The sequence below is a fragment of the Microbacterium lacusdiani genome (assembly GCF_054779895.1).
In genome coordinates, this window is record NZ_BAAGXJ010000020.1 from 1 (window position 1) to 53,641 (window position 53,641).

The window sequence follows — 53,641 nt, forward strand, 5'->3', positions numbered from 1 at the left end:
GCGCGGCCGGTGCGGGCGGCGCGGCCGGTGCGGGCGGCGCGGCCGGTGCGGGCGGCGCGGCCGGTGCGGGCGGCGCGGCCGGTGCGGGCGGCGCGGCCGGTGCGGCGGTCGGGATGTCGGCGGGGGCGGGCGGCGGCGCGGGCTCGGCCGCGTCCCGGAGGCGGTAGCCGCCGAGCACGGGCTTCCCCTCCTCGCCCACGACCGGTGCGACCGGGGCGGCGGGGAGATCCGTGAGGCCGACCTGCGGCCGCGCACCCCCGTCGTACGGCTTCGCGGCGCCGATCACGCCCGCGCTGAGGCGGCCCCCCGGCCGGTAGCCCGCCTGGGCCACCGGGTCGGCCGACGTCGCGAGCGAGGGCAGCGGCGCCCGCTCGGCGATCGGCTCGGCGCGCACCATCTTGCGCGCGACGCGCATCCGCTTCTCGTCATACGGGTTCAGGCCCTTGCGGACGTCGACGAGCCACAGCCGGCCCGCCTTGTCGTGCCAGGCGCGGCCGCGGCGGTCCGGGTCGAGCACGGGCGAGATCAGGAACAGCGGCAGGCCGAGCGGCAGGATCGCGACCGCCGACAGCACGAGGTCGCGCAGCAGCACGCGCCCCACGCCCGGGCGCTCGAGCGTCAGGACGTTCACGGACCGGATGCCGGCCGCCGCCTTGCCGATCGTGAGCCCCCGGCGACCGTGCAGCGCGAGCTGCACCACGAGCAGGATGAGCGACAGCAGCACGCTCGCGCCGGCCATGACGACCGCGAGCACGAACTGCGGGTGGTTCACGAATCCGTACAGCGAGATCGACCCGGAGGCCAGCTTGAGCAGCAGCGGGAGCGCGCCCAGCAGGAACGGCAGCTGCAGCGCGAGCCACACGACGGCGTCGACGAGGGCCGCGGCCGCGCGACGGCCGTACGGCGCGCGCACGAGCCCGAGGGCCGCGGCATAGGCCGGATCGGGCCGGCCCTGCGCGTCGACGCCCTCGATCGGGCGGGTCTCGTCGTCGATTTCCCAGATCACGCCGTCGGACCCCTCCTCCCGTTCCGCACACGGCCCGCGGACAGGCTCCACAGTACCCACCGCGTGCCGGCGCGACCGCGCCGCGGGGCCCGCGCGGGGACCTCTCCCCTGGCCGCGCCCGGCCGCGTCAGCGCGCGCGGGCCGCGGCCCTGCGCCGCGCGCCTCGGCGGAGCACGCCGTGGCGCGGCGCGAACAGGTAGACGAGCGCGAACACGACGCCCTGCACCACGACCACGAGGCCTCCGGGCGACGCGTCGAGCCAGTAGCTCAGGTAGATGCCGACGACCGAGGACGCCACCGCGAGCGCGGGCGCGATCACGAGCATCCGCCCGAACCGGTCGGTGAGCAGGTGCGCCGTCGCGCCCGGGATGATGAGCATCGCCACGACGAGCACGACGCCGACCACCTGCAGGGCCACGACCGACGTGAGCGCGAGCACGCCCAGCAGCATGGCGCCCAGCAGGCGGGGCGACAGCCCGATCGCGAACGCGTGCGTCGGGTCGAACGCGAACAGCGTGAGGTCGCGCCGCTTGACCAGCAGCACCGCGAGCGCCACGGCCGCGAGCACCGCGACCTGGATGAGCTCGGCGGCGGAGACGCCCAGGATGTTGCCGAAGATGATGTGGTTCAGGTCGGTGTTGCTCGGCGTGACCGAGATCAGCACGAGACCGAGCGCGAACAGCGTCGTGAACACGATGCCGATCGCGGCGTCCTCCTTGACGCGGCTGGTGCCGCGCACGACGCCGATCAGCGCGACGGAGAGCAGCCCGAACACGAGCGCGCCCAGCGCGAACGGGGCGCCGACGACGTAGGCGAGCACGACCCCGGGCAGCACGGAGTGCGAGACGGCGTCGCCCATGAGCGACCAGCCGACCAGCACCAGCCAGCACGACAGCAGCGCGCACACGATCGCCGCGACCACGGTGGTGGCGAGCGCGCGCAGCATGAAGTCGTACTGCAACGGGTCCAGGATGAGGTCGAGCGGGCTCATGCGGCGTCCTCCCCGCCGCGCGGCTCGAGCCCGAACACGCGCGCCAGCGCCTCGGGCCGAAGCGCCTCTGCCACCGGCCCGTGGAACAGCACGCGGTGCAGCAGCAGCACGGCCTCGTCGGCCAGATCGGGCAGCGCGTGCAGGTCGTGCGTCGACACCAGCACCGTGCGGCCGTCGGCGGCCAGGTCGCGCAGCAGCCGCACGATCGTGCCCTCGGAGCGCTTGTCGACGCCCGCGAAGGGCTCGTCCAGCAGCAGGATGTCCGCCTCCTGCGCGATGCCGCGCGCCACGAACGCGCGCTTGCGCTGCCCGCCGGACAGCTGCCCGATCTGGCGGTCGGCGAGGGCCGAGAGCTCGACGCGCTCGAGTGCCTCGGCGACCGCCGCCCGGTCGGCCGGGCGCGGGCGGCGGGTGATGCCCGTGCGGCCGTACCGGCCCATCATGACGACGTCGCGCACGGACACGGGGAAGGACCAGTCGACGTCCTCGCTCTGCGGCACGTAGCCGATCCGGCCGCGACGGCGCGCCGACGCCGGGTCCGCGCCGTCGAGCAGCACGGAGCCGCGCTCCGGCCTCAGCTGCCCCGTGATGGTCTTGAACAGCGTGGACTTGCCGGATCCGTTCATCCCGACGAGTCCCGTGACGCGGCCGGCGGGCACGCTCAGCGAGACGTCGTCGAGCGCGAGGACGTCGCCGTAGCGGACGGTGACGTCGCGCACCTCGATCGCGGCGCTCATGATCCGCCGCCCGTCAGCGCCCCGACGATCGTGTCGGCGTCGTGGCGGATCAGGTCGAGGTAGGTCGGGACGGGCCCGTCCGGCTCGGACAGGGAGTCGACGTAGAGCACGCCGCCGAACTCGGCCCCGGTCGCCTCGACCACCTGGCGCATCGGCCGATCGGAGACCGTCGACTCGCAGAACACGGCCGCCACGCCGTTGCCCTCCACGAACTCGATCGCCGCCGCGATCTGCTGCGGCGTCGCCTGCTGCTCGGCGTTGACCGGCCAGATGTACGCCTCCGCGAGGCCGGCGTCGCGGGCCAGGTACGAGAACGCCCCCTCGCACGTCACGAGCGCCCGCTCCCCCTCCGGCAGCTCGGCGAGCGCCGCGACCAGCTCGTCGTGCACCTCCTGCAGCTGCGCCGAGTACGCCTCGCCGTTGGCCTCGTAGTCGGCGGCGTGCGCGGGGTCGAGCTCCGAGAAGGCGTCGACCATGTTCGCGACGTACGTCTGCACGTTGAGGGGGCTCATCCACGCGTGCGGGTTCGGGGTCCCGGCGTACGCGTCGCCCGCGATGTCGATCGGCTCGACGCCCTCCGACACGACCACGTGCGGGACGTCGATGGACTCCACGAACTGCGCGAACCACGCCTCGAGGTTGAGCCCGTTGTCCAGGATGAGGTCGGCCTCGGCGGCGCGCCGGATGTCGCCCGGCGTCGGCTCGTAGCCGTGGATCTCGGCGCCCGCCTTGGTGATCGACTGCACGGTCAGGTGGTCGCCCGCGACGTTCTGCGCGATGTCGGCCAGAACCGTGAAGGTCGTCAGCACGGTGGGGCGCTCGTCGGCCGGATCCGCAGAGGAGCCGCACGCGCTCAGCACCGGCGCGAGGACGAGGATCAGCGCGAGCGAGCGGACGACGGCGTGACGATTTTTAGGCACACCGAAACTTTAGGATTTCGGGTCGCCGAAAACAACCTCCGATCGAGGCGCGGCGCCTCCGGAAGGAGGTGGGCGCGACTGAGCGCGCGGGGCGGTCGGGGTCCGACCGGGGTCAGCGCTCGGGCTGGTCGCCCTCTGCGTCGTCCTGGTCCTTGGGCAGCAGGACGGGCCGGTCGACGGTCTCGCCGTGCTGCGCGGGGTCGACCACGAGCAGCAGCATCGCCAGGCCCAGGGCGACGACGATGAACGAGACGCCGGCGGCGATCGCCGCGACGGACCAGGCGTGCGCGACAGCCTCGCCCGGCAGCGCCTGGAAAGCGCCCAGGGTGGTCGCCGTGACCAGCCCCGCGAACAGGGCGGCGCCGAACGCGATCCCCAGCAGCTGGGCGGGGCGCATCAGGTCGCGGCGGGTGGGCTTGTCGGTCACGGTCGATCCTCCTGGGGCACGGCGGCCGCGGTCTCAAGGTCCTCGCTCGCGGGCTCGGACGGGGCCGGCGAGAGCCCGGCGATGCCCAGGAAGACCGCGACGATGGCGGCGTAGCCGCCGAACAGGCCGACCGCGATGGTCGTGCCCGTGAGCGTGAAGGCGCCCGCCTCCTCGATCGAGTAGGTCAGCGCGTACTCGGGCCGGACGAAGATCAGGATCGCGCCGAGCAGGATCGTGAGCCCGCCGACGACGACGGCGTCGCGGGACTCCGATCGGCCCAGCCGGGCGCGCTGCGTGATCCCGATCGCGAGCTCGACGATGCCGGCCAGCAGGGCCCACGCGATCAGGACGACGAAGAGCAGCGTCTCGGAGCGCAGGGCGACCGCGCTCGCGGCCATGCCGGCGGCGAGGTGGACGGCGCCCAGCAGCACGGGCGCGCCGCGGTGCCCGGCGGGAGCGACCAGCCAAGCGGCCAGTGCGAAGACCATGGCGGTCGCGATGCCGAAGCCGCCGAACACGGCCAGCCCCACCTCGTGCGAGTGGTCCGGCGAGAACGTGATCATGAGCGCCGCCACGGCCGCGAACAGCGCGCGCAGCAGCTGCACGTGACGCGGGGTCATTCGCAGGGGCGCGGCGGAGGGCATGACGGATCCAGGATCTCTTCGAGCGGGACCCACCCAGTCTAGTTGCGGGATCCTGACGAGAACGTGCGCGGACGGCTCATCCGGCCGACTGCCGTGCGAGCGCAGCGAGCGTGCCGCGGATGCGGCCAACCGCAGCGCGAAGCGCTGCCGAACGGAGCGAAGCGACGTTCCTCGCGAGTGTCCGGCGCGGAGCGTCGGCGCGAGCGTGCGAGACGCTCCTAGAAGGAGAGGGCGGCGTCCAGGTCCGCGAGCAGGTCGTCGACGTGCTCGATGCCGACCGAGAGGCGCACGACGTCGTCGGGGACGGCGAGCTCGGTGCCCCGCACGGACGCGTGCGTCATCTCGTCGGGGTAGTTGAGGAGCGACTCCACGCCGCCGAGCGACTCGGCGAGCGTGAACAGGCGCGTCGACTCCGCGAAGCGGCGCGCGGCCGCGCCGTCGCCGAGCGCGAGCGACACGATGCCGCCGAAGCCGGACATCTGCGCGGCGGCGATGTCGTGGCCGGGGTGCGACGCGAGGCCGGGGTAGTACACGCGGGCCACCTTCCCGTGCCCGTCGAGGTACTCGGCGATCGCCTGCGCGTTGGCGGTGTGGCGCTCCATCCGGATCGCGAGCGTCTTGATGCCGCGGGTCGTCAGCCACGCGTCGAGCGGACCCGAGACCCCGCCGACGGCGAACTGCAGGAACTTGGCCTTCTCGGCGAGCTCCTCGTCGGCGAACACCAGCGCGCCGCCCACGACGTCCGAGTGGCCGCCGAGGTACTTGGTGGTCGAGTGCACCACGACGTCGGCGCCGAGCGCGAGCGGCTGCTGCAGCGCGGGCGACGCGAACGTGTTGTCGACCACGACCAGGGCGCCCGCGGCGCGGGACTTCTCCGCCAGGGCGCGGATGTCGGTGATGCGCAGCAGCGGGTTGCTGGGCGTCTCGACCCACACGACCTGGGGCGCGCGCTCGGCGAACGCCGCGTCGACCGCGGCCGGATCGCTGAGGTCGACCACGCGCAGCTTGACGCCCCACGGGCCGAGCACGCGCGCGAGCAGGCGGTAGGTGCCGCCGTAGACGTCGTTGCCGAGCAGCACCTCGTCGCCGGGCTGCAGCACGGCGCGCAGCAGGGCGTCCTCGGCCGCGAGGCCCGACGCGAACGACAGCGCGCGGGCGCCGCCCTCGAGCGCGGCCAGCTGGGTCTCGAGCGCGGTGCGCGTCGGGTTGCCCGAGCGGCCGTACTCGTAGCCGCCCCGCAGGCCGCCGATGCCGTCCTGGACGTACGTGGTCGAGAAGTGCACCGGCGGGATGACCGCGCCCGTGGGGCCGTCCGGCTCCTGTCCGGCGTGGACGGCGGCGGTCTCGAAGCGGGCGTCCTGCGAGGCGGTCATGCGGCGCTCCCGGGGGTCTCGTGGCGGTTGGTCTTGGTGGCCTCGGCGAGCTGGGCCGTCAGGTCGGCGGGCACGAGCGACTCTGGCGTCTCGACCTCGAAGCCGCGCTCGGTCATCCAGCGGTCGTTGAACACCTTGCCGAGGTACCCGCGGCCGTGGTCGGGGAGCAGCACGACGACGATCGCGTCGGCGGGCAGGTCGCGCGCGGCGCGCAGCGCGCCGGCCACGGCCATGCCGCTCGATCCGCCGACGAGCAGGCCCTCCTCGCGGGCGAGGCGGCGGGTCATCGCGAACGAGTCGGCGTCCGACACCGCGACGATCTCGTCGACCACGCTCGGGTCGTACGCGCCGGGCCAGAAGTCCTCGCCGACGCCCTCCACGAAGTAGCCGTGCACGTCGTCGTGGCTCGCTGCCGAGTAGATCGAGCCGACCGGGTCGATGCCGACGATGCGCACCGCGCCGCCCGACACCTCCTTGAGGTAGCGGCCCGTGCCCGTGATGGTGCCGCCCGTGCCGACGCCCGCCACGAAGTGCGTGACCGTGCCGTCGGTGTCGTCCCACACCTCGGGGCCGGTCGTCTCGTAGTGGCTGCGGGGGCCGTTGAGGTTCTCGTACTGGTTGGGCTTGAACGCGCCGGGGATCTCGCGCGCGAGGCGGTCGGACACGCTGTAGTACGACAGCGGGTCGCTCGGCTCGACGTCGGTCGGCGTCACGACGACCTCGGCGCCGTAGGCGCGCAGCACGGCGCGCTTGTCCTCGGACACCTTGTCGGGCACCACGAAGACCATGCGGTAGCCGCGCTGCTGCGCGACCAGCGCGAGGCCGACGCCCGTGTTGCCGCTGGTCGGCTCGACGATGACGCCGCCGGGCTTCAGCTCGCCCGACGCCTCGGCCGCGTCGATGATGTTGGCGGCGATCCGGTCCTTCGAGGATCCGCCGGGGTTCAGGTACTCGACCTTCACCAGCACGGTGGCGGCGATGCCCTCCGTGACGTGGTTCAGGCGGACGAGCGGGGTGCGGCCGACCAGGTCGGCGACGGAATGTGCGTAACGCAAGGGCGTGTCCTCAGGATGGCCGCGACCGGCGGGGCGGGGACGCGGGAACGGTCGGTTGTCGGTGGGGTGCGCTGGGCGCGGGCTCTCAGCGACAACGACAGGTCTGCACGGACCCAGCGTACCGCGGGCCGGATGACGCCGGACCCGCGTGACATCCGCTCCCCCGTGGCGCTTCGGTGTCGAACGTTTCGTAATAAGTCGCCCGCCGGCGCCCGCCCGCGCGGGCCTCGGTAACGTCTCGGTCCATGAGCGAGAACCAGGCGGCCCTGGCGCGCGACGTCCGTGAGGCCTCGCGCCCCGCGGGCGCGATGCTGTCGGTCCCCGGCGCGCTCGACGCCGAGCAGTTCAAGGCGATCTGCCGCGGCCACCCGGGCGGGGTGTCCGTGATCACGGCGCAGGGTCCCGACGGGCCCGTGGCGTTCACCGCGACCTCGGTCGCCTCGGTGAGCGTGGATCCGCCCATCCTGATCTTCTCGGTGTCCTCGCTGTCGTCCGCGGCGCCGTCGATCCTCGCGGCGGACTCGGTGGTCGTCCACCTGCTCGACGCCGACGACGTCGACCTCGCGAAGCTCGCCGCGACGAGCGGCGTGGACCGCTTCGCCGACACGTCGGCGTGGACGCGCCTCCCCACCGGCGAGCCGGTGTTCCCCGGCGTGCGCGCGTGGACACGCGCCAAGGTCGTCAGCCACCTCGAGGCGGGCGGATCGACCGTCGTCGCGGTGCACGCGCTGCAGGGCCAGATCAACCGCGGCGCCGAGCACGAGGCCGGCCCGCTGGTCTACCACAACCGCACCTGGCACAAGCTCGGCGACCACTCGCGCCTCGACTGACGCCCCTTACTCGTGGGCGCGGGAGCTGCGGATCCCGCGCCCCACGAGTGTCCGGCTACAGCCGCGCGTAGAGCGACAGCGGGGACTCGATCGCAGACACCACGCGGCGGAGGAAGCCGGACGCATAGCCGCCGTCGCACACGCGGTGGTCGAACACGAGCGACAGCTGCGCGATGCGGCGGGGCGTCATGACGCCGTCCACGACCCACGGCTTCTCGATCACGCGGCCGATGCCGAGGATCGCGACCTCGGGGTGGTTGATGATCGCGGCCGAGCCGTCGACGCCGAGCGCGCCGTAGTTGTTCAGCGTGAACGTCGATCCGGTGAGGCGCTCGGGCGGCAGCTTGCCCGCGCGCGCGAGCTCGGTCGTCTCGCGCAGGGCGGCGTCGAGGTCGCGCACCGTCATCCGGTCGGCGCGCGGGAGCATGGGCACCATCAGCCCGCGTTCCGTGTCGGTCGCGACGCCGAGGTTGACGCCGTCGAAGGTCAGGATGTCCTCGCCGTCGAGGCGCCCGGCGAGCAGCGGGAACTCCTCGAGCGCCAGCAGCACGAAGCGGGCCAGCAGCGCCGTGAGCGACGGCGGACGCTCCCCCGGCGCCGCCATGGCGGGGCGGAGGCTCCACAGCTCGGTCGCGTCGACGTCCACCCATACGGTCGCCTCGGGGATCTCGGCCCGGCTGCGGCTGAACTTCGCGGCGGCCGACCGGCGCAGCATCGACATCCGCTCGCGGCTCGCGACCTGCAGGTCGCCCGCAGGCGCGGGTTCGGTCTGACGGGTCTGCGGTGCGGATGTCGGGGCGGCGGCCCCACCGGGCGCCGTCAGCCCCGCCGACCCGTCAGACGACGCGGCGTTGGCGGCGCGCAGCACGTCGGCGCGCGTCACGACCCCGTCGGCGCCGCTCGGGCGGATGGTGGTGACGTCGAGCCCGAGGTCGCGCGCGAGCCGGCGCACCAGCGGCGAGCGCACGGGCGGCTTGGCGGGCGCATCCGGTGCCGTGTGTCGGGTCGGCGGGGCGGATGTGCGCGTGTCGGCCGCAGGAGGCGACATCCGCACCGCCGGCCCGACGGACGGGACGCGGCGCGGGCGGCGACGCCGCGCGCCGGCGCGGTGCTCACTCGTGCCGTAGCCGATCAGGACGTTGCCGGATCCGGCCCGCTCCTCGGAGCGGTACGCCTCGAGCTCGGTGCGGTCGGGAGTGGGCTCGGGGCGTTGCGACTCGGTCGCTTCGCCCCCTCGCTCAACGAGCACGGCAGCCGCCGGGGCGTCGGCTGCGACCTCGAGCACGGGCTGCCCGACGGCGAGCATGGTGCCGGGCTCGCCGTGGAGCGCGACCACGGTGCCGGCGAACGGCGAGGGCAGCTCGACCACGCTCTTGGCGGTCTCGACCTCGGCGATCGCCTGGTCGACGCGCACGTCGTCGCCGACCTGCACGAGCCACTGCACGAGCTCGGCCTCGGTCAGCCCCTCGCCGAGATCCGGCAGACGGAACACCTGCGTGGTCGCGGTGGTCATCGGTCCTCCCAGTTCAGCGTGTCGATCGCGTCCAGCACGCGGTCGACGTCGGGCAGGTGAAAGTGCTCGAGCTTGGGCGCCGGGTAGGGGATGTCGAACCCGGTGACGCGGCGCACGGGCGCCTCGAGGTGCTCGAAGCAGTGCTCGCCGATGCGCGCGGCGAGCTCGGACGCGACGCTCGCGAAGCCCTGGGCCTCGGCGATCACGACCGCGCGGCCCGTCGAGCGGACGGCCGTGAACAGCGTCTCGTCGTCGCACGGCGTGAGCGTGCGCACGTCCACGACCTGCACGCTGCGCCCCTCGCTCTCCGCGACCTCGGCCGCGTCCAGCGCGACGCCCACCGAGCTGCCGTAGGCGATCAGCGTCACGTCGGCGCCGGGCCGCGCGACGCGCGCGTGCCCGATCGCCGCGGGCGCGGTCACGTCGACGGGCGCCTTGGACCAGTACAGCTTCTTCGGCTCCAGGAAGATCACGGGGTCGGGGTGCTCGATCGCGGCGCGGAGCAGGCTGTAGGCGTCCTGCGGCGTGGCCGGGCAGACGACCGTGAGGCCAGGGGTGTGCGCGTAGTACGCCTCGGACGAGTCGCAGTGATGCTCGACGCCGCCGATGCCGCCGCCGAACGGGATCCGGATGACCATCGGCAGCCGGATGGCGCCCCGCGTGCGGTTCGCCATCTTGGCCGCGTGGCTCACGATCTGCTCGAACGCGGGGTAGGCGAACGCGTCGAACTGCATCTCGACGACGGGGCGCAGACCGTTCATCGCCATGCCGATCGCGGTGCCCACGATGCCGGACTCGGCCAGCGGGGTGTCGAAGCAGCGGTGCTCGCCGAAGCGCGCCGCGAGGCCGTCCGTCACGCGGAAGACGCCGCCCAGCTTCCCGACGTCCTCCCCCATCACGAGCACGGAGACGTCGGCCTCCATCGCGTCGGCGAGGGCCCGGTTGATCGCGCCCGCCATGGTCATCGCGGGGGCCTCCTGCTCGGCGACCTCCGTGCGGGTGTGCTCGATCATGCTCATGCGCCTGCCTCCTCGCGTGCCAGCTCGTCGCGCAGCTGCGCCCACTGGGCGTCGAGCTGCGGCGTCCGCTCCGCGTGGACGAAGCGGAACAGGTCCTCGGGGTCGGGATGCACCTCGCGGTTCATGGCGTCGCGCATCGCCGTCGCCGTGCGCTCGGCCTCCTCGGCGAACGCCGCCTCGGTCGCGTCGTCGAGCGCTCCCTCGGCGAGCAGGTGCGCGCGCATGCGGCGCAGCGGATCCCGCTCCTCCCACGCCCGGACCTCCTCGCGATCGCGGTAGCGCGTGTCGTCGTCCGCGTTCGTGTGCGCCTGCATCCGGTACGTGTGCGCCTCGATCAGCGCGGGCCCGCCGCCCTCGCGCGCGTTCTCGACCGCGTCGCCGAGCACCGCGAGCAGGGCCGCGACGTCGTTGCCGTCGACGCGCTGGCCCGGCATCCCGTAGCCGATGGCCTTGTGCGCGAGCGACGGCGCAGCGGTCTGCCGCGACAGCGGCACCGAGATCGCGAACTCGTTGTTCTGCACCAGGAACACGACCGGCACGTGGAACACGGCCGCGAAGTTGAGGGCCTCGTGGAAGTCGCCCTCGCTCGTGGCGCCGTCGCCGCACATCGCGAGCACGACGGTGTCCTCGCCGCGCATCTTCGCGGCGTACGCGACACCGACCGCGTGCAGCAGCTGGGTCGCGAGCGGCGTGGCGTGCGGCGCGATGCGGTGCGCGCGCGGGTCGAAGCCGGCATGCCAGTCGCCGCGCAGCAGCACGAACGCCTCCTCGGGGTCGACCCCCCGGGTGATCACGGCGACCGAGTCGCGGTAGGTCGGGAACAGCCAGTCGTCGTCGCGCAGCACGAGCGCGGCCGCCACCTCGCAGGCCTCCTGTCCGTGCGACGACGGGTACACGGCGAGCCGCCCCTGGCGCACGAGCGCGTTCGCCTGTTCGTTGATGCGGCGGCCGCGCACGAGCGCGCCGTAGGCCTCGAGCAGGCGCTCGGTCGGGGGCGCCGCGTAGCGGTCGTCCTCGGTCAGGTGCCCGTGCTCGTCGATGAGCCGGACGGGATGCTCGCGCGGCAGCAGGTCCGTGCGCAGGGCGTCGGGGGCGTCCATGAGTTCCTCCACGTCGTCGTAGATGACTACAGGATGCGTCGCGCGGGGCAATCCGTCTGCCCTCGTCGATCCATCGCGAGACGGATTGCCGAACAAGCGGTATGTTGCGCACATAGCGTCCAGGATGGACTGGAGATTTGGGGGGCCTGCGATGGAGCTGGATCAGACGGACCGGGCGATCCTCGCCGCGCTGCGCCACGACGGCCGCGCGTCGATCAGCGACATCGCGGCGAAGGTCAAGGTGTCACGGGCGAGCGCGTACGCGCGCGTGAAGAAGATGGAGGACACCGGCGTCATCCGGGGCTTCACGGTGCGCACCGATCCGATCCTCGAGGGCATGCACGCGAGCGCGTACGTGGGCCTCAACGTCGAGCAGGCCGACTGGCAGGACCTGCGCGAGCGGCTCACCCGCATCCCCGAGGTGCATCACGCGGCCCTGCTGGGCGGCGACTTCGACGTGCTGCTGCTGGTGCGGGCGCGCGACAGCCGTGACCTGCGCCGCGTCGTGCTGGAGGAGCTGCAGGGCATCCCCGCGGTGCGCTCGACCCGCACGTTCATCGTGTTCGAGGACATCCCCACGATCGCCGAGGCCTGAGCGGCTACTTCGCGAGCGCCGCCTTCGCGTAGGCGACGATCGCGTTCGCGTGGCCGTGACCGAGGCCGTGCTCGTCCTTGAGCCATGCGACGACATCCATGTGCGATGCGCCGTCGAGCCGCTCGACCACGAGGTCGAGCCACTCCTGCATGGGCCTGCCGTACGTCTTCTCGATGTTGGGGAAGTAGGAGGCGGGCCCTTTGACCTTCTCGCCGGGCGCGATCACCGGCGCGCTCACCCTGAGCCCGACCGTGTCCCAGTCTGGGCCGCTATCGGGCGGCCATTCGGGCATCAAGTGGGACATGGGCCACGGACGGCGGGTTCGACGATCACTCCCCCGTCGAGCCGGATGACGAGGGCCCGGGCGGATCGCGACGATCCGCCCGGTCCCTCGGCCGTCCCCCTCGCTCAGCGGCTGCTGAACGCCGCGTCGAACGCGGCCTCCGGCGCCGCGAACGCGTTGCGCCGCACGAACTCGAGGGCCTCCGGCGCGCCCTGCAGCCGGTCCATGCCGGCGTCCTCCCACTCCACCGAGATCGGGCCGTCGTAGCCGATGCTGTTCAGCGCCCGGAACGACGCCTCCCACGGCACGTCGCCGCGACCGGTGGACACGAAGTCCCACCCCCGGCGCAGGTCGGCCCACGCCAGGTGCGATCCCAGGCGCCCGTTGCGGCCGTTGCCGACGTTGAGCTTCACGTCCTTGCAGTCGACGTGGTAGATCCGGTCGCGGAACTCCAGGATGAAGCCGACCGGGTCCAGCTGCTGCCACACGAAGTGCGACGGATCCCAGTTCAGCCCGAATGCCTCACGGTGCCCGATCGCCTCGAGCGTGCGGACCGTCGTCCAGTAGTCGTACGCGATCTCGGACGGGTGCACCTCGTGCGCGAAGCGCACGCCGACCTCGTCGAACACGTCCAGGATGGGGTTCCACCGGTCGGCGAAGTCCTGGTACCCGGCGTCGACGGCCTCCTGCGAGACCGGCGGGAACATCGCCACGTACTTCCAGATCGACGACCCGGTGAAGCCGACGACGGTCTTCACGCCCAGCTTCGCCGCCAGCCGGGCGGTGTTCTTCATCTCCTCGGCCGCCCGCTGCCGGACCCCCTCGGGGTCGCCGTCGCCCCACACCCGATCCGACAGGATGTCGCGGTGCCGCTGGTCGATGGGGTCGTCGCAGACGGCCTGGCCCTTGAGATGGTTCGAGATGGCCCAGACCTTCAGCCCGTGCCGCTCGAGCAGGTCGAGCCGGTCCCTGATGTAGTCGTCGTCGTCCCAGCGCCACGGGTCGAGGTGGTCGCCCCAGCAGGCGATCTCGAGCCCGTCGTAGCCCCAGCCGGCGGCCAGGCGCGCGACCTCCTCGAGCGGCAGGTCGGCCCACTGGCCGGTGAAGAGTGTGACCGGTCGCGTCATCGCGTTCCTCCGTTGTCTCGTGCGTGCGGTCTATCGGTCGTCGTCGGCGGGCGTCCACGCGCTGCCCGACTCCGAGCTGCGCAGCACCGCGTCGAGCACGCGCTGCACGTGCAGGCCGTCGGCGAACGACGGCTCGGGCTGCGTTCCCGCGTGGATGGCGCCCACGAAGTCGTTCACCTGGTGCGAGAAGCCGTGCTCGTAGCCGAGCATGTGCCCCGCCGGCCACCAGGGCTCCAGGTACGGGTGCTCCGGCTCGGTGACCAGGATGCGCCGGAAGCCCTGCTCGGTCGGCGGCAGGGTCGCGTCGAAGAACTCCAGCTCGTTGAGGCGCTCGAGGTCGAACGCGAGGGCGCCGAGCGACCCCGAGATCTCGATCCGCAGCGCGTTCTTGCGGCCCGTCCGGAACCGGCTCGCCTCGAACGACGCGAGGGCCCCGGATGACAGCCGGCCGGTGAACAGGGCGACGTCGTCGACCGTGACGCGCCCCCGCGCCGCCGACGCCGTGCCCGAGAGCCCGACGCCGTGCTCGAGCAGCGGGCGCTCGCTCACCAGGGTCTCGACCACCCCCGACACGGTCGTGACCGCCTGGCCGGTGATGTACTCGGTCAGGTCGACCGCGTGGGCGCCGATATCGCCCAGTGCCCCCGATCCGGCGCGCTCCTTCTCGAGGCGCCACGTCATCGGCGCCTCGGCGTCCGCCAGCCAGTCCTGCAGGTACTCGGCGCGCACCTGCCGGATGTCGCCGAGCCGGCCGGCCGCGACGAGATCGCGCGCGAACGTGGCGGCGGGCACGCGGCGGTAGGTGAAGCCGACCATCGAGCGCACGCCGCGCTCGGCCGCCGACGCGGCCGCGGCGGACATCCGCTCGGCCTCCTCGACCGTGTTGGCCAGGGGCTTCTCGCACAACACGTGCTTGCCGGCCTCGAGCGCCGCGATGGCGATCTCGGCGTGCGTGTCACCCGGGGTGACGATGTCGACCACGTCGACGTCGTCGCGCGCCACGACCTGGCGCCAGTCGGTCTCGGCCTCGCGCCAGCCCCACTTGCGGGCGGACGCCTCGGGGTCGCTGCGCCCCACGACCACGGCCATCTCGACGCCGAGCGGCAGGTCGAAGAACCGGGGCGCGACGCGCCATCCCTGCGAGTGCGCGGCCCCCATGAAGCCGTGGCCGATCATGGCGATGCGGAGCGTGTCGGACATCGCTCAGCTCCTCTCTGCGGAGGTGGGCGGGGCGCCCGCCCGGTGGACGGGCGCCCCGGACGGACATCAGGACTCGAAGGCCAGGTCGATGAACTGGTCGACGTTCTCCTTGGTGACGACCGGCGCGTCGAGCACGATCCGGTTCGGCACGCTCGGCGTGATCAGGTCGCTGACGGTCTTGCCCTGCGCGATGAGGCGGGCGAGCGCGATGCCGTCGGCCGCCTGCGTCGACGGGTAGATCACGGTGGCCTTCAGGACCGAGTCGTCGGCCTGGATGAGTTCCATGGCGTTGCGGCTGCCTGCGCCGCCCATCATGAGGAACTCGTCGCGGCCCGCGGCCTCGATCGCCGCGAGCACGCCGACGCCCTGGTCGTCGTCGTGGTTCCACAGGGCGTCGATCTGCGGGTTGGCCGACAGCAGCTGCGAGGCGGCGGACTCGCCGCCGGCGACGGTGAAGTCGGCCGCGACGCGCGCCGAGACCTCCAGGCCGCAGTCCTCGAGGGCGTCCGCGAAGCCCTGCGAGCGGTCCTGCGTGAGGGGCAGCGAGTCGATGCCCGCGATCTCCGCGACGACCGCGTCGGGGTTGTCGCCCACCTGCTCGCAGATGTACGTGCCGGCGCTGACGCCCATGCCGTAGTTGTCGCCCAGGATGGTCGCGCGCGCCGCGAAGGGGCTCGAGAACTCGCGGTCGACGTTGATGACGGGGATGCCGGCCTCCATCGCCTGGATCGCGACCTCGGTGAGCGCCGCGCCGTCGGTCGGCAGCAGGACGATCGCGTCGACGCCCTCGTTGATGAAGGTCTCGACCGCGGCGATCTGCGCGTTGGCATCGTTCGTCCCCTCGGCCATGCGCAGCTCGACGTCGTCGAAGCTGTCGGCGGCGGCCTGCGCCCCCGAGTTGATCGCACCGAGCCAGCCGTGGTCGGCGGCCGGCCCGGAGAACCCGATCACGACCGTGTCGCCCGACTCGGCGTTCTCCTCGCTGGACGTGCCCTGGTCGACGACGTCCTCCTCCTCGGTGCCCGTGCCCGTGCAGCCCGCGAGGAGTCCGATGCCGGCCAGCACGGCGGCGCCGGTGAGCAGCAGTCGCGTGCGCGGCTTCCAGTGTGAGCGCATGATTCCTCCTTGAAATCCGATGCGGCCTCGACAGTGTGGGCGCCGGGCAGCCGTCCACGCTGACGCGCTCAAAGCTAGCAGAACCGCCTGTCACCGCGACACCTTTTGTTTTCCGAACGGCGAAAGTCGCATGGCGATATCCCGCAGGAGAAATCAAGGATTGCGCCGCGGTCTGCGCCGGATCCAGGATTCGGCAGCCGTTCGTTCCGGGGATCGACACAGGGCGGGTGGCCGCGTTATGTTCGGCGCGTGATCAAAGTCGACCATGCACCGGCATTACTCGACGTCCGGGGAGTGACCAAGGCGTTCGCGGGTGTCCAGGCCCTGCGCGGCGTCGACCTGCAGGTGCTCCCGGGCGAGGTGCACTGCATCCTGGGCCAGAACGGCGCCGGCAAGTCGACGCTGATCAAGACGCTCGCGGGCGTCCACCGCCCGGACGAGGGCGAGATCCTGTGGATGGGCGAGAGCGTCGACATCCCGACGCCCGAGGCGGCACTCGAGCTCGGCATCGCGACCATGTACCAGGAGCTCGACGTCGTGGACGGCCTCACGATCGCCGAGAACATCTTCCTCGGGCACGAGCTGGCGCGCGGCGGCTTCACCCGCCGCTCCGAGGCCGCCGCGCGGACGCGCGAGCTTCTGAAGCGCCTCGGCCACGGCCGGCTCTCTCCCCACACCGAGGTCGGGCGGCTGAGCGCCGCCAACAAGCAGATCGTGAGCATGGCCCGCGCCCTGTCGCACGACATCAAGCTGATCATCATGGACGAGCCCTCGGCCGTGCTCGACGCCGAGGAGGTCAAGAACCTGTTCGGCGTGGTCCGGGAGCTCACCGCCGCGGGCATCGCGGTGATCTACATCACGCACCGGCTCGAGGAGATCCGGCAGATCGGCGACCGCATCACGGTGCTCAAGGACGGGCGCTCCACCGCGAGCGGCCTGCCGGTCGCCGAGACCCCCACGCGCGAACTGATCACGCGGATGACCGGTCGCGAGGTCGAGAACGTCTTCCCTCCCGCCGTGCCCGTGCCGGGCGAGGCGCCAGTCGTCCTCGAGGTCGAGGACCTGGGCCTCGCGGGCGTGTTCCGCGACGTGTCGTTCTCGGTGCGGGCGGGCGAGATCGTCGGGCTCGCGGGCCTGGTCGGATCGGGCCGCTCCGAGATCCTCGAGACGGTCTACGGCGCGCGCCGGGCCACCGCGGGCACCGTGCGCGTGGGCGGCCGGCCGCTGCGGCGCGGCTCCGTGGTGTCGGCGGTATCCGCCGGCGTCGGCCTCTCGCCCGAGGAGCGCAAGAGCCAGGGGCTCGTGCTGGACGAGCCGATCTTCGTCAACGTGACGCTCTCGTCCATGTCGCGGTTCGCCAAGGCGGGCTTCCTCGACGAGCGCGCCGAGCGCCGTGCGGCCGAGGAGCAGATCGCCGCACTGGAGCTGCGACCCGCGAATCCCGACCGGCCGGCGATGACCCTGTCGGGCGGGAACCAGCAGAAGATCCTGCTCGCGCGCTGGCTCGTGCACGGCACGCGCGTGCTCCTGCTGGACGAGCCCACGCGCGGCGTCGACGTCGGCGCGCGCGCCGAGATCTACGGGCTGATCCGCCGTCTCGCTGCCGCGGGCAACGCGATCGTCATCGTCTCGAGCGAGATCGAGGAGGTGCTCGGCCTGGCCGACACCGTGCTCGTCGTCGCCGACGGCCAGGTGCTCACGACGCTGCCCGCGTCGCAGATCGACGAGCACGGCGTGCTCGACCTCGTCATGAAAGGAACCGCCGCATGAGCGAGCAGACCACGACCGCGGCCGCCACCGGCCCCTCGCCCGCGCCCGCGGGCGGGCCCGCGCGCGGCGCCTCGGCGCGCGCCGGACTCGCCGGCATCCTGTCCGGATCCGTGGGCCGCAACCTCGGACTGGTCGTCGCCCTGCTGCTGCTCGTGATCGTCGGCGCGATCACGGCGCCCGACACCTTCCTCGGGGTGTCGAACATGCTCACGGTGCTGCGGCAGGCGTCCATCATCGGCGTCATCTCGATCGGCATGACGCTCGTGATCATCGCGGGCGGCATCGACCTGTCGGTCGGCTCGGTGCTGGGCCTCGCGTCGGTCGTCGCGACGCTCGCCGCCGTGCAGGACCTGGTCGACCAGACGCACTGGATCTTCATGGTGCTGATCGCGCTCGGCGTCGGGCTGGGCGCCGGGCTGATCAACGGCATCGTCATCGCCTACGGCAAGGTCGTGGCGTTCATGGCGACCCTCGCGATGCTGGTCGCGGCGCGCGGCCTCGCGGAGATCCTCGCCGAGCGGCGCACGCTCGTTGTCGGGGACCGCGGGTTCGTCAGCGCGCTGAACCAGGATCTCCTGGGTGTCGACATCCTGATCTGGATCTTCGCGCTCGTCGCGATCGGCGGCTGGGTGCTGCTGAACCGGACCACGTTCGGCCGCCGCACGGTCGCGATCGGCGGCAACCGCGAGGCCGCGCGCCTGGCGGGCATCGACGTGCGCCGGCACACCATGTGGCTCTACGCCATCGCGGGGCTGTGCGCGGGCATCGCCGCCGTCATGATGCTCGGCCGCACGACCGCGGGCACGTCGACGCACGGCCAGCTGCTCGAGCTGGACGCGATCGCCGCCGTGGTGGTGGGCGGCACGCTGCTGGTGGGCGGTCGCGGCACCGTGACCGGCACGGTGTTCGGCGTCCTGATCTTCGCGACCCTGTCGAACGTGTTCGTGCAGAACAACCTGTCGTCGTCCGTGCAGGCCGTCGCCAAGGGCGTGATCATCGTGATCGCGGTGCTGCTGCAGCAGCGCTTCGCCAAGCCCACCGGTCGCGCGTCGTAGTGCTCGCACTTCCGTCGACGCGGAACGACCTTCGGCCGCCGCGCGTCGCATCCCGCCGCACCATCGGCGCCGAGACCGCGAAGTTAGACTGAAGCGTGGGGAATATGAGCACCGCGACGAGCACGAACGTGTCGCGCGTGTCCCAGCTGTTCCAGCTTCTGCGCGACGGCGTCCCCCGCACCCGGGCCGAGCTCGCGAAGGCCACGGGACTGGCGCGCTCGACGATCGCGGCCCGCGTCGACGAGCTGATGCGCATGGGCCTGATCATCCCGATGGCCGAGGCCGTGTCGACGGGCGGACGCCCGCCGTCCCGCTTCGCCCTGAACCCCGAGGCCCGCGTCGTGCTCGCCGCCGACCTGGGCGCCTCGCACGCCACGCTTGCCGTGAGCGACCTGGCGGGGAGGATCATCGCGCAGCACAGCGAGCGGCTCGACATCGCGCTGGGGCCCGAGCCCGTGCTGACGTGGGTGGTGGACAATGCGACCGCGCTCATGGAGCGGATCGGGCGATCGCGCACCGAGCTGGCCGCGATCGGGATGGGCGTGCCCGGACCCGTCGAGCACTCGACCGGTCAGCCCGTCAACCCGCCGATCATGCCCGGATGGGATCGCGTCGACGTGCCGGGCTGGGTCCGCCGGCATCTGGATGTGCCCGTGCTGGTCGACAACGACGTCAACATCATGGCGCTCGGCGAGCGCGCCACCGCCTGGCCTGCGGTCGACCACCTGATGTTCGTGAAGGTGGCCACGGGCATCGGCTCGGGGATCATCTCGGGCGGCGTGCTGCAGCGCGGAGCGCAGGGCATCGCGGGCGACATCGGGCACGTGCAGGTCGCGCGCGGCGCGGGCGTCCCGTGCCACTGCGGCAACCGCGGCTGCCTCGAGGCGCTCGCGTCGGGGCCCGCGATCGCGCGGGCGCTGCGCGAGCAGGGCATCCCGGCCGAGAACGGCGACGACGTGGTCGACCTCGTCAAGCGCGGCAGCATCGACGCGATCCAGGCCGTGCGCCAGGCCGGCCGCGACATCGGCGAGGTGCTGACGACCGCGGTGAGCCTCGTGAACCCCTCGGTGATCGCGATCGGCGGATCGATGGCCCGCGTCGGCGAGCACCTGATCGCCGGGGTGCGCGAGGTCGTCTACACCCGCTCGATCCCGCTCGCGACCGAGCACCTGTCGATCGTGCAGTCCGCCGCGGCGCAGAACGCGGCCGTGCTCGGGGCCAGCATGCTCGCGATCGAGCACGCACTGTCGCCCGAGTCGCTGCACGCGTTCGTCGCGGCCTGAGTACGCAGGATCAGCCGCGCGGCACCTCGGCTCCGCCGCGCCAGACCCGGTGGGTGAGCTCCATGCCGGGGCGGTAGGCGAAGTGGGAGACCGACGGGGCGTCGATCGCGTGCAGGTCAGCGCGGAAGCCCGGGGCGATCCGGCCGACGGCGTCGTCGCGTCGCAGCGCGATCGCACCGCCGGCCGTCGCCGCCCACACGGCCTCCTCCACGGTCATCCGCATCTGCAGCACGGCGGTCGCGACGCAGAAGGCCATCGACGTCGTGTTCGACGTGCCGGGGTTCGCGTTGCTCGCCAGCGCCACCGTGGCGCCGGCGTCGATCAGCTCGCGCGCGGGCGGGAAGGGCTGGCGCGTGCTGAGGTCGCACGCCGGCAGCAGGGTCGCGACCGTGTCGGATGCGGCGAGCGCGTCGACGTCGGACGCTGAGAGGTGATTGCAGTGGTCGACCGACGCCGCCCCGAGCTCCACCGCGAGCGCGACCCCCTCACCCGGCCCCAGCTGGTTGCCGTGCACCCGCAGACCCAGCCCGGCGCGGCGCCCGGCCTCGAGCACCGCGCGCGACTGCTCGGGGGTGAAGGCGCCGGTCTCGCAGAACACGTCGATCCAGCGGGCGTGCGGCGCGACCGCGTCGAGCATCGGCCCGGTCACGAGCGCGACGTACTGGTCGGCGTCCGTCCCGGGCGGCACCACGTGCGCGCCGAGGAACGTCACGTCCGACGTGATCTCGGCGGCGAGGCGCGCGAGGCGGGCCTCGCCCTCGACGTCCAGCGCGTATCCCGTCTTGACCTCGAGCCACGTGGTGCCAGAGTGCAGGGCGACGTCCCGCGCACGGGCGGCGGCGGCGCGCAGCTCCTCGTCGGACGCCGCCCGCGTGGCGGCCATCGTCGTGCGGATGCCGCCGGCCGCGTACGCGTGCCCGGCCATCCGGTGCTCGAACTCCTCCGAGCGGTCTCCGGCGAACACCAGGTGCGTGTGGGAGTCGACCCAGCCGGGGAGCACCGCGCGCCCCTCGAGGTCCGTGCGCCGGTCGGCGTCGGGGGCCGCGGCCGCGCGCCCGACCCACGCCACGCGCCCATCGTCGACCACGAGCGCCGCGTCGCGGATGCGCCCGCCGAGGCCGGTCTCGACCGCGGGGTCGTTGGTCGTGAGCTCGGAGATGCCGGTGATGAGCTCGCTGGTCATGCGTTCTCCTCGAAGATGCCGTCGACGATCTCGCCGAGGCGGCGCGCCACCGCGGCGGGGTCGGCCTCGACCGCGGCGCCGCCGACCACCGTGCTGCGCACGTCGGCGGCGGTCGCGGTGAGCGCCACCTGCAGCGGCTCGCTGCCGGCGGTGCGCAGCGAGCGGTCGTCGAGCTCGACGAGGTCGAGCGGGCCGCCGAGGCGCGCGGGCGCGGGAAGGCCCAGCGAGCCGTAGCCGCCGTCGGCGCCGATGCGCCACAGCAGGTCGGGGGCCAGGCGCCCGCGGCTGAGCGAGCGCAGCCGCTCCCCCGCCTCGAGGCCGCGCAGCTCGAGCAGCGCGTCGACGACCGCGTTCTGGTCGGAGCCGACCGCGAGCCGCACGCCGGCGCGGACCAGCTCGGCGGCCGGGCCGATCCCGTCGCCGAGGTCGGCCTCGGTGGTGGGGCAGAACACGGCGTGCACGCGCGCGGCGCCCAGCAGCTCGATGTCGCGCGGGGTCAGGTGCGTGGCGTGCACGACCGACAGGCGATCGCTCAGCACGCCGTCCTCGGCGAGCACCTCGGTCGGCGTCAGGCCGTAGGCGCGCACGCTGGCCTCGTTCTCGGCCGGCTGCTCGGACAGGTGGATGTGCAGCGGGACGTCGCGCGGCAGCTCGGCCGCGATGCGCCGGATGTCGCCGCGCGGCACCGCGCGCACGGAGTGGATGGCGGCGCCGAGCGTCACGAGCGGCGAGCGATCCGCGAGCGTCTCGCGCAGCGCGTGCCAGCGCTCCAGCCACCCGGCGGCGTCGCCGTCGCCGAAGCGGCGCTGCTCGGGCGACAGCGCCTCGCCGATCCCCCCGGCGAGATAGCACGTGTCCAGCAGCACCAGCCGGATGCCCGCCGCCTCGGCGGCATCCGCGAGCGCGAGCTCCATGGCGTGATCCGGGTACGGCGTCCCGTCGGGCCGGTGGTGCACGTAGTGGAACTCGCCGACCGCCGTCCATCCGCCGAGGGCCATCTCGCGGAACACCGCCGTCGCGAACTCACGGTAGAGATCCGGATCCAGGCGCGCCGCGGCGCGGTACATGGCCGAGCGCCAGGTCCAGAACGACCCGCTCTCGTGGGTTCGGCCGCGCAGGGCGCGGTGGAAGGCGTGCGAATGCGCGTCGCCGAGGCCGGGCACGGCGAAGTCGAGCGCGACCGCCCCGGGCGGCGGCGCGTCGGCGTGGCGCTCCCCCACCACGAGACCGGCGTCGTCCGCCTCGAACAGCACGCCGCGCAGCACGCGTCCGTCGCGCAGCAGGCGATCCACCCAGACGCTCACGACAGCTCCCGGATCGACTGCGCGAGAGCGTCGACTCCGGCCGCGACGGCCGCGTCGTCGGCCCCCTCCTCGGGCGCGTGCGAGACGCCCGACGGGTTGCGGACGAACAGCATCGCGGTGGGCACATGGGCCGAGAGCACGCCGGCGTCGTGACCGGCGCCGGTCGGCAGCACGGGCACGCCGCCCAGCGCGGCCGCGAGCCGATCGCGCAGCACGGGGTCGAAGCGCACCTCCGCACTGTACGACTCCTCGACGACCGACGCCTCGCAGCCCTCGGCGGCGGCGGCCTCGGCGACCTCGGCCGCGACCTCCTCGACGATCGCGCGGGTGTCCGCCTCCGACGACGCGCGGACGTCCATCCATGCGGCGACGCGCGACGCGATCACGTTCGTGCCGCCGGGGATGGGCTCCAGCCGCCCGATCGTGGCGCGCGCGCCCGACCGGCGTGAGGCCGCGCGACGCGCCGCCGTGATGGCGGCCGCGGCGGGCAGCATCGGATCGCGCCGATCGGCGATCTCGGTCGTGCCGGCGTGGTTGCCCTGACCGCGCACGTCCACGCGCCAGCGGCCGTGCTCCAGGATGGACGACGCCACCGCGACCGGGGCGTCCAGGTCGATCAGGCCCTTGCCCTGCTCGACGTGCAGCTCGACGAAGACGCCGATGCGCGACAGCGCCTCGTCGTCGCGGCCGAACGACGCCAGCCCCGCGTCGCGCGCGGCATCCGCGAAGCTGCGGCCCGTCGCATCCCGGAGCGCTCCGGCGCGCGCCGGATCGATCGCGCCCGACAGCAGCCGGGAGCCGAGGCAGGCGATGCCGAAGCGCGAGCCCTCCTCCTCGGCGAAGACGACGATCGCCAGGGGGCGGGCGGGCGCGAAGCCCTCGGCCTTCAGGCGGGCGACCGCGTCCAGCGCGCTGACGACGCCCAGGGGGCCGTCGTGCGCGCCGCCGCCGGGGACAGAGTCGAGGTGGCTGCCCGTGACGATGGCGTCGGGGCCGGGCTCGCCCCACCACGCCCAGAGGTTGCCGTTGCGGTCGGTCTCGACGCCGAGACCGAGGCGGGTGGCGCGCTCGACGAACCAGTCGCGCAGCGTGCGCTCGGCGTCGTCGAACACGTGCCGCGAGTACCCGCCGCGGCGCAGGTCGCGGCCGATGCCCTCGATCTCCCGCAGGAGACCGAGGGCGTCGAAGGCCGCGGGAGCGGTCACTCGCCCTCCCACATCGGCACGCGCAGGCCGCGCTCGCGCGCGATGTCGGCCGCGTGCTCGTAGCCCGCGTCGACGTGCCTCATGACGCCCGTGCCGGGGTCGTTGGTCAGCACGCGCTCGAGCTTCTGCGCGGCCAGCGGGGTGCCGTCGGCGACCGTCACCTGGCCCGCGTGGATCGAGCGGCCGATGCCGACGCCGCCGCCGTGGTGCAGCGACACCCAGGTGGCGCCCGAGGCCGTGTTGAGCAGGGCGTTCAGCAGCGGCCAGTCGGCGATCGCGTCCGAGCCGTCCTTCATCGCCTCGGTCTCGCGGTACGGCGACGCGACGGATCCGGAGTCGAGGTGGTCGCGCCCGATCACGATGGGCGCCGACAGCTCGCCCGACGCGACCATCTCGTTGAACTTCAGGCCCGCGAGGTGCCGCTCCTTGTAGCCCAGCCAGCAGATGCGGGCGGGCAGGCCCTCGAAGTGCACCTTCTCGCCGGCCTGCGTGATCCAGCGCGCGAGCGCGGCGTCCTCGGGGAAGAGCTCGAGGATGGCGCGGTCCGTCGCCGCGATGTCGGCCGGGTCGCCCGAGAGCGCGGCCCAGCGGAACGGGCCGCGGCCCTCCTCGAACTGGGGCCGGATGTACGCCGGCACGAAGCCCGGGAAGTCGAAGGCCCGCTCGCTGCCGCCGAGCTTCGCCTCGGCGCGCAGCGAGTTGCCGTAGTCGAACACCGCGGCGCCCGCGTCGAGGAACCCGACCATGGCGTCGACGTGCTTGGCCATGGAGCGCCGCGAGCGCTCGGTGAAGCCCTCGGGATCGCGCGCCGCCTCCGCCTTCCAGTCCTCGAACGCGACGTCCTCGGGCAGGTAGGCGAGCGGGTCGTGGGCGCTGGTCTGGTCGGTGACCACGTCGACCGCCACGCCGCGCGCCAGCAGGTCGGGGAACACGGTCGCCGCGTTGCCGACCACGCCGACCGACAGCGCCTCGCCCGCGGCCTTGGCGGCGAGCACGCGCTCCAGCGCGTCGTCGAGCGACGTCGTGTACTCGTCCAGGTAGCCATGCTCCACGCGGCGCGCCAGACGGGACTCGTCCACATCCACGATCAGCACGGCGCCGCCGTTCATCGTGACCGCGAGCGGCTGGGCGCCGCCCATGCCGCCCGCGCCGCCCGTCAGGGTCAGGGTGCCGGCCAGCGACTCCCGTCCGAGCGAGCGGGCGACGGCGGCGAACGTCTCGTACGTGCCCTGCAGGATGCCCTGCGTGCCGATGTAGATCCACGACCCGGCCGTCATCTGGCCGTACATCGTGAGCCCGAGCGCCTCGAGGCGGCGGAACTCGGGCCACGTGGCCCAGTCGCCGACCAGGTTGGAGTTCGCGATCAGGACGCGCGGCGCCCACTCGTGCGTGCGGAACACGCCGACCGGCTTGCCCGACTGCACGAGGAGGGTCTCGTCGGCCTCGAGCGACTCGAGGGTGCGCACGATCGCGTCGTACGCCTCCCACGAGCGCGCGGCCCGTCCGGTGCCGCCGTACACCACGAGGTCCTCGGGGTGCTCGGCGACCTCGGGGTCGAGGTTGTTCATCAGCATGCGGAGCGCGGCCTCCGTCTGCCAGGTCTTGGCGGTGAGAGTGCTGCCGTGCGAGGCGCGGATCCGACGGGCCATGTGTGTTCCTTCGACGGACGGAGGGGCGGGTCACGACCCACAGTGCTCCGCCGCCGCCCGCGGCACAACGGCCCAGGCGGGCACCCCGTCTGGGATCCGAGACCGGGCAGGCCCCACCCATCCGGCCCCGAGATCACATCGGCGCGACCCGGATCACATCCGATCGCCCACCTCACATCCGGATGCGCGTGATCTCGGCGGATCCGTATGATCTCGCGATCGCCCCGCGGACCTGCACGCTTGCGCATCTCCCTAGCGCGGGGCGCGTCGCCGGGTCTAGCGTCGGTCGCGCCGGCACTCCCCCGCCTTCGCCGACGAGGCCATCGAACAGGAGAAGCTCCGATGAAGAAGCTCATCAACACCCCGGCCACCGTCCTCAGCGACGCCCTGCGCGGGATCGCGGCCGCGCATCCCGACGTGACGGTGGACTTCGACAACCGCCTGATCATCAGCAACGCGACGCGCGAGGGGCAGGTCGCCCTCGTCTCCGGGGGCGGATCCGGGCACGAGCCGATGCACGGCGGATTCGTCGGGCACGGGATGCTCGCGGCCGCGTGCGCGGGCGAGATCTTCACCTCGCCCACCCCCGACCAGATGCTCGCCGCCGCGACGGCCGTCGACGCGGGCGCGGGCGTGCTGTTCATCGTGAAGAACTACACGGGCGACGTCCTGAACTTCGAGATGGCGGCCGAGCTGGCCGGCGAGGAGGGCATCCAGGTCGAGACCGTGCTGGTGGCCGACGACGTGTCGGTCGAGGACTCCACCTGGACGGCCGGACGCCGCGGCGTCGGCACCACGGTGATCGTCGAGAAGGTCGCCGGCGCCGCCGCGGCGGAGGGACGCCCGCTCGCGGACGTCAAGGCGATCGCGGAGAAGGTCAGCGCGAACGGCCGCTCGATGGGCATCGCCCTCACGAGCTGCACCGTGCCGGCCAACGGCAAGCCGAGCTTCGACCTGCCCGAGGACGAGATGGAGGTGGGCGTCGGCATCCACGGCGAGCCCGGCCGTCGGCGCGAGAAGCTCGCGTCCGCGCACGACATCGCCGAGGAGATCGTCGGCGCGATCGCGGCCGACTTCGACTTCACGGGCGCGCCGGTCATCGCCCTGCTCTCCGGTCTGGGCGGCACTCCCCTGATCGAGCTGTACGGGATGTACGGCGAGATCGCGCAGGCGCTCGAGTCGCGCGGCATCACGGTGGCGCGCACGCTCGTCGGCGACTACATCACGAGCCTCGACATGGCCGGGTGCTCGCTCACGCTCGTGAGCGCGGACGACGAGATCCTCCGTCTCTGGGATGCGCCGGTCGAGACCGCCGGCCTGCGGTGGGGACGCTGACATGACGGATGCCGTCACGCTCGCCACGGTGGACGCCTGGCTCCGGCGCTTCGCGGCCGAGACCGCCGAGCAGGCCGCGTGGCTCACCGAGCTGGACTCGGCGATCGGCGACGCCGACCACGGCACGAACCTGGCACGCGGCATGGCCGCCGTGGTCGAGAAGCTCGACGCGGCGCCGCCCGCGGACATCCCGGCGCTGCTGAAGGCGGTCGGGATGACGCTCATCTCGAAGGTCGGCGGGGCCAGCGGATCGCTGTACGGCTCGTTCTTCCTCGAGGCGGGCAAGGCCGCGGCCGGAGCCGACGACCTGGACGGCCGCGCCCTCGAGGCGGCGCTGCGGGCGGGCGTGGGCAGCATCGTCGCGCGAGGCAAGGCGGAGCCGGGTGACAAGACCATGCTCGACGCGCTGCTGCCGGCGGTCGACGCCCTCCAGGCCGCGCTGACGTCGGGATCGGCGCTGGGAGACGCCGTGTCCGCGGCATCTGACGCCGCGGCGGCGGGGCGCGACGCGACCGAGCCCCTCGTGGCCCGCAAGGGCCGCGCGTCGTACCTCGGCGAGCGCAGCGCGGGTCACCTCGACCCGGGTGCGGCCTCCTCCGCGATCCTCGTCAAGACGCTGGCCGACACGGTGACGGCCGCGTGATCGGCCTCGTGATCGTCTCGCACAGCGAGCCGCTCGCCCGGGCGACGGTCGACCTGGCGATGCAGATGGTGCACGGCGATCCGCCGCCGGTGCGGCTCGCGGCGGGCGCGGCCGACGGGTTCGGCACGGATGCCGTCGCGATCGCCGACGCCATCGACGCGCTCGCCGACGCGGACGGCGTCGTGGTGCTGACCGACCTCGGCTCGGCCGTGATCAGTGCGGAGTTCGCCCTGGACCTGCGCTCCAGCACGCATCCTGTTCGGATCAGCGACGGCCCCCTCGTGGAGGGGACGACGGCCGCGCTCGTGCGGGCGGCCGGCGGCGGCACGCTCGACGAGGTCGCCGCGGAGGCGGACGGCGCGCTGGGCGCCAAGCGGCGCGGCGACGCCGAGCCCGCCGGCTCCGAGCCGGACGACGGCGGCGACCGGGCGTCCGCCGAGGTGACGATCCGCAACCCCCTCGGCCTGCACTCGCGCCCGGCGGGCACCTTCGCGCGCGCCGCCGCGGGCTTCGCCTCCGACATCCGGGTCACGGACCTCACGGCCGGGAGGGGCCCCGCGAACGCCGCCAGCCTCGTCGCGCTCCTCGCCCTCGGCGCGACGGGCGACCACGTCGTGCGGATCGAGGCGACGGGCCCCGACGCCCGCGAGGCGGTGCAGACCCTGGAGGACCTGATCGAACAGGGTTTCGGGGAGCTGCCGGCGGGCTGAGGCCGGGCGTCCGGGTGCCTAGCGGCCCTTCTGGGTGCGCAGAAGGGCACATCCGCACCGGATCGCACGGGACCACCGAGGCACTGTCGGTGCGTCGAGGGATACCCTGGACACCTTGCCCGGAGGAGCACCATGTTCGACAGCCCGCTCTCGAGCTCGGCGTACGAGGTTCTCGGCGTCGAGCCGACGGTCGACGAGGCGGAGCTGCGCCGCGCGTACCGGCTGCGGCTGCGGCAGACGCATCCCGACACCGGCGGCGACGCGACGATGTTCATCCAGGTGCAGCGCGCCTGGGAGCTGATCGGCACGCCCGAGGGCCGTGCGGCGTACGACCGGGGCCACGGCTTCGCGGCCGGGAGCGACGCGGGCGCCGTCTGGCGCGGATGGAGCACCCCGACCGCGCGTGCGGACACCCGCCCGCGCGCCCGGTCGTACGGCCACCCCGGCGGATGGCGCCGGGAACGGTACCTCGACCTGATCCGCGAGTGGGCGGGCCGCGGCGTGGAGGTCCCCGATCCCTACGACCCGGCGCTGGTGCGCGGGGCGCCGCGGGAGCTGAAGCGCATGCTGGCCGACGCGCTGGCCGAGGAGGCCACGGCGCGCACGATCGCCGACCTCGGCATGGGGTTCACCGTGTGGCACGACGTCGCGATCGGCGACGACCCGGAGGACAAGCTCGACCATGTCGTCCTCAGCCCGTCGGGCCTGTACGGCGTGATGTCCGAGGACTTCGGGGACGTCGTCCGCTTCCGGCGCGGCGAGATCATCGGCCCCGACGTGGGCCCCCACGCGCCGATCGCCGGCCTGCTGCGTCGGATGCGCGTGGTGTCCCGCGCCGCGCGGGTGCGGTTCGGAGGCGCGGTCCTGGTGCTGCCGGACGAGGACCTCGCCCAGCCGATCTCGCCGCTCGGCAGCGTCCGCAGCGTGCCCGTGGTGGTCGTGGGACGCAGCGCCCTCCGCACCGTCCTCCGCGGCGGGGTGCCGGGCGCGCGCCCCATCGGCGGCAACGAGCTGTTCGACGTCCGCACGCGCCTGCAGAGCACGATCCGGTTCGTCTGATCCGGCGGCGGGCTCAGCGGCGCCCGAGCGTGGCGACCACCCGCGCGGCGTCGCCGCCGACCCCGCCCAGCAGGTGCGACGCCAGCCGGGTCTGGAACGGGATGCCGACGAAGCCGAGCCCCGGCACCCCGGGCGGCACGCCGAACGGGGCATCCGGGTATCCGCGGGCGTCGTAGGCGAGCCGCGGCACCTCGAGCCACGAGAAGTCGCCCCGGAATCCCGTAGCCCACACCACCGCGTCCACGTCGATGGGCCGCCCCGCCACAGAGGGCCGCCCGTCCGCGACGCCGTCCACGCGCCCGACCTCGGCGACTCCCGCCGCGCGCAGCTCCTCGGGCGAGATCCGGATGAGCGGTGCGCCGTGCGCCGTGGCCTTGGGCGCGATCCTGCGCCCGACGGGCGTGGCGCGGTTCAGAACCTGCGTGACCACGAGCCACCACAGCTCCCCCGCGACTGTGAGGAACAGCGGCGGGACCGTCGGGGTCGGCCGCCCCGCGATCGTCACCTGCCGCCCGGCGGTCGCCAGCTCCCGGGCGATCTCGGCGCCGGAGGTGCCGTACCCCACCACCAGCACCCGGTCCCCCTCGACGTCGTCGGGCCGCCGGTACGCGCTCGAGTGCAGCTGCGGCAGCGCGATTGCCGATGCGGCATCCGGCAGCCGGGGCACGCTCGTCGCGCCCGTCGCGACGATGACCGACGGCGCGTGAAGGACGTCGTCGCCGGCGACGACGGCGTAGCCGTCGCCCTCCGGCCTCACGGCGGTCACGCGCGTGCCCGAGCGGACGGGAAGGTCGAACGCCGCGGCATAGGCCTCCAGGTAGTCGGCGACCTCGTCGGCGGTCGGGAAATAGCCGCCCCGCCCCGGCCACGGGCGCCCCGGCAGTCCGTCGTGCCGGGCCGGGGTGAACAGCCGCAGCGACGCCCATCGCCGCCGCCACGTGTCGCCCACCCGGGTCTCGGCATCCAGGATGACGAAGTCCGCGCCCGACCGCTGGAGGTGATGCCCGGCCGCCAGACCGGCCTGGCCGCCGCCGATCACGATGACGTCATGCGCTGCGCTCGCCATGGCGCACCTCCCGCGACAGTGCCCGACGGGCCCACGGGTAGACCGGGCGTCTACTCAGTCGAATGCTGTTCCTGCCGCGGGTCCGCGTGAAGGGCCCCGACGCGCGCTGGCGCTCAGTCGGCGGCGTCGGCCTTCTCGAACGTCTCGCGGCGCTCCTCGAGGTCGATCTCCTCGGTCGTCATGGACTTCGTGCCGTTGTAGACGTGGCGGTCGATCTCGTTCGTGTTCTGCGCCACGAGCATGGCCACGAGGGTGTCGCCGTTGACGTTCAGGAACGTGCGCAGCACTCCCGTGAACCAGTCCACCGCGATCAGCAGGCCCACGGCCTCGATCGGAAGGCCCACCGAGGTCGCGAGGAACATCGCGACGACCGGGAAGCCGCCGGGGACCGTGATCGTGCCCATGTTGAGCAGGATGGCGAGCGCCATCCCGAGCACGACCTGCCCGATCGTGAGGTCGACGCCGCCCGCCTGCGCGAGGAACAGCACGACGATCGTGTAGTTCAGCACCGCGCCGCACGAGCCCATGGTCATGCCGATCGACAGCGTGAAGTCGGCCACCCGCCGGCTGATGCCGACCTTCTCGACCGCGTTGCGCAGCACCGTCGGGAACGTCACCGCCGAGCTCGTCGTGGTCACGGCGACGGCGGTCTGCTCGGCGAGCTTGGCGGGCAGCCTCCACGGATTCAGGCGGGTCCGGAGCACGACCACGCCGACCATGAGCAGCAGGATGATCACGACGCCGACCAGGGTCGTCGCGAGGTAGGCGAGGACCGACGTGACGACCGCGAACCCGACCCGGCCCGCCAGGTCCGCGAGCAGGCAGAAGACGCCGACGGGGGCGATCCGCATGACCATCCGGATCATCGTGAGCACGATCTGCTGCAGCTGGTCGAAGAAGTCCAGCACCGTGCGCCGGCCGGTCTTGGCGACGAACGTGTTCAGCGCGGCGCCGAACAGAAGAGCGAACACGATGATCGGCACCATGGTGCCGCTCGCCATCGCGTCGACGACGTTGGTCGAGACGAAGTTCAGGATGGTCGTCTGCCAGTCCTGCGCGCCCGCGGCCGCCGACTCCTCGAGCGCGGGATCGATCTCGCCGTCGAAGGCCATGCCGACACCCGGCTGGAACAGCGTGGCGAGACCCCACGCGAGCACGGCCGCCACGGTCGAGAAGGCGAGGATCCAGCCGAAGGTCGCCGCGGCGAGGCGCCCGGCGCCCTTGCCGCTCATGGCCCCGGTGGCCACGATCACCGAGGCGAGCACGAGCGGCACGATCGACATCTGGATGAGCCGGATGAACAGGTCGCCGACGAACTTGAGGTTCCCCGCCCACTCCCCCACCACGAGGCCGAACACGATGCCGAGGATCGCGGCGAGCAGGATCTGCAGGGCCGGGGATGCGAGCGCCTTCTTCATGGCGCGAAGCTATCGGCGGCCTGTTTCCTGCGGCCGCGGCCCGCGTGACGGGTGGGTTACCGCGGATCCCACCAGAAGTCCGCGATCCGGAGGGCCCGCGATCCGTTGGGGTACGTGTGATCGTCCTCGGGTGTTCGACTGGGCGTCGTCCGCCGTTCACCGAGATACCGGAAGGTGCTGGCATCCCCCTCTCCGAAAGGAGCCGTCGTGCCTCGACGCCTTCTCGCCGGGCTGCTCCTGCTGCTCGCCCTGGCGATCCCCGCGGCCCCGGCCGCCGCGCACAGCTACGCCGCGACCGCCTATGCCGACCTCACCGAGCCGGAGCCGGGCCTCGTGCGCTCCGTGCTGGATCTCGAGTACGTGCTGCTCGCCACCGACGGCGCGCGCGAGATGGGCGACACGACCTTCGAGCCCGACGCGTACGCCGATGTGCAGGCCTCGGGCCACGACCCGGCCAAGCTCACCACCCGCATCCTCGAGCAGCACACCGACACCGTGTCCGGCTACGTGCTTCCCCGCTGGACCGTCGCGCCTGCCGAGGGCGCGGGCGCGTGCCCGAACCGGATCGCCGCGCCGTACGAGATCGTCCTGATCGAGAACGTGCCGCACGCGCGCGTCGTCGTCGAGTCGGACTGCCGGGGGCTGGTCAGCGAGCACGCGCCGGCGTACCGGATCACGACCGAGCTGTTCCCCGGCACCGAGCCCGGCGGCATGACGACGACCATCGTCTCGTACGACCTCGTCTCGGGCTCGGGCGTCGCGGAGCTCGACACCGACGCCGACCCGAGCATGACGACCACCCAGGACTGGGGCTCGCGCATGTGGGACTTCTTCGTGCTGGGCGGGGAGCACCTGCTCTTCGGGCTCGACCACATTCTGTTCCTGCTGGCCCTGATCGTCGGCTCGCGGCGGCTGCGCGACATCGTGCTCGCGGCGACCGCCTTCACGGTGGCGCACTCGGTGACGTTCATCCTCGCGGCGCTCGGCGTGGTGAGCGTGCCGGGCGCGATCGTCGAGCCGATCATCGCGCTGTCGATCGCGATCGTGGCGCTGTGGCACCTGTGGGGCGTGTTCCGGCGCCGCGCGGGCGACTACTCGCCCGGGCAGGATCAGCCGGATGCGCCCCGCGCACAGGCCGCGTCGAGCGGCGGCGGCGTCGCCACGCTGGAGCGCGTCGAGGTCGCGACCGAGGCCGCCCCGGCCCGCAGCCGCCCGGGTCTCACGCGCGCCGACGCCCTCCGCATCCTCGTGGTGTTCCTGTTCGGCCTGATCCACGGCGTCGGCTTCGCCGGCGCCCTGGGCATCGCCGAGCCGTTCTCGTGGGGCCTGCTGGGCGCCCTTCTGGTGTTCAACGTGGGCATCGAGGTGGTGCAGCTCGGCATCATCGTCGTGGTGTTCCCCGCCCTGGCCCTGCTGCGACGCCGCATGCCCGCGGCCGGGCTCTGGGTCGGCGTGGCCACGGCCGCTGTCGTCGCCGCGGTCGGTCTGTACTGGTTCGTCGAACGTGTGCTCGCCGGCGGCTGAGGCCTCCCTGCGGGTGGCCACGGCGCTGCGCGCCGTGCCGCCCCGCGCACAGCGGGCCGGATCCGCCGCCGCGGCGTCGTCGGCGCGTGAGATCGCCGACGACCTGCGCCGGCGGATCCTCGACGGGGAGTTCGTCACGGGGACCCGCCTGGCCAGCGAGCACGCGCTCGCCGAGGAGTACGAGGTGTCGCGCGCCACGATCCGCACGGCGCTCGCGGCGGTCGCGCGGCGGGGCCTGATCGAGCCGCACCGCAACGCCGGCTGGTTCGTGCGGCTGGTCGATCAGGTGCAGGGCTTCGATCGGATGCGGTCCTTCACCCAGTGGGCGGAGGGGCGCGGCATGTCGCCCGGCGGCCGCATCGTGCAGCGCGAGCACGTGACCGCGACCGTCCGCGAGGCGCGGCTGCTGCGCGTCCGCTTCGGCGAGCGGCTGCTGCGGTTCACGCGCATCCGCACGCTCGACGGACGCGTCGTGATGGTCGAGCGCTCGACGTGGGCGCCGTGGGTGATGCCCCTCATGGAGGCGGTGCCGGTCGACGTGGTCTCGACCACCCGCGCGCTCGCCGAGGCCGGCGTCGAGGTCGTGCTCGGCACCCACCGGATCTCGGCCGTGCCGGCGTCCAGCGACGACGCGCGCCTGCTGGGGGTGCGCCGTTCGAGCCCGCTGCTGGCCGTGCACCGCTCGACGTTCGCCCGCGACGGGCGCGCCGTGGAGTTCGGCGAGGACCGCTACCTGTCCGGCGAGTTCGCGTTCGAGGTGACGGCCGGCCCGTAGCGCGCCGCGCCCAGTGTGCACAGTGGGCGCGGCGATCCGGCCGCTGCGGGCGCCGCGACACCCGGGCGACGACGGCAGTTCATCCGGCGGCCACCCGGCGGCGGTGGCCTGGACGCGACCCTTTCCGTCGACCTTTGGAGTTCGTCGTGTCCACACCCGCCCCCTCCCCCGGGCGCGCACTCGGGCCGGCCGCGCGCTGGCGGTCGCCGCGACCGTCGCGGTGATCGGCTCGCTCTCGGGCCTCCCCGCGCACGCCGCAGCCGGTCCCGAGGCCCCCGCCCCCACCGCGGAGCCGACGGCCGACACCACCGCGCCGGTGCTGTCCCCCGTCGAAGTCCCCGCCACCGCCGAGCTGAACGAGCAGTTCGTCCTGCCCGCGGCCACCGCCACCGACGACTCGGGCGAGACGCCCACGGTCGTCGTGACGGCGACCGGCCCGGACGGGGTCGACGCGCGGCTCTACGAGAACGAGGACGGCGCGTTCCCCCTCACGCCGCAGGCCGCCGGCACGTACGTCGTGACCTACGCCGCGATGGACTCCGCGGACAACCTCGCCCAGGAGACCTACGAGCTCACGGTCGACGCGCCCGCTCCCGCCGCGACGTCGACCGAGGCGGAGCCGCAGGCCTCCGACGCGATCGAGTTCCCCGCCGACGAGCCCGGCACGCTGTCGTTCGCGGCGCTCGGCGACATCCACAACGAGTGGGACGACCTCGACGAGGCCTTCGACTTCTGGCACGAGCAGGATCTGGACGCCGCGCTGTTCGTCGGCGACCTGACCAACAACGCCACCGCCGCGGAGTACCAGGGCCTGCGCGCGTCGCTCGACCGCAGCCAGGGCGACATGCCCGTCATCGCGTCGCTGGGCAACCACGACGTGGGCTCGAACCTGTCGGGCTACCGCCTGTTCGAGTCGACGCTCGGCCAGGCGCCGAACGCCGACTACGTGATGAACGGCTACCACTTCATCACCGTGAGCCCCGGCTCCGGACCGCTGAACGAGGAGACGATGTACCCCTCGAACAGCAACGGAAGCGACTACGCCTACGCGGCCGACTGGCTCGAGACCCGCCTCGCCGCCGCGGTCGCCGAGAACCCGACGCTGCCGATCTTCGTGCTGGTGCACTCGCCGCTGCGCTGCACCCACTACGTGTCGACCGAGTGGTACGGCTCGGGCCTCGCGGCGGGCTGCGGCGAGGGCTTCGAGTCGCTGTTCGAGCAGTACCCGCAGGCGGTCGTCTGGAGCGGTCACATCCACACCCCGAACCACATCTCGACGTCGATCTGGCAGGGCGTCGAGGGCGCGGGCGGCTTCACGACGGTGAACGCGCCGCCGCTGGCCTACTACGAGTTCGAGCGCGGCGTCGCCAACACCAACCCGTACAGCAAGGTCGTCAGCGACAGCACCCCGGATGACGGCGGCGACAACCGCGAGACCGCGGTGGTCGAGGTCGAGGGATCGCGCGTCACGATCAAGAGCTACGACTTCCTGTCGGGCGCCTGGGAGGACCAGGTCTGGACGTGGGATGTCGCGGACAGCGTGGACGAGTCCCTCGCGTTCGAGCAGCGCTTCCCGCTCGGCGACGCCCGCGCCGACCGGACGTCGGCGCCCGTGTGGCCCGAGGGCGCGTCGGTCGAGGTGACCGACATCATCCCGACCGAGGCGATGGTGACGTTCCCGCAGGCCGAGGTCGCGCCGAACGAGGTGGGCGACATCGTCCACAAGTACCGCTACCGCGTGACCGACACCGAGACCGGCCAGGTCGTGAACACGTTCACCCAGTGGTCCGGCTTCTACAAGATCCCGATGCCGGCGACGCGCAACCACATCATCTGGAACATGCAGCCGGGCCGCGAGTACCAGGTGGCCGTCACGCCGATCAACACATGGGGCAAGGAGGGCGAGGCGATCTCGACCACCTTCACGACCAACGGCTACGACGTGCGCCTCTCGACCGCCGGTGCCGGCGAGGCGACCTCCGACCTCGCCGACGCGATGCCCGGCGAGACCGTGAGCCTCACCGCGACGCCCGCCGAGGGCGAGATCTTCCTCGGCTGGGACGTGCTCGAGGGCGATGTCGAGATCGTCGACGGCACCTTCACGATGCCCGCGTCGCACGTGTCGATCAAGGCGGTCTTCACCGGATCGTCCGGTTCGACCGAGACGCACACCGTCACCACGCAGGTGCGCGGCGGCGGCACCGTCACGGCGATCCCCGGCGAGGCGACGGCGGGCCGGCTCGTGAAGCTCGAGCACCAGGCCGAGCCGGACGAGAAGCTGTGGGGCTGGGAGATCGCGGTCGAGGGCCTCGACGTGCCGGTGGGCACCATCCCGGTGTCGCGCAACGACAAGTTCGAGATGCCCGAGCGCGACGTCACGGTGACCGGCGTGTTCGGCCGCCCCGGCGACTACGCCATCGTCTACGACGGCAACGGCGCGACCGGCGGCGAGACCCCCATGAGCGAGCTGTCGGAGAAGCACACCGGCACGCTCACGCCCAACGGCTTCGAGCGGACCTACCACCGCTTCGCCGGCTGGAACACCGAGGCCGACGGCTCGGGCCGGAGCTTCGCCGACGGCGCGGACGTCACGGGCCTGGCGCAGGCCCAGACCACCATCACGCTCTACGCCCAGTGGGACAGCCTGCTGGACGAGCTGGTGGACGAGTCGTTCGACGGCCTCGCCGGATCGCTCAAGCCGGGCATCCAGCACAACCCCGGCGTGGTCGGCTGGACGCAGCAGGGACCTGCGGGCTGGTCGGTGACGAACGCCGCGACCATGGGCACGGGCGGCATGCAGGACCTGCGCGGCTGGACGTTCGTGACGCCGGACTTCTGGCTGCAGGACATCCAGGGCCGTGACCAGTTCACCAAGGGCACCGGCGTGTTCGCGGTCGCCGACGGCGACGAGTGGAACGACGCCGCGGGCGCCGGTCGCATCGACACGACGCTGAACGCCCCCGCGCTCACCCTGCCCGAGACGGCGGCCCAGGTGCGCGTGCAGTGGGACAACAGCTACCGACAGGAGGCCGACCAGACCGCGGAGGCGTTCATCGAGTTCGACTCGGGCGAGCGCGTCACGCTCGCCAAGTGGGGTGCCGGCTCGCCCGAGATGGCCGACATCGACAGCCACCGCGACCACGTCGTGGACGTGCCCGCGGGCGCCACCTCGGCCACGGTGAAGTTCCGCTACACGGCGGGCAACAACTGGTGGTGGGCGATCGACGACGTCGAGATCGACGCGATCCTGACGGAGCCGGCCGCCTGATCCGGCCGGCCTGATCCCGGGGCGGCCCGAGGTTCTCCGGAACCTCGGGCCGCTCGGCGTCGTGCGGGGGCCTCGGCGGCTGCGCCGACATCACATCCCGCCGCCCACATCGCACCCGGATGCGGGTGAGCTCACCGCGGATGTGACCTCGGCGGGGCCGAGGCGGTCTCGGCGCGGGACGCGCTACGCGCGCTCGGCGCGACGGCGGGCGAGCGCCATCCAGGCCCGCATGAGCCGGGGTACGACGAGGTAGACCGCGAGCGGGACGACGACGAGGGTGAGGACGAACGCCCGCAGGATGGGCGACCAGTCGGCCGAGAACGGGGCGATGGCGTAGAAGCCGAGCGTCACGAGCGGGAAGATCGCGAGCCACGTGATGACCGCGCGGACGTGGACCGAGGGCGGGGCGGCAGGGGTCTGGGACACGGGAGGGATCCTTTCCAACTGATTGGTTGGAGATAGTGAAGCACGCTCCGCGGCCATTTGCAACCATCCAGTTGGAGTTGGGTACACTCGCCCCATGGCGTGGAACACCGAGGAGACCAAGCGCCGACTGCTCGCCGCCGCGGTCGATGAGTTCAGCGCACACGGGCTCTCGGGCGCGCGGGTCGATCGGATCGCGGGCGCCGCGGGAGTGAACAAGGAGCGGATCTACGCCTACTTCGGCGGCAAGGACGACCTCTTCGGCGCGGTCCTCGCGCACGAGCTCGCGGCCGTGATCGACGCCGTCCCCATCCGGGGCGAGGGCCCCGACGCGATCATCGGGTACGCGGGCCGCGTGTTCGACTACCACCAGGCCCGCCCGCAGCTGTCACGGCTCCTCGCATGGGAGGGCCTCGAGCGCGGCGCCCCCGTCGCGATCGAGGCGCGCGCCGCGGCGACCGCGCGCAAGGTCGCGCAGGTGCGCCACGCGCTGCCGCAGCTGGACGACCGCGCCGCGGCCGACCTGCTGCTGTCGATCGTCACCCTCGCCGACGGATGGCAGGTCTTCCGCTCGGTCGAGCACCTCTACGCGGGCGACGCCGCGGGCACCCCCGAGCGCGCGGCCCGGCGGCGCGAGGTCGTGGTCGCGAGCGTGCGCGCGATCGTGGAGTCGCTCACCAGCCCTTGACGGCGCCCCCGAAACGGTCGGCCGCGAACGCCGGGATCGGCTCGGCGTCGGGATCGGTCACGAAGTCGGCGAGCACGCGTCCGATCGCCGGCGTGAACTTCGCGCCCTGGCCCGAGAACCCGGCGCCGAGGATGATCGGGCCGCGGCGATCCAGGACGAAGGCCTCGTCGGGCGTGGTCGTGTACGTGCAGCTCACGGCCGCGAAGCGATCGGGGTCCGTGCCGACGAGGTACTCGCGGGCGTAGCGGCGCAGGTGCTCCATCATCTTCGGCTCGTACTCGTAGGAGCGGTCGTCCGGGTCGACGTGCGGGCCGACCGCGTGCCATCCGGCCTTGACACCCTCGCCGGGCGTGAGCATTCCGTAGATGTTGGAGTGCCAGTAGTCGTACTGCGGATCTCCGAGCGCGCGCACGTGGTTGAAGCTCGGCCAGTCGGCCTCGTGGTCGGTCACGGAGAAGTGGGCCGGCTGCTCCTGGGTGACGATCAGGCGCGGGTACGACACGAGGCCGCCGACGATCTTGTCCGTCCAGCCGCCGACCGTGACGATCACCTGTTCGGCGAGGTAGGTCTCGCCCTCCGTCACGACCTCGACCGCGCCCCCGGACGTCTCGCCGATGCGCAGAACGCGTGCGCCGTGCGCCACCCGGCCGCCGCGCTCCACGGTGACCGCCTGGAACGCGGCGATCGCCCGCTCGGGGTTCAGGCGCCCGCCGTCGGGCATGTAGAGCACCTTGGTGTCGAACGCGATGCCGCGCCAGCGCTCGCGCGCCTCGTCGACGGCGAGCCACTCCGCGGCGATGCCGTGCGCTCGCAGGATGTCGGCGTGGTCGTCGGGCACGCCCTTGCCGTGGTTGGTCTGGCCGACCAGGTCCAGGATGTCCGCGCCCGACTCCGACTCGAGCTCGCGCCACAGCCGCCCGGCCTCGGTCACGAGCTCGAGGTAGTGGGGCTGGGTGTACCCGACGTTGAAGTTGCGGGTGGCCCCGTGCGAGGCGCCGTGGTGGTGCAGCTGCTCGAAGCGCTCGAGCAGCAGGGCCTCGCGTCCGCGCCGCGCCAGCTGCCACGCCGCCGCGGACCCCATCAGTCCCCCGCCGATCACCACCGTCTCGATGCGCTCCGCCACGGCCCCAGGATGCCACGGGCGCGGCGGCCCTCGAGTCTCGGGTGAACGGAGGGCCATGGGCTCGCAGGGACTCGGATAGCCTGCGACCATGGCACGGGACGGCGCCGGGGCGACGAGCGGCATCACCCTGCAGCAGCTGCGGTACTTCGTCGAGGTCGCCGCCGAGGGGTCCATCAGCGCGGCCGCCGACCTGCTGTACGTCTCGCAGCCCACGATGTCCGCCGCCATGAAGGACCTCGAACGCCGCGTCGGGCACAGCCTCTTCACCCGCTCAGCCCGCGGCGTGACCCTCACCGAGGACGGCACCGAGTTCCTCCGCTACGCCCGCCAGGTCGTCGAGCAGGCGGAGCTCCTCGAGCAGCGCTACTTCGAACGTCCGCCCTCGCGCCGCCTGCTCGCCGTCTCGGCCCAGCACTACTCGTTCGTCGTCGACGCGTTCGTCCGGATGGTGAAGGCCTCGGGCGCGGCGGAGTACGCGTTCACACTCCGCGAGACCCGCACGTGGGACATCATCGAGGACGTCCGCACGCTCCGCAGCGAGCTCGGCGTGCTGTACCGGAACGACTTCAACCGGAACGTCATCGACAAGCTGCTGCGCGAGTCCGGCCTCGGCTTCACGCCTCTGTTCCTCGCCACGCCGCACATCTTCGTCGCGCGGACGAATCCGCTCGCCGCCCGCGCGAGCGTCACGCTCGACGACCTGGAGGACGTGCCGCGCCTCACGTTCGACCAGGGGACGAACAACTCCTTCTACTTCGCCGAGGAGATCCTCTCCACCCGGTCGTCGAAGCAGGACATCCGGGTGAGCGACCGGGCCACGATCTTCAACCTCATGATCGGCCTCGGCGGCTACACGATCTCGACCGGCATCATCTCCGACGACCTGGACCCGTCGATCGTCGCCGTCCCGCTCGACGTCGACGAGCGCATCGAGATCGGATGGATCGGTCACAGCTCGATCCCCCTCACGGGTCAGGCGGAGCGCTTCGTCGCCGAGATGCGCGCCGTCGTCGCGGAGTTCGGCGTCGAACTTTACGCATAGTGTCCGACTATGTCTCTTTCTTAAGCATCCGAATGGGGCTATAGCCGGGCGCCGTGCCTAGGCTGACGACCGCGCGGGCATCCTGCCCGCCGTTCATCGTCAGGAATCGAGGCGGCCACATGGGCACCGAGTTCACCTTCGACATCAGCACGACCCGCTTCGACGAGGACTACGCGCCGTCGGCCGGCTCCCGCGCGACCACGAACTTCGCGAACCTCGCCCGGGGCGAGGGCCGCCGGCAGAATCTCCAGGGCGCGCTGAAGATGATCGACGACCGCTTCAACGACCTCGCGGATCAGGGCAACCCGAACCGTGACCGCTACGGCGTGGAGCTCGACATCGTCTCGGTGGACCTGCACGTGGAGGCCGACGACTCCGGCGTGGGCGTGCCGCTGATCGAGATGCTCGACGTCCAGATCGTGGACCGGGCGACCGGCGATCGGATCCCGGGCATCACCGGGAACAACTTCTCCTCGTACGTGCGGGACTACGACTTCAGCGTGCTGCTCCCGGCCCACAGCGCGAACCAGTCCGGCCTTCCGCACGGCTTCGGAGAGCTGCACGGGAAGCTCTTCCGGCACTTCGTCGAGTCGGCCGCGTATCGCGAGCGATTCGCGCAGCCGCCGGTGGTCTGCATCAGCGTCTCGACCAGCAAGACGTACCGCCGCATCGGCGAGCGGCATCCGGTGCTCGGCGTCGAGTACGAGCAGAGCGACTACTCGCTGACCGATCGCTACTTCGCGAAGATGGGGCTCCAGGTCCGGTACTTCATGCCGCGCGGCTCGGTCGCGCCGCTCGCCTTCTACTTCGAGGGCGACCTGCTCGAGGACCATTCCGACCTGGCGCTGATCGGCACCATCAGCACGATGGAGGCGTTCCAGAAGATCTACCGCCCGGAGATCTACAACGCCCACTCCCCCGCGGGCGAGGTGTACCAGCCGAGCCTGGAGAACCCGCACTACTCGCCGACGGACATCGCCTACGACCGCGAGGAGCGCAGCCGTCTGGCGCTCACGCAGGGGAAGTTCATCGCGGAGCACTTCCTGAAGCCCCACCAGACGCTGCTCGAGCAGTGGGCGGCCGCCCCGGCGCTCGCCCTCTGACCGGACGAACCCCGGAGGACCACCGATGAACCCGCTTCTGCCCACCTCGATCGTCGGCAGCCTGCCCAAGCCCGCCTGGCTCGCGGAGCCCGAGAAGCTCTGGTCGCCCTGGCGTCTCGAGGGCGCGGAGCTGGCCGAGGGCAAGCGCGACGCGCTGAGCCTCGCAGCCGACGAGCAGCTCCGCTCCGGGCTCGACATCGTCAGCGACGGCGAGCAGACCCGCCAGCACTTCGTCACCACGTTCATCGAGCACCTCAGCGGTGTCGACTTCGCGCAGCGCGAGACGGTGCGGATCCGCAACCGCTACGACGCGAGCGTGCCGACGGTCGTCGGCGCGGTGAGCCGCGAGCGGCCGGTGTTCGTCGAGGACGCCAAGGCCCTCCGGGCGCAGACCGACCGGCCCATCAAGTGGGCCCTCCCCGGGCCCATGACGATGATCGACACCCTCTACGACCGGCACTACGGCAGCCGCGAGGAGCTCGCGTGGGAGTTCGCGGGCATCCTCAACCAGGAGGCCAGGGAGCTCGAGGCGGCGGGCGTCGACATCATCCAGTTCGACGAGCCGGCCTTCAACGTCTTCTTCGACGACGTGCGGGACTGGGGCGTGGCGGCCCTCGAGCGCGCCGCGGAGGGGCTGCGCAGCGAGACCGTGGTGCACATCTGCTACGGCTACGGCATCAAGGCCAACAACGACTGGAAGGCGACGCTCGGGTCCGAGTGGCGCCAGTACGAGGAGTCGTTCCCGCTGCTGCAGCAGTCGGCGATCGACATGGTGTCGCTGGAGTGTCACGGCTCGCACGTGCCGGTCGAGCTGATCGAGCTCCTGCGCGGCAAGAAGGTGATGGTCGGCGCCGTCGACGTCGCGGGCGACGCGATCGAGACCCCCGAGGAGGTCGCCGCCACCCTGCGGCGCGTGCTCCCGTTCGTCGACGCGGACAAGCTGTACCCCAGCACGAACTGCGGCATGGCGCCCCTGTCCCGGCACGTGGCGCGCGGCAAGATGGCGGCGCTCGCGGCGGGTGCCGAGATCGTCCGGGCGGAGCTCTCGGGGAGCTGACACGGCGGGACATGACGGATCATGACCTCGGCAGGGGCCCGGTCGCATCCTGCTCCGTAGGCTCACCCTCGTGACCCGATGTCCGCACCCCTTCGACTCCCGCACCCGGCTGCGCCTGGACCGGCCGGAGAGCCGCAAGTGGAGCCTGCACCCCGGGCGGATCGGCGCGTGGGTGGCGGAGATGGACTTCGGCATCGCGCCTCCCGTCGCCGAGGCGCTGCATCGGGCGGTCGAGGACGAGAACCTCGGCTACCTCTCGCCGCCCCTCGCGGCTGAGCTCGGCGAGGCAACGTCCGAGTGGATGGCCGCCGAGTACGGATGGGCGGTGGATCCCGAGCGGGTGCATCCGGTCTCCGACGTGATGGCCGCGCTCGGCGTCGCGGTGTCCGAGTACGCGCCCGCCGGCTCGCCCGTGATCGTGCCGACCCCGGCGTACATGCCGTTCCTGACCTACCTGCCCGCGATCGGGCATCCGGTCGTGGAGGTGCCCGGCATCTGGACGGACGGCCGCTGGGGCCACGACCTGCAGCGGATCGACGAGGCGTTCGCCGCCGGCGCGCGCACGCTCATCCTGTGCAACCCGCACAACCCCACGGGAGCGGTGATCGACCGGGAGGAGCTCGAGGCGATCGCCGCGATCGTGGACCGGCACGGCGGGCGGGTGTTCGCCGACGAGATCCACGCGCCGTTGCGCTACGACGGCATCCCGTTCACGCCGTACGCGTCGCTGTCCGACGTCACCGCCGCGCACACCATCACCGGCACCAGCGCGTCGAAGGCCTGGAACATCCCGGGACTGAAGACCGCGCAGCTGATCACGTCCAATGACGCGGACCAGGCCGTCTACCGCCGGTTCGGATTCGCCGTGCAGCACGGCGCCGCCTCGCTCGGCGTCGTCGCCTCCACCGCCGCGTACCGGCACGGCAAGCCGTGGCTCGACGACGTGCTGACCTACCTCGACGGCAACCGGCAGGCCCTCAGCGACCTGGTGGCCGACCACCTGCCCGGCGCCGTGTACCGGGCTCCGGAGGCGACCTACATCGGCTGGATCGACGTGAGCGAGCTGGAGCTCCCCGGCGCCCCCGCCGAGTTCTTCCGCCAGCAGGCCGGCGTCGTCCTCACCGAGGGGCGGCTCCTCGGCCGCGGATACGAGGACTTCGTCCGCATCGTCTTCGCCACGCCGCGCCCCATCCTCACCGAAGCCCTGCAGGCGATGGGCGACGCGGCGCTCGGCCGGAACGGAGAGACAGCATGACAGGCACCACGACCACCGGAGCGCAGGATGGCTACGCGTTCGAGACCCGGCAGATCCACGCCGGCGAGCTGATCGACGCCGAGGCGTTCGCGCGGATCACCCCCGTGTACCAGACCGCGGGCTACCTATTCGAGAGCTTCGACGACGGCGTCGAGCGGTTCGCGGGGCGCAGCACGCGCCGCGCGTACTCCCGCAGCGACAACCCCACCAACCTCGTCGCGGCCCGGCGGATCGCCGACCTGGAGGGCGGGGTCGACGCGATCCTCGTGGCGAGCGGCCAGGCTGCGATCGCCGCGGCCCTGTTCGCCCTCGCGTCGGCGGGCGACCACATCCTCACCACCAAGAACCTGTACGAGGGCACGCGCGAGATGTTCCGCGGCGCGCTGCGCCGCCAGGGGCTCGAGTTCGAGGCGGTCGAGGCCACCGCGTCCGTGGACGAGTGGCTCGCGCGGGTGCGGCCGAACACCAAGGCGATATACACCGAGTCCATCCCGAACCCGCTGGGCGAGGTGACCGACCTCGCCAGGCTCGCCGAGGCGGCCGACCGCGCCGGCGTTCCCCTCGTCGTCGACAACACCGTGGCGACCCCCTACCTGAACCGGCCCTTCGAGTGGGGCGCGCACATCGTCATCCACTCGACGTCGAAGTGGCTCGCGGGCCACGGATCCGTCATCGGCGGCGCGGTCGTCGACGGCGGCCGGTTCGACTGGGCGGCGCACGCCGACCGGTTCCCGCAGCTGGCCCGCGGCGGCTCGTACGGGGAGCGGTCGTTCGTGGAGCGCTTCGGCGCCGGTGCGTACGGCGCCTACCTGCGCTCGGTGATCGTCCTCGAATACGGCCCGACCGTTCCGCCGACCAGCACCTTCCTGCTCCTGCACGGCATCGAGACGCTCTCGCTGCGGATGGAGCGCCACGTGCACAACGCGCAGCTGGTCGCCGAGGCCCTGCAGGGTCACCCCGCGCTCGCCGCCGTGCACTACCCGGGGCTCCCCGACAGCCCGCACCACGCCCTCGCGCAGAAGTACCTGCCGGATGGAGCCGGATCCATCGTGTCGATCGATCTGGCGGGCGGCCGCGACGCGGCCCGTACGTTCCTCGACGGCCTCACGCTCGTCAGCCAGATGACCCACATCGGCGACGTCCGCAGCCTCGCGATCCACACGGGCAGCACCATCCATGCCAAGCTCACGGAGGCCGAGCGCCTCGACCTCGGCATCACCCCCGGGCTCGTCCGCCTCTCGATCGGCCTCGAGAAGGCCGACGACATCATCGGCGACCTGAGGCGGGCGCTCGACGCTGTCGGGTAGCCCTACTGTATGCTCCGCGCGTATTGGCACGGCGCCCCGGGGCTTGCGCGGCAGTTGGCCGCCTTTCGCCACCCGATCTGTTCGCAGAAGATTGTGAATAACAGCGCTCCGTGGCGGCGTTCTGACTTCGCTACGTGACGTGTCTACAGCAGCTCGGTTCTCGCAGGGCTCAGGTCGGGGCTGGGCCGCCTTGCTGGAGGGATGCTCGTCGGTGGGACTTCAGAGTTTTGCGCAGAAATGTCGCTCTCGGACTAATTGCCATCACGCAGAAGAGGTCACAGCTGCGATACCGGTGCGTGCGGATGGCGTGACAGGTGCTGGATGCATCACAGTCGTACGTAGGCGGCGCCTGCCCATTGTTGTTGAGCGAGGTAGCCCACGGCCGCGGCAACGGTTGACACCCCCTCGAGCAAAGAATCAGCGTCCACGTCTTCTCGGCTCATGCTGTTCTGACACGCCAGCACCTGTACGCCCGCACTGCGGATCGTTGCGACGAGATCGTCTCGATAGGCACCGTCCGCGACCAGGCCCCGCACCGCGCCGCCCTGGACGACGAGCTGCACGATGCCGTCGGGACTGAGATCGTCAACGGCGTTTCGGGCAACGCGCAGCGCGGCGGTGAGAACCGCGGCGTCCTCGGCGAAGACGTGGATGACGAGCGTGTTTCGCGTGGTCATCAGGCGAGGGAGAGGAAGAGCTTTTCCAGCTCGTCGGGGTTGGTGACGTTATCCGCCTCCGGCGTGGTCATGCAGTCGCGAAGAGCGGTGGAGATGACGAGGAAGCCGGCCCGATCCAGAGCTTTAGAGACGGCGGAGAGCTGCTGAACGACGTCGCGGCAGTGAGCGTCGTTTTCAACGGCGCCGATCACCGCGGCGAGCTGTCCTTGCGCACGCTTCAGACGGTTGAGCACCTTTCGCTTCGCCTCCTGATCGTGCAGCAGCGAGTCAGGGCCTTGCGGGTCACTGCCCATGAGCGGTTCCTTCCGTCGAGTTGACAACAACTATACCCCCCGGGGTATCCTGGGCGTCCAGGTTCAGATATACCCCCTGGGGTATCACCGGAAAGGGAGAGAACATGTGTCGAGCTACGAAGTGCCGGACCTGTGGGAAGACGACGTGGGCGGGCTGCGGCCAGCACGTGTCTTCGGTACGCGCGTCGGTGCCCGCGTCGCAGTGGTGCAATGGCAACCACACGCGCGGTGAGGTGCAGGCTGCACAGTCGAAGCAGGGCGGGTTCTTCTCGCGCCTGTTCGGGCGGTGACCGACGATGGCCACCACTGAGCTCACGAACGAGACCTTCGGCCCGGCCGTCCAGGCAGACGGGATCGTCCTCATCGACTTCTGGGCGGCCTGGTGCGGCCCGTGCCGCTCGTTCGCTCCGGTATTCGAGGCGGCGTCGGAGAAGCACCCCGACATCGTGTTCGCGAAAGTGGACACCGAAGCGGAAGCTGAGTTGTCCTCGGCTCACCGCATCACCTCGATCCCGACGCTGATGGTGATCCGCGATGGCGTGCTGGTGTACAAGCAGCCCGGTGCTCTGCCTGCCCCGCAGCTCGAGCAACTGATCACCAAAGCCCGCGAGCTGGACATGGATGATGTCCGCCGCCAGATCGCGGCTGCCGAGACGGCTGCCTGACCGTGTGCGCTCAAATCACCTGCCCCTCCTGCGGCAAGCCCACGTGGGCCGGCTGCGGCCAACACATCGACGACGCCCTCGCCGACGTTCCCGAAGACCAGCGCTGCACCTGCGCGCACTGACCCCGCGAAAGCAGATCCCCGTGCTCCTCGAACGCTTGTATGACGACGACCTCGCGCACGCCAGCTACCTGATCGGTTGCCAGCGGAACGGTGAAGCGATTGTGGTCGATCCCCGCCGCGACGTGCAGGTCTATCTCGACCTCGCCGCGAAGCATGGCATGACCATCACTGCCGTCACCGAGACTCACATCCACGCCGACTACCTCTCCGGCACCCGCGAACTCGCTGCCCGCACGGGAGCGACGATGTACGTCTCCGCCGAGGGCGGGCCCGACTGGCAGTACGGTTCCGGATTCGATGACGCCACCCGGATGGTGCACGGTCAGCGCATCACCCTCGGCAACATCGCCCTCGAAGCAGTGCACACCCCCGGCCACACCCCCGAGCACCTTTCCTTCCTCGTCACCGATGGAGCCGCCACCTCCGACCCGGGCTACTTCCTCAGCGGCGACTTCGTCTTCGTCGGCGACATCGGCCGCCCCGACCTGCTGGATGAAGCCGCCGGCGGTATCGACACCCGCTTCCAGGGCGCGCGCGATCTGTTCGCCAGCCTTCGCGACCGTTTCCTCACCCTCCCGGACTACGTCCAGGTGCTCCCCGCACACGGGTCCGGCTCGGCCTGCGGCAAGGCCCTCGGCGCTGTCCCCACCTCCACGGTCGGATACGAGCGACGCTTTGCCTGGTGGGCACCGTACCTGGCCGCCGGCGACGAGCAGGGCTTCATCAACTCCCTCCTCGATGATCAACCTGATGCGCACGCCTACTTCGCCCGGATGAAGCGGCAGAACCGCACCGGGCCCGCTCTGCTGGGCAAGCTCGCACCGCTGCCGCAAATCGACGCCTCCGACCTGTCCGCTGCGCTGGAGGAAGACAGCGTCATCCTCATCGACACCCGCCACCACGCGCAGGTACACCAGGGCACCGTGCCCGGCGCGCTCAACGTCCCCGGCGAAGCGAAAGCCGCCAGCTACGCCGCCTGGGTCTACGACCCTGAGACGGAAACACGCCCCCTCGTCATTCTGGCCGACTCGACTGACGCGGCCGGGCGGTTCCGCGACCACCTGCTGCGGGTGGGGATCGACGCTGTCCACGGCTTCACCGACACCCTCGACGGACTGCGGCTCGTTCAGCCGAAGACCATCGCCCCCACGGACATCGACCAGGTGGAGCACGCCCTCCTGCTCGATGTGCGCAACCGCACCGAATACAACGCGGGACACATCCCCGGTGCCGCCCAACTCTCCGGCGGTCGCGCTCTCTGGCACACCGATGAGCTCCCCAGCTCGGGCGTCATCCTCACTTACTGCCAGAGCGGCGTCCGCAACAGCGTCGTCGCCAGCGCCCTGCGTCGAGCCGGTCACGACGTCATCGAGATCGACGGCAGCTACCGCGCCTGGCTCGCCGCAACGGCGCAGCCCGCCGCGAACGCCGCCTGACCCCTCGAGGAGCCCGACTGACCTTGCCCATCATCACCGCGATGATCCTCGCGACCGTGGTCGGCGTCGCGCTCGGGCTCCTCGGCGGAGGCGGCTCAATCCTCGCCGTCCCCGTCCTCACCCTGATATTGGGCATGGGAACGCGAGAGGCGATCGCGTCTTCTCTCTTCGTGGTCGCAGTGACCAGCGCCATCGCCGTCCTGATACGCGCGCGAACGGGGACCGTGAAATGGGGGGTCGGTGTCGCGTTCGGGGCGACAGGGATGCTCGGCGGGCTCGGCGGTGCATCTCTGGGGCGGTTCGTGCCCGACGTCCTTCTCGCCGTGCTCTTCAGCGGCATCATGATCGCCACAGCACTCGCAATGATCCGCGGCCGTCGCACACCCGCCCCACCCGAGCGACCTCGCGCGCGCAGCTCTCATGTCCTGCGCGTCGTGATCATGGGGGTGTCTGTGGGGTTCCTCACGGGGCTGCTCGGGGCGGGAGGTGGTTTCCTCATCGTCCCCGCGCTGCTGATCTTCGGTCTGCCCATCGCCGCGGCCACCAGCACATCACTCCTCGTCATCGCACTGAACTCCACCGCAGGACTCGCCGCACAGGTGTTCGCCACCGCGATCCCATGGGAAACCGTTCTTCCTTTCACCGCCTTCGCCGTTGTCGGCTCCGTCGCCGGGATGCTGCTCGCCAGAAAGTTGTCCGCCCCCACGCTCCGCAAAAGCTTCGGCTTCTTCGTCCTGGGCGTGGGCATCATCATGCTCACAGCGACGATCCTGCGCCTCGCACCTCTTCTATGACCCTCCGGGAATCGCTCATGTCCGTCACCCCCGCTGTCGTCCTCCCGCGCGTTGGTGCCCTCATCGAGGGCTACCAGGGGCCTGTCATCGATGAACGTGCGGTCCGGATCGCGGCCGGTCTCCTGCTGACGCTCGGACTTCTCGCCGCCACCGCCGCACTCGCGTTCGGGACGACTCGCCCGCTGCAGATGTTCGGAATGTTCTTCCTGCTCGACATGCTGACCCGTCTCCTCGTCAGTGATCGGTTGTCGATCACCCTGGCGTTGGGACGACTCGCGAGCCGCTCCCACTTCCCGCGCTGGGTCGGCGCCCCGCAGAAGGCCTTCGCGTGGTGGCTAGCCGTCGGCATCGCCACAGTCTCATGCGTCGCGCTGGGCTCCGGCGCTATCCCCCTCCAGGGGGTACTCGCCCTGTGCGGTGTCTGCTTCATCCTCCTAGCCCTGGAAGCGATCTTCGGCTGGTGCGCGGGCTGCCACCTCCACCGCCGTCTCAGCCGACACCCCACACATCACTGCGCCGACCGCTCCTGCAACCTCTAACCCCAAACCCCCGAAAGGACCCCATGCGTCGCTTCGCCCTCGTTACAGTCACCGCACTCGTCGCCGCCTTCGCGCTCACGAGTTGCACCGCGCCGACCACCGCCCAACCTGCGGTTAGCTCGGATGCGATCGTCATCGACGTCCGCACACCCGCCGAACACGCCGAAGGGCATCTCGATGGGGCACTCCTGCTCGACGTCACCGCCGGCGAGCTGCAAACGGCAATCCCTGACCTGGACCCCCACGCCGACTACGTCGTCTACTGCCGTTCAGGTCAACGCGCCGCAGCCGCCGTCGACCTCATGGAGGACGCAGGCTTCACCCAAGTACGCAACCTCGGCTCGCTCGCAGACGCCGCAGCCGCGACGGGGCTACCGGTCGTTCAGACCGACTGAACCCTTCACCCACGCTCCAACAGCGGAGGATCGGCGCGCGCCTCAAAAACCAGTAGCTTTCTGAGACGCCGGACCAAGTGGCCCTCGACAGCGCCCCTTTGCCCGAAATCTCGGGCCGCGCGTCGTCTCAGAAAGGCGTCTCGCCATAATTCGTCTCAGCAGGGGTCATAAAGGGTGTTTCCGAGTCAGAATGGACGCGCAGCTGCAGCTCGACGCGCTCGTTGCTGCCGGGGTGCAAAAGCGCGACGTCTTCGCGGATGTCACCTCGGGGAGCAAGACCGCGATCGAGCGGACCGGGATGAAGAAGCTCCTCGAGTACGCCGAAGACGGCGACACCGTCGTCGTCTGGCGAGTCGACCGCCTCGGCCGCTCCCTGATCGACGTGCTGAACACCGTGAATCTGCTGCGCGAGCGCGGCGTGCAGGTGCGGTCGATCTCGGATGGCATCGATCCGTCGACGTCGACGGGCCGGCTGATGTTGAACATGTTGGCCACGCTCGCGGAGTACGAGCGGGAGCTCATCGTCGAACGGGTCAACGCCGGCATCGCAGCCGCCCGAGCGAACGGGACCCGGTTTGGCCGGCCTCTGTCGGACCCGGTCGTGATCGCGGACAAGCTCGCGATTGCCGCGGATGCGCGAGCGCGCGGCCGCACCGCCGAGGACGCCGCTCGTCTCGTCGGGTGGAGTCGCGCGACGCTCTACCGCCATCAGCAGGTCCATGCGGCCCGCGAGAGCGCAGCGATGTAGCGGCTCATGGACGGCCTCGAGCGGTGGCGGATCCTCCGACTTCACGTCGAAGATCAGGTCCCCCTCGCGGCCCTCGCCCGCGAGAGCGGCATCGGCACGCGGACGCTCCAACGCTGGCATCAGCTCTACGAGAAACACGGGCTCGCAGGACTCGACGACACCGCACGAAGAGACAAGGGCAGCCGACGCACTGACCCCGCAACCGTCGCCGCCATCGAGCGGCTCGCCCTGACCCGGCCTCGTCCGTCAATCGCGACGCTGCATCGACTCATCGTCGAAGAGTGCCTACGCGAGAGTAGGCCGGCGCCGAGCTACGCGACCGTCCGAGAAATCGTGCAGGCCCTCGACCCCGCACTCGTCACCCTCGCGTTGGAGGGTCCCGCGTCCTACCGCGATCGTCACGAGCTGGTGTTCCGCCGTCGCGCACAACGGCCGAACCAGATCTGGCAGGCCGACCATACCGAACTCGACATCCTCATCATCGGCGCGAACGGGAAGCCCGACCGGCCCTGGCTGACAACCGTCATGGATGATCACTCCCGCGCGATCTGCGGATACATGGTCTTCACCGGAGCGCCCTCGTCACTGAACACCGCGCTCGCGTTGCGGCAGGCGATCTGGCGAAAGACCGACCCCGCGTGGGCGATGTGCGGAATCCCCGATGTGCTGCACGTCGACCACGGCTCCGACTTCACCAGCCACCACCTCGAACGCACCGCCATCGAGCTGCACCTACGGCTCATCTTCTCGACCGTCGGCAGGCCCCAGGGGCGCGGCAAAATCGAGCGATTCTTCGGCACCATCAACACCGAAGTCCTCCCAACCCTCCCCGGCCACCTCGGCCCCGGGAACCGCAACCCGCAGCCCGTGCTCGACCTCCCGGGCCTGGACCGAGCGATCGGCGCCTTCATCACGACCTACAACCAGCGCACCCATCAGGCGCTCGGCATCTCCCCACGCGACGCATGGGTCGCGGACGGCTGGATACCCCGCATGCCCGACACCCTCAACGAGCTCGACGGCCTGCTGCTCACCGTGCCCACGCATCGGACCGTGCAACGAGACGGCATCCACTTCCAAGGCCAGCGCTATCTCGCGCCCACCCTCGCACCGTTCGTCGGACACGCAGTCACCATCCGCTACGACCCCCGCGACCTCTCCGAGATCCGCGTCTACGACCACGGCACCTTCATCTGCGTCGCCGTCGACGAAGCCCACCCCAACACCCGCCTCAGCCTCCGAGACATCGAAGCCGCCCGCCGCGCCCGCCGCCACGAACTCCGCCGCACCATCAACGACCGCATCCCCACCATCGCCCACCGCGAAGAACCCCACCTCGCGGACTCGACCCCGCCCAAGAAACGACTCCGCACCTACGAGGAGGAGTGATGACCCAGAGCTTCATCGTCACGAAGGAACACCGCCGCTTCACCGAGTTCGCGAACGCGGTGAAGAAGGAACGCACCATCGGCATCTGCCACGGTGACGCTGGAGTCGGAAAGACCAACTCCGCCCGCCGCTACGCCAACTGGGACACCCTCCAGCCTTTCATCACCGCGTGGGGCCCGAGGAGCGAGGACGACGCGAAACACTACGCGCTCGCGCATCGCTCCCGCACCGTGTTCTACACACCCGAGGTCCTCCCGCGACCCAGAGACCTCATGGGAGACATCAGCAGATGGCGTGTCAAAGTCGGCATCTGTATCGACGAGCACCTCCGCACCATCGGGAAAGTCACCGGAGTGAACACCGCCGACACCACACGGTGGGTCGAACTGCTCATCGTCGACGAAGCCGAGCGCCTCACGCCCACCGCGCTCGAGCTGCTTCGCGACGAACACGACCGTACCCATCTCGCGATCATCTTGATCGGCATGCCCGGCATCGACCAACGCTTCCGCCACTACCCCCAGCTCTACAGCCGCCTCGGGTTCTCCCACCGCTACCGCGCCCTTGGCCGAGACGAACTCCTCTTCGTCCTCGACCGACACTGGACACGCCTCGGACGCACCCTCAACCCAGACGACTTCACCGACGCCCAAGCCGTCGCCGCCATCGAACGCATCACCCGCGGAAACTTCCGCCTCCTCGAGCGCTTGTTCCCCCAGATCAACCGCATCCTCAAGATCAACGAACTCGAGACAATCACCGACGACGTCGTCGAAGCCGCCGCCAGCGTACTCGTCATCGGGAGCTGACCGGCGCCACCGAACGATCACAGAACACCGCCATCAAGCGAGCAACTCCACAGCAGAAGATGGCACTTTCTACGCGCACCCGAGGCCGCGCCCTCATTGTAGACGGCGGGGACTCCGGACGCCCGTTAGGGCCCGGCCTACGGGGCGCTGTCGCTCAGTTCCTCAAGTGGCGCGTAGTACGCATCCAGATCGAAGGCGAGCGCGGTACCCAGCTTCGAGAGAGCTCGGTACAACCGCGTAGCGAACCAGATGAGCTACTGACGTTCGGGCGCATGCGTGAGTCCGGCCGTCTGATCGAACGCTCCGCCGCGCACCGCTAAGCCGAGATCGAGGGAGATCGGAGCTGCATCCGCGGGCTCTGAGCTGCGGGGCCCTCGCGACCGAGGCAGCGAGAGGAGCTCTCAGCTACTCGTAACCCTCTCGCAAACGCAGAGGGCATAGCCTCACTCACGAGAGCGGCACCCGCAGGGTCTGCTCCAGCGTCGGATGTCGCTCCTCATGGGAACGTTTCGCACGACGTTTTGGGGCTCATCGCATTTGAGCGTGTAGCTGAGGTCTGAAGCCTCCGGCTTCGAGGAGACTGCGGGCGATGT

The 53,641-nt window shown here is 71.7% G+C and carries 50 protein-coding genes and 1 pseudogene; 26 read left to right on the top strand and 25 right to left on the bottom strand.

Annotated elements, in window-relative coordinates:
* The 8 genes and pseudogenes from ACYVGN_RS10445 to ACYVGN_RS10480 form a co-directional block, all read right to left on the bottom strand.
* On the bottom strand, window positions 1–1,006 hold a 1,006-nt coding region (locus ACYVGN_RS10445), incomplete at its 3' end, for an RDD family protein (RefSeq protein ID WP_460790635.1).
* 127 nt (window positions 1,007–1,133) lie between these two features.
* Window positions 1,134–1,997 (bottom strand): metal ABC transporter permease, encoded by an 864-nt coding sequence (locus ACYVGN_RS10450; RefSeq protein ID WP_460790637.1) that lies wholly within the window; start codon window positions 1,995–1,997, stop codon window positions 1,134–1,136.
* Window positions 1,994–2,734: a metal ABC transporter ATP-binding protein gene (locus ACYVGN_RS10455; RefSeq protein WP_460790639.1), complete on the bottom strand. Its 741-nt coding sequence runs from the start codon at window positions 2,732–2,734 to the stop codon at window positions 1,994–1,996. The genes ACYVGN_RS10450 and ACYVGN_RS10455 overlap by 4 nt, the downstream gene beginning before the upstream one ends.
* A complete protein-coding gene (locus tag ACYVGN_RS10460) occupies window positions 2,731–3,654 on the bottom strand; it encodes a metal ABC transporter substrate-binding protein (protein WP_460790641.1) in 924 nt (307 codons plus the stop codon). Before ACYVGN_RS10460 ends, ACYVGN_RS10455 begins: the two co-directional genes overlap by 4 nt.
* Before the next feature lie 112 nt (window positions 3,655–3,766).
* Window positions 3,767–4,081, bottom strand: coding sequence for an amino acid transporter (locus ACYVGN_RS10465; protein WP_460790643.1), 315 nt, complete (start codon window positions 4,079–4,081; stop codon window positions 3,767–3,769).
* Window positions 4,078–4,701: an acyl-CoA synthetase gene (locus ACYVGN_RS10470; RefSeq protein ID WP_460790645.1), complete on the bottom strand. Its 624-nt coding sequence runs from the start codon at window positions 4,699–4,701 to the stop codon at window positions 4,078–4,080. The genes ACYVGN_RS10465 and ACYVGN_RS10470 overlap by 4 nt, the downstream gene beginning before the upstream one ends.
* A gap of 242 nt (window positions 4,702–4,943) precedes the next feature.
* Complete coding sequence (locus tag ACYVGN_RS10475) at window positions 4,944–6,098, bottom strand: cystathionine gamma-synthase (RefSeq protein WP_460790646.1); 1,155 nt, start codon at window positions 6,096–6,098, stop codon at window positions 4,944–4,946.
* A gap of 14 nt (window positions 6,099–6,112) precedes the next feature.
* A pseudogene (locus tag ACYVGN_RS10480) lies at window positions 6,113–7,153 on the bottom strand (pyridoxal-phosphate dependent enzyme); the annotation flags it as partial.
* 308 nt (window positions 7,154–7,461) lie between these two features.
* On the opposite strand from ACYVGN_RS10480, the gene ACYVGN_RS10485 reads away from it, so the two are divergent.
* Window positions 7,462–7,983, top strand: coding sequence for a flavin reductase family protein (locus ACYVGN_RS10485; protein ID WP_055988195.1), 522 nt, complete (start codon window positions 7,462–7,464; stop codon window positions 7,981–7,983).
* Between the two features lie 55 nt (window positions 7,984–8,038).
* Here the strand turns inward: ACYVGN_RS10485 and ACYVGN_RS10490 are convergent, their stop codons facing one another.
* Genes ACYVGN_RS10490 through pdhA form a run of 3 tightly spaced genes read right to left on the bottom strand, consistent with a single transcriptional unit; the run spans window position 8,039 to window position 11,615 of the window.
* Window positions 8,039–9,496, bottom strand: coding sequence for a dihydrolipoamide acetyltransferase family protein (locus ACYVGN_RS10490; RefSeq protein ID WP_460790648.1), 1,458 nt, complete (start codon window positions 9,494–9,496; stop codon window positions 8,039–8,041).
* On the bottom strand, window positions 9,493–10,515 hold the full coding sequence (locus tag ACYVGN_RS10495; protein WP_460790650.1) for an alpha-ketoacid dehydrogenase subunit beta: 1,023 nt from the start codon (window positions 10,513–10,515) through the stop codon (window positions 9,493–9,495). The genes ACYVGN_RS10490 and ACYVGN_RS10495 overlap by 4 nt, the downstream gene beginning before the upstream one ends.
* Window positions 10,512–11,615, bottom strand: a complete 1,104-nt coding sequence (gene pdhA, locus ACYVGN_RS10500) for a pyruvate dehydrogenase (acetyl-transferring) E1 component subunit alpha (RefSeq protein WP_460790652.1) — start codon at window positions 11,613–11,615, stop codon at window positions 10,512–10,514. The genes ACYVGN_RS10495 and pdhA overlap by 4 nt, the downstream gene beginning before the upstream one ends.
* A 151-nt stretch (window positions 11,616–11,766) precedes the next feature.
* Between pdhA and ACYVGN_RS10505 the strand changes: the two genes are divergently transcribed.
* On the top strand, window positions 11,767–12,210 hold the full coding sequence (locus tag ACYVGN_RS10505; protein WP_134745999.1) for an Lrp/AsnC family transcriptional regulator: 444 nt from the start codon (window positions 11,767–11,769) through the stop codon (window positions 12,208–12,210).
* Between the two features lie 4 nt (window positions 12,211–12,214).
* Here ACYVGN_RS10505 and ACYVGN_RS10510 read toward each other — a convergent pair whose 3' ends face one another.
* The 4 genes from ACYVGN_RS10510 to ACYVGN_RS10525 form a co-directional block, all read right to left on the bottom strand.
* Window positions 12,215–12,448 (bottom strand): DUF4287 domain-containing protein, encoded by a 234-nt coding sequence (locus ACYVGN_RS10510; protein ID WP_460790653.1) that lies wholly within the window; start codon window positions 12,446–12,448, stop codon window positions 12,215–12,217.
* Between the two features lie 170 nt (window positions 12,449–12,618).
* Window positions 12,619–13,620 (bottom strand): sugar phosphate isomerase/epimerase family protein, encoded by a 1,002-nt coding sequence (locus ACYVGN_RS10515; protein ID WP_134745998.1) that lies wholly within the window; start codon window positions 13,618–13,620, stop codon window positions 12,619–12,621.
* A gap of 30 nt (window positions 13,621–13,650) precedes the next feature.
* Window positions 13,651–14,796, bottom strand: coding sequence for a Gfo/Idh/MocA family protein (locus ACYVGN_RS10520; protein WP_134746009.1), 1,146 nt, complete (start codon window positions 14,794–14,796; stop codon window positions 13,651–13,653).
* 90 nt (window positions 14,797–14,886) lie between these two features.
* Window positions 14,887–15,936: a substrate-binding domain-containing protein gene (locus tag ACYVGN_RS10525; RefSeq protein ID WP_055987851.1), complete on the bottom strand. Its 1,050-nt coding sequence runs from the start codon at window positions 15,934–15,936 to the stop codon at window positions 14,887–14,889.
* 294 nt (window positions 15,937–16,230) lie between these two features.
* Between ACYVGN_RS10525 and ACYVGN_RS10530 the strand changes: the two genes are divergently transcribed.
* The 3 genes from ACYVGN_RS10530 (at window position 16,231) to ACYVGN_RS10540 (ending at window position 20,044) form a co-directional block, all read left to right on the top strand.
* The gene (locus ACYVGN_RS10530) at window positions 16,231–17,706 is read left to right on the top strand and encodes a sugar ABC transporter ATP-binding protein (RefSeq protein WP_055987849.1); all 1,476 of its coding nucleotides are present in this window, start codon (window positions 16,231–16,233) and stop codon (window positions 17,704–17,706) included.
* Window positions 17,703–18,761: an ABC transporter permease gene (locus ACYVGN_RS10535; protein ID WP_055987847.1), complete on the top strand. Its 1,059-nt coding sequence runs from the start codon at window positions 17,703–17,705 to the stop codon at window positions 18,759–18,761. The genes ACYVGN_RS10530 and ACYVGN_RS10535 overlap by 4 nt, the downstream gene beginning before the upstream one ends.
* Before the next feature lie 104 nt (window positions 18,762–18,865).
* The gene (locus ACYVGN_RS10540) at window positions 18,866–20,044 is read left to right on the top strand and encodes an ROK family transcriptional regulator (RefSeq protein ID WP_460790656.1); all 1,179 of its coding nucleotides are present in this window, start codon (window positions 18,866–18,868) and stop codon (window positions 20,042–20,044) included.
* Between the two features lie 10 nt (window positions 20,045–20,054).
* Here ACYVGN_RS10540 and hutI read toward each other — a convergent pair whose 3' ends face one another.
* Genes hutI through hutU form a run of 4 tightly spaced genes read right to left on the bottom strand, consistent with a single transcriptional unit; the run spans window position 20,055 to window position 25,385 of the window.
* Entirely contained in the window at window positions 20,055–21,227 is a 1,173-nt protein-coding gene (gene hutI, locus ACYVGN_RS10545; protein WP_460790658.1) for an imidazolonepropionase, read from the bottom strand.
* Window positions 21,224–22,531 carry a formimidoylglutamate deiminase gene (locus ACYVGN_RS10550; protein ID WP_460790660.1) on the bottom strand — a complete coding sequence of 436 codons (1,308 nt, stop codon included), beginning with the start codon at window positions 22,529–22,531 and terminating at the stop codon, window positions 21,224–21,226. The genes hutI and ACYVGN_RS10550 overlap by 4 nt, the downstream gene beginning before the upstream one ends.
* Complete coding sequence (locus ACYVGN_RS10555; protein ID WP_460790662.1) at window positions 22,528–23,736, bottom strand: allantoate amidohydrolase; 1,209 nt, start codon at window positions 23,734–23,736, stop codon at window positions 22,528–22,530. Before ACYVGN_RS10555 ends, ACYVGN_RS10550 begins: the two co-directional genes overlap by 4 nt.
* The gene (gene hutU, locus ACYVGN_RS10560; RefSeq protein ID WP_460790664.1) at window positions 23,733–25,385 is read right to left on the bottom strand and encodes a urocanate hydratase; all 1,653 of its coding nucleotides are present in this window, start codon (window positions 25,383–25,385) and stop codon (window positions 23,733–23,735) included. The genes ACYVGN_RS10555 and hutU overlap by 4 nt, the downstream gene beginning before the upstream one ends.
* Window positions 25,386–25,727: 342 nt before the next feature.
* On the opposite strand from hutU, the gene dhaK reads away from it, so the two are divergent.
* From dhaK to ACYVGN_RS10580, 4 genes are all read left to right on the top strand, one after another.
* Complete coding sequence (dhaK, locus tag ACYVGN_RS10565) at window positions 25,728–26,720, top strand: dihydroxyacetone kinase subunit DhaK (protein WP_460790665.1); 993 nt, start codon at window positions 25,728–25,730, stop codon at window positions 26,718–26,720.
* A gap of 1 nt (window position 26,721) precedes the next feature.
* Window positions 26,722–27,363 (top strand): dihydroxyacetone kinase subunit DhaL, encoded by a 642-nt coding sequence (gene dhaL, locus ACYVGN_RS10570; RefSeq protein WP_055987821.1) that lies wholly within the window; start codon window positions 26,722–26,724, stop codon window positions 27,361–27,363.
* Window positions 27,360–28,073, top strand: coding sequence for an HPr family phosphocarrier protein (locus ACYVGN_RS10575; RefSeq protein ID WP_460790667.1), 714 nt, complete (start codon window positions 27,360–27,362; stop codon window positions 28,071–28,073). The genes dhaL and ACYVGN_RS10575 overlap by 4 nt, the downstream gene beginning before the upstream one ends.
* A gap of 132 nt (window positions 28,074–28,205) precedes the next feature.
* The gene (locus ACYVGN_RS10580) at window positions 28,206–29,132 is read left to right on the top strand and encodes a J domain-containing protein (protein ID WP_460790669.1); all 927 of its coding nucleotides are present in this window, start codon (window positions 28,206–28,208) and stop codon (window positions 29,130–29,132) included.
* A gap of 13 nt (window positions 29,133–29,145) precedes the next feature.
* Here ACYVGN_RS10580 and ACYVGN_RS10585 read toward each other — a convergent pair whose 3' ends face one another.
* A complete protein-coding gene (locus ACYVGN_RS10585; RefSeq protein WP_460790670.1) occupies window positions 29,146–30,198 on the bottom strand; it encodes a flavin-containing monooxygenase in 1,053 nt (350 codons plus the stop codon).
* 113 nt (window positions 30,199–30,311) lie between these two features.
* A complete protein-coding gene (locus ACYVGN_RS10590; protein WP_460790672.1) occupies window positions 30,312–31,616 on the bottom strand; it encodes a dicarboxylate/amino acid:cation symporter in 1,305 nt (434 codons plus the stop codon).
* 207 nt (window positions 31,617–31,823) lie between these two features.
* Here ACYVGN_RS10590 and ACYVGN_RS10595 point away from each other — a divergent pair, with 207 nt between their 5' ends.
* The 3 genes from ACYVGN_RS10595 to ACYVGN_RS10605 all read left to right on the top strand — a co-directional run bounded on the left by ACYVGN_RS10595 (window position 31,824) and on the right by ACYVGN_RS10605 (window position 37,183).
* A complete protein-coding gene (locus ACYVGN_RS10595) occupies window positions 31,824–33,140 on the top strand; it encodes a HupE/UreJ family protein (RefSeq protein WP_460790674.1) in 1,317 nt (438 codons plus the stop codon).
* A 13-nt stretch (window positions 33,141–33,153) separates the two neighbouring features.
* Window positions 33,154–33,915, top strand: a complete 762-nt coding sequence (locus tag ACYVGN_RS10600; RefSeq protein WP_460790676.1) for a GntR family transcriptional regulator — start codon at window positions 33,154–33,156, stop codon at window positions 33,913–33,915.
* Window positions 33,916–34,135: 220 nt separating this feature from the next.
* Window positions 34,136–37,183 (top strand): InlB B-repeat-containing protein, encoded by a 3,048-nt coding sequence (locus tag ACYVGN_RS10605; RefSeq protein WP_460790677.1) that lies wholly within the window; start codon window positions 34,136–34,138, stop codon window positions 37,181–37,183.
* Between the two features lie 183 nt (window positions 37,184–37,366).
* Here the strand turns inward: ACYVGN_RS10605 and ACYVGN_RS10610 are convergent, their stop codons facing one another.
* Window positions 37,367–37,609 (bottom strand): hypothetical protein, encoded by a 243-nt coding sequence (locus tag ACYVGN_RS10610; protein WP_460790679.1) that lies wholly within the window; start codon window positions 37,607–37,609, stop codon window positions 37,367–37,369.
* Between the two features lie 94 nt (window positions 37,610–37,703).
* Here ACYVGN_RS10610 and ACYVGN_RS10615 point away from each other — a divergent pair, with 94 nt between their 5' ends.
* Window positions 37,704–38,294 (top strand): TetR/AcrR family transcriptional regulator, encoded by a 591-nt coding sequence (locus ACYVGN_RS10615; protein ID WP_460790681.1) that lies wholly within the window; start codon window positions 37,704–37,706, stop codon window positions 38,292–38,294.
* On the opposite strand, the gene ACYVGN_RS10620 is transcribed toward ACYVGN_RS10615, so the two are convergent.
* The gene (locus ACYVGN_RS10620; protein ID WP_460790683.1) at window positions 38,281–39,417 is read right to left on the bottom strand and encodes an FAD-dependent oxidoreductase; all 1,137 of its coding nucleotides are present in this window, start codon (window positions 39,415–39,417) and stop codon (window positions 38,281–38,283) included. The two genes, ACYVGN_RS10615 and ACYVGN_RS10620, sit on opposite strands and share 14 nt — an antisense overlap.
* 88 nt (window positions 39,418–39,505) lie before the next feature.
* Here ACYVGN_RS10620 and ACYVGN_RS10625 point away from each other — a divergent pair, with 88 nt between their 5' ends.
* From ACYVGN_RS10625 to ACYVGN_RS10645, 5 genes are all read left to right on the top strand, one after another.
* On the top strand, window positions 39,506–40,459 hold the full coding sequence (locus tag ACYVGN_RS10625) for a LysR family transcriptional regulator (protein WP_460790684.1): 954 nt from the start codon (window positions 39,506–39,508) through the stop codon (window positions 40,457–40,459).
* Between the two features lie 119 nt (window positions 40,460–40,578).
* Complete coding sequence (locus tag ACYVGN_RS10630) at window positions 40,579–41,562, top strand: putative oxygenase MesX (RefSeq protein ID WP_460790685.1); 984 nt, start codon at window positions 40,579–40,581, stop codon at window positions 41,560–41,562.
* Window positions 41,563–41,587: 25 nt separating this feature from the next.
* Window positions 41,588–42,619, top strand: a complete 1,032-nt coding sequence (locus ACYVGN_RS10635; RefSeq protein ID WP_460790687.1) for a methionine synthase — start codon at window positions 41,588–41,590, stop codon at window positions 42,617–42,619.
* 70 nt (window positions 42,620–42,689) lie between these two features.
* Window positions 42,690–43,874 carry a MalY/PatB family protein gene (locus ACYVGN_RS10640; RefSeq protein WP_460790689.1) on the top strand — a complete coding sequence of 395 codons (1,185 nt, stop codon included), beginning with the start codon at window positions 42,690–42,692 and terminating at the stop codon, window positions 43,872–43,874.
* A complete protein-coding gene (locus ACYVGN_RS10645; RefSeq protein WP_460790691.1) occupies window positions 43,871–45,181 on the top strand; it encodes an O-acetylhomoserine aminocarboxypropyltransferase/cysteine synthase family protein in 1,311 nt (436 codons plus the stop codon). The genes ACYVGN_RS10640 and ACYVGN_RS10645 overlap by 4 nt, the downstream gene beginning before the upstream one ends.
* Window positions 45,182–45,507: 326 nt before the next feature.
* Here ACYVGN_RS10645 and ACYVGN_RS10650 read toward each other — a convergent pair whose 3' ends face one another.
* Both ACYVGN_RS10650 and ACYVGN_RS10655 read right to left on the bottom strand, forming a co-directional pair.
* Entirely contained in the window at window positions 45,508–45,858 is a 351-nt protein-coding gene (locus tag ACYVGN_RS10650; protein ID WP_016463911.1) for a DsrE family protein, read from the bottom strand.
* Entirely contained in the window at window positions 45,858–46,151 is a 294-nt protein-coding gene (locus tag ACYVGN_RS10655) for a metal-sensitive transcriptional regulator (protein WP_016463910.1), read from the bottom strand. Before ACYVGN_RS10655 ends, ACYVGN_RS10650 begins: the two co-directional genes overlap by 1 nt.
* A gap of 296 nt (window positions 46,152–46,447) precedes the next feature.
* Between ACYVGN_RS10655 and trxA the strand changes: the two genes are divergently transcribed.
* From trxA to ACYVGN_RS10695, 8 genes are all read left to right on the top strand, one after another.
* On the top strand, window positions 46,448–46,816 hold the full coding sequence (gene trxA, locus ACYVGN_RS10660; protein WP_016463909.1) for a thioredoxin: 369 nt from the start codon (window positions 46,448–46,450) through the stop codon (window positions 46,814–46,816).
* 142 nt (window positions 46,817–46,958) lie between these two features.
* Window positions 46,959–48,374 (top strand): MBL fold metallo-hydrolase, encoded by a 1,416-nt coding sequence (locus tag ACYVGN_RS10665; RefSeq protein ID WP_016463908.1) that lies wholly within the window; start codon window positions 46,959–46,961, stop codon window positions 48,372–48,374.
* Window positions 48,375–48,397: 23 nt separating this feature from the next.
* Window positions 48,398–49,168, top strand: coding sequence for a sulfite exporter TauE/SafE family protein (locus ACYVGN_RS10670; protein ID WP_460790693.1), 771 nt, complete (start codon window positions 48,398–48,400; stop codon window positions 49,166–49,168).
* A gap of 17 nt (window positions 49,169–49,185) precedes the next feature.
* The gene (locus ACYVGN_RS10675) at window positions 49,186–49,707 is read left to right on the top strand and encodes a DUF4395 family protein (RefSeq protein ID WP_036282995.1); all 522 of its coding nucleotides are present in this window, start codon (window positions 49,186–49,188) and stop codon (window positions 49,705–49,707) included.
* Between the two features lie 23 nt (window positions 49,708–49,730).
* Entirely contained in the window at window positions 49,731–50,102 is a 372-nt protein-coding gene (locus ACYVGN_RS10680; protein ID WP_016463905.1) for a rhodanese-like domain-containing protein, read from the top strand.
* A gap of 190 nt (window positions 50,103–50,292) precedes the next feature.
* Entirely contained in the window at window positions 50,293–50,850 is a 558-nt protein-coding gene (locus ACYVGN_RS10685) for a recombinase family protein (RefSeq protein WP_460790695.1), read from the top strand.
* 6 nt (window positions 50,851–50,856) lie between these two features.
* The gene (locus ACYVGN_RS10690; protein WP_460790697.1) at window positions 50,857–52,239 is read left to right on the top strand and encodes a transposase; all 1,383 of its coding nucleotides are present in this window, start codon (window positions 50,857–50,859) and stop codon (window positions 52,237–52,239) included.
* Entirely contained in the window at window positions 52,239–53,048 is an 810-nt protein-coding gene (locus tag ACYVGN_RS10695; RefSeq protein ID WP_016463902.1) for an AAA family ATPase, read from the top strand. The genes ACYVGN_RS10690 and ACYVGN_RS10695 overlap by 1 nt, the downstream gene beginning before the upstream one ends.
* Window positions 53,049–53,641 lie beyond the last annotated feature (593 nt).

Excerpts from the sequence above, each read along its gene's own strand:
- ACYVGN_RS10450 (WP_460790637.1), bottom strand. The coding sequence starts at position 1,997 with ATGAGCCCGCTCGACCTCATCCTGGACCCGTTGCAGTACGACTTCATG.
- ACYVGN_RS10455 (WP_460790639.1), bottom strand. The coding sequence starts at position 2,734 with ATGAGCGCCGCGATCGAGGTGCGCGACGTCACCGTCCGCTACGGCGAC.
- ACYVGN_RS10470 (WP_460790645.1), bottom strand. The coding sequence starts at position 4,701 with ATGACCCCGCGTCACGTGCAGCTGCTGCGCGCGCTGTTCGCGGCCGTG.
- ACYVGN_RS10475 (WP_460790646.1), bottom strand. The coding sequence starts at position 6,098 with ATGACCGCCTCGCAGGACGCCCGCTTCGAGACCGCCGCCGTCCACGCC.
- ACYVGN_RS10485 (WP_055988195.1), top strand. The coding sequence starts at position 7,462 with ATGCTGTCGGTCCCCGGCGCGCTCGACGCCGAGCAGTTCAAGGCGATC.
- ACYVGN_RS10490 (WP_460790648.1), bottom strand. The coding sequence starts at position 9,496 with ATGACCACCGCGACCACGCAGGTGTTCCGTCTGCCGGATCTCGGCGAG.
- ACYVGN_RS10495 (WP_460790650.1), bottom strand. The coding sequence starts at position 10,515 with ATGAGCATGATCGAGCACACCCGCACGGAGGTCGCCGAGCAGGAGGCC.
- pdhA (WP_460790652.1), bottom strand. The coding sequence starts at position 11,615 with ATGGACGCCCCCGACGCCCTGCGCACGGACCTGCTGCCGCGCGAGCAT.
- ACYVGN_RS10505 (WP_134745999.1), top strand. The coding sequence starts at position 11,767 with ATGGAGCTGGATCAGACGGACCGGGCGATCCTCGCCGCGCTGCGCCAC.
- ACYVGN_RS10515 (WP_134745998.1), bottom strand. The coding sequence starts at position 13,620 with ATGACGCGACCGGTCACACTCTTCACCGGCCAGTGGGCCGACCTGCCG.
- ACYVGN_RS10520 (WP_134746009.1), bottom strand. The coding sequence starts at position 14,796 with ATGATCGGCCACGGCTTCATGGGGGCCGCGCACTCGCAGGGATGGCGC.
- ACYVGN_RS10525 (WP_055987851.1), bottom strand. The coding sequence starts at position 15,936 with ATGCGCTCACACTGGAAGCCGCGCACGCGACTGCTGCTCACCGGCGCC.
- ACYVGN_RS10535 (WP_055987847.1), top strand. The coding sequence starts at position 17,703 with ATGAGCGAGCAGACCACGACCGCGGCCGCCACCGGCCCCTCGCCCGCG.
- ACYVGN_RS10540 (WP_460790656.1), top strand. The coding sequence starts at position 18,866 with ATGAGCACCGCGACGAGCACGAACGTGTCGCGCGTGTCCCAGCTGTTC.
- hutI (WP_460790658.1), bottom strand. The coding sequence starts at position 21,227 with ATGACCAGCGAGCTCATCACCGGCATCTCCGAGCTCACGACCAACGAC.
- hutU (WP_460790664.1), bottom strand. The coding sequence starts at position 25,385 with ATGGCCCGTCGGATCCGCGCCTCGCACGGCAGCACTCTCACCGCCAAG.
- dhaK (WP_460790665.1), top strand. The coding sequence starts at position 25,728 with ATGAAGAAGCTCATCAACACCCCGGCCACCGTCCTCAGCGACGCCCTG.
- dhaL (WP_055987821.1), top strand. The coding sequence starts at position 26,722 with ATGACGGATGCCGTCACGCTCGCCACGGTGGACGCCTGGCTCCGGCGC.
- ACYVGN_RS10580 (WP_460790669.1), top strand. The coding sequence starts at position 28,206 with ATGTTCGACAGCCCGCTCTCGAGCTCGGCGTACGAGGTTCTCGGCGTC.
- ACYVGN_RS10585 (WP_460790670.1), bottom strand. The coding sequence starts at position 30,198 with ATGGCGAGCGCAGCGCATGACGTCATCGTGATCGGCGGCGGCCAGGCC.
- ACYVGN_RS10590 (WP_460790672.1), bottom strand. The coding sequence starts at position 31,616 with ATGAAGAAGGCGCTCGCATCCCCGGCCCTGCAGATCCTGCTCGCCGCG.
- ACYVGN_RS10615 (WP_460790681.1), top strand. The coding sequence starts at position 37,704 with ATGGCGTGGAACACCGAGGAGACCAAGCGCCGACTGCTCGCCGCCGCG.
- ACYVGN_RS10625 (WP_460790684.1), top strand. The coding sequence starts at position 39,506 with ATGGCACGGGACGGCGCCGGGGCGACGAGCGGCATCACCCTGCAGCAG.
- ACYVGN_RS10630 (WP_460790685.1), top strand. The coding sequence starts at position 40,579 with ATGGGCACCGAGTTCACCTTCGACATCAGCACGACCCGCTTCGACGAG.
- ACYVGN_RS10635 (WP_460790687.1), top strand. The coding sequence starts at position 41,588 with ATGAACCCGCTTCTGCCCACCTCGATCGTCGGCAGCCTGCCCAAGCCC.
- ACYVGN_RS10645 (WP_460790691.1), top strand. The coding sequence starts at position 43,871 with ATGACAGGCACCACGACCACCGGAGCGCAGGATGGCTACGCGTTCGAG.
- ACYVGN_RS10650 (WP_016463911.1), bottom strand. The coding sequence starts at position 45,858 with ATGACCACGCGAAACACGCTCGTCATCCACGTCTTCGCCGAGGACGCC.
- ACYVGN_RS10655 (WP_016463910.1), bottom strand. The coding sequence starts at position 46,151 with ATGGGCAGTGACCCGCAAGGCCCTGACTCGCTGCTGCACGATCAGGAG.
- trxA (WP_016463909.1), top strand. The coding sequence starts at position 46,448 with ATGGCCACCACTGAGCTCACGAACGAGACCTTCGGCCCGGCCGTCCAG.
- ACYVGN_RS10675 (WP_036282995.1), top strand. The coding sequence starts at position 49,186 with ATGTCCGTCACCCCCGCTGTCGTCCTCCCGCGCGTTGGTGCCCTCATC.
- ACYVGN_RS10680 (WP_016463905.1), top strand. The coding sequence starts at position 49,731 with ATGCGTCGCTTCGCCCTCGTTACAGTCACCGCACTCGTCGCCGCCTTC.
- ACYVGN_RS10685 (WP_460790695.1), top strand. The coding sequence starts at position 50,293 with ATGGACGCGCAGCTGCAGCTCGACGCGCTCGTTGCTGCCGGGGTGCAA.
- ACYVGN_RS10690 (WP_460790697.1), top strand. The coding sequence starts at position 50,857 with ATGGACGGCCTCGAGCGGTGGCGGATCCTCCGACTTCACGTCGAAGAT.
- ACYVGN_RS10695 (WP_016463902.1), top strand. The coding sequence starts at position 52,239 with ATGACCCAGAGCTTCATCGTCACGAAGGAACACCGCCGCTTCACCGAG.